General features: G+C 42.1%; 45 protein-coding genes and 1 riboswitch (1 of these 46 running past the window's edge). Of the genes, 37 read left to right on the top strand and 8 right to left on the bottom strand.

The window, feature by feature from the left end:
* On the top strand, nucleotides 1-297 hold the final stretch of the coding sequence (locus tag ABDV70_RS08910; RefSeq protein ID WP_343597148.1) for an efflux RND transporter periplasmic adaptor subunit. Its footprint begins 789 nt before the window's first position; the window shows 297 of its 1,086 coding nt (coding positions 790-1,086); the start codon falls outside the window, past its left edge; it ends in the stop codon at nucleotides 295-297.
* The gene (locus tag ABDV70_RS08905) at nucleotides 294-3,446 is read left to right on the top strand and encodes an efflux RND transporter permease subunit (RefSeq protein WP_343597146.1); all 3,153 of its coding nucleotides are present in this window, start codon (nucleotides 294-296) and stop codon (nucleotides 3,444-3,446) included. Before ABDV70_RS08910 ends, ABDV70_RS08905 begins: the two co-directional genes overlap by 4 nt.
* A gap of 234 nt (nucleotides 3,447-3,680) precedes the next feature.
* Here the strand turns inward: ABDV70_RS08905 and ABDV70_RS08900 are convergent, their stop codons facing one another.
* Nucleotides 3,681-3,899, bottom strand: coding sequence for a DUF1737 domain-containing protein (locus ABDV70_RS08900; protein ID WP_343597144.1), 219 nt, complete (start codon nucleotides 3,897-3,899; stop codon nucleotides 3,681-3,683).
* A 171-nt stretch (nucleotides 3,900-4,070) separates the two neighbouring features.
* Here ABDV70_RS08900 and ABDV70_RS08895 point away from each other — a divergent pair, with 171 nt between their 5' ends.
* The gene (locus tag ABDV70_RS08895; RefSeq protein WP_343597142.1) at nucleotides 4,071-4,886 is read left to right on the top strand and encodes a shikimate 5-dehydrogenase; all 816 of its coding nucleotides are present in this window, start codon (nucleotides 4,071-4,073) and stop codon (nucleotides 4,884-4,886) included.
* On the opposite strand, the gene ABDV70_RS08890 is transcribed toward ABDV70_RS08895, so the two are convergent.
* On the bottom strand, nucleotides 4,887-5,105 hold the full coding sequence (locus ABDV70_RS08890) for a DUF3565 domain-containing protein (RefSeq protein ID WP_343597140.1): 219 nt from the start codon (nucleotides 5,103-5,105) through the stop codon (nucleotides 4,887-4,889). It abuts the gene before it with no gap.
* Between the two features lie 117 nt (nucleotides 5,106-5,222).
* On the opposite strand from ABDV70_RS08890, the gene gshB reads away from it, so the two are divergent.
* The 9 genes from gshB to lpxC all read left to right on the top strand — a co-directional run bounded on the left by gshB (nucleotide 5,223) and on the right by lpxC (nucleotide 15,583).
* Nucleotides 5,223-6,167, top strand: coding sequence for a glutathione synthase (gene gshB, locus ABDV70_RS08885; RefSeq protein ID WP_343597139.1), 945 nt, complete (start codon nucleotides 5,223-5,225; stop codon nucleotides 6,165-6,167).
* A 13-nt stretch (nucleotides 6,168-6,180) separates the two neighbouring features.
* Nucleotides 6,181-7,302 carry a phytanoyl-CoA dioxygenase family protein gene (locus ABDV70_RS08880; RefSeq protein ID WP_343597138.1) on the top strand — a complete coding sequence of 374 codons (1,122 nt, stop codon included), beginning with the start codon at nucleotides 6,181-6,183 and terminating at the stop codon, nucleotides 7,300-7,302.
* 167 nt (nucleotides 7,303-7,469) lie between these two features.
* Nucleotides 7,470-8,567, top strand: a complete 1,098-nt coding sequence (murG, locus tag ABDV70_RS08875; protein ID WP_343597136.1) for an undecaprenyldiphospho-muramoylpentapeptide beta-N-acetylglucosaminyltransferase — start codon at nucleotides 7,470-7,472, stop codon at nucleotides 8,565-8,567.
* 13 nt (nucleotides 8,568-8,580) lie between these two features.
* Nucleotides 8,581-10,029, top strand: coding sequence for a UDP-N-acetylmuramate--L-alanine ligase (murC, locus tag ABDV70_RS08870; RefSeq protein ID WP_343597134.1), 1,449 nt, complete (start codon nucleotides 8,581-8,583; stop codon nucleotides 10,027-10,029).
* A 54-nt stretch (nucleotides 10,030-10,083) separates the two neighbouring features.
* Entirely contained in the window at nucleotides 10,084-11,013 is a 930-nt protein-coding gene (locus tag ABDV70_RS08865; RefSeq protein ID WP_343597132.1) for a D-alanine--D-alanine ligase, read from the top strand.
* 3 nt (nucleotides 11,014-11,016) lie between these two features.
* Entirely contained in the window at nucleotides 11,017-11,865 is an 849-nt protein-coding gene (locus ABDV70_RS08860; protein WP_343597130.1) for a cell division protein FtsQ/DivIB, read from the top strand.
* A gap of 64 nt (nucleotides 11,866-11,929) precedes the next feature.
* On the top strand, nucleotides 11,930-13,192 hold the full coding sequence (gene ftsA, locus ABDV70_RS08855) for a cell division protein FtsA (protein ID WP_343597128.1): 1,263 nt from the start codon (nucleotides 11,930-11,932) through the stop codon (nucleotides 13,190-13,192).
* A 168-nt stretch (nucleotides 13,193-13,360) separates the two neighbouring features.
* Nucleotides 13,361-14,557, top strand: coding sequence for a cell division protein FtsZ (ftsZ, locus tag ABDV70_RS08850; protein WP_343597126.1), 1,197 nt, complete (start codon nucleotides 13,361-13,363; stop codon nucleotides 14,555-14,557).
* Between the two features lie 123 nt (nucleotides 14,558-14,680).
* Nucleotides 14,681-15,583 (top strand): UDP-3-O-acyl-N-acetylglucosamine deacetylase, encoded by a 903-nt coding sequence (gene lpxC, locus ABDV70_RS08845; RefSeq protein WP_343597125.1) that lies wholly within the window; start codon nucleotides 14,681-14,683, stop codon nucleotides 15,581-15,583.
* A gap of 98 nt (nucleotides 15,584-15,681) precedes the next feature.
* Here lpxC and ABDV70_RS08840 read toward each other — a convergent pair whose 3' ends face one another.
* Nucleotides 15,682-16,119, bottom strand: a complete 438-nt coding sequence (locus ABDV70_RS08840) for a DUF721 domain-containing protein (RefSeq protein ID WP_343597123.1) — start codon at nucleotides 16,117-16,119, stop codon at nucleotides 15,682-15,684.
* Nucleotides 16,120-16,220: 101 nt separating this feature from the next.
* Here ABDV70_RS08840 and ABDV70_RS08835 point away from each other — a divergent pair, with 101 nt between their 5' ends.
* The 9 genes from ABDV70_RS08835 to recJ all read left to right on the top strand — a co-directional run bounded on the left by ABDV70_RS08835 (nucleotide 16,221) and on the right by recJ (nucleotide 29,148).
* Nucleotides 16,221-16,904 carry a M23 family metallopeptidase gene (locus ABDV70_RS08835; protein WP_343597121.1) on the top strand — a complete coding sequence of 228 codons (684 nt, stop codon included), beginning with the start codon at nucleotides 16,221-16,223 and terminating at the stop codon, nucleotides 16,902-16,904.
* A 224-nt stretch (nucleotides 16,905-17,128) separates the two neighbouring features.
* Nucleotides 17,129-19,846, top strand: a complete 2,718-nt coding sequence (gene aceE / locus ABDV70_RS08830; protein WP_343597118.1) for a pyruvate dehydrogenase (acetyl-transferring), homodimeric type — start codon at nucleotides 17,129-17,131, stop codon at nucleotides 19,844-19,846.
* Between the two features lie 2 nt (nucleotides 19,847-19,848).
* Nucleotides 19,849-21,813: a 2-oxo acid dehydrogenase subunit E2 gene (locus ABDV70_RS08825; protein ID WP_343597117.1), complete on the top strand. Its 1,965-nt coding sequence runs from the start codon at nucleotides 19,849-19,851 to the stop codon at nucleotides 21,811-21,813.
* Nucleotides 21,814-21,908: 95 nt separating this feature from the next.
* Nucleotides 21,909-22,050, top strand: a riboswitch (yybP-ykoY riboswitch).
* A 72-nt stretch (nucleotides 22,051-22,122) separates the two neighbouring features.
* On the top strand, nucleotides 22,123-22,695 hold the full coding sequence (locus ABDV70_RS08820) for a TMEM165/GDT1 family protein (protein ID WP_343597115.1): 573 nt from the start codon (nucleotides 22,123-22,125) through the stop codon (nucleotides 22,693-22,695).
* A 212-nt stretch (nucleotides 22,696-22,907) separates the two neighbouring features.
* Nucleotides 22,908-23,702 carry an MBL fold metallo-hydrolase gene (locus ABDV70_RS08815; protein ID WP_343597113.1) on the top strand — a complete coding sequence of 265 codons (795 nt, stop codon included), beginning with the start codon at nucleotides 22,908-22,910 and terminating at the stop codon, nucleotides 23,700-23,702.
* A 140-nt stretch (nucleotides 23,703-23,842) separates the two neighbouring features.
* Entirely contained in the window at nucleotides 23,843-25,309 is a 1,467-nt protein-coding gene (gene guaB, locus ABDV70_RS08810; protein ID WP_343597111.1) for an IMP dehydrogenase, read from the top strand.
* Between the two features lie 136 nt (nucleotides 25,310-25,445).
* Nucleotides 25,446-26,774 (top strand): phosphoglucosamine mutase, encoded by a 1,329-nt coding sequence (glmM, locus tag ABDV70_RS08805; RefSeq protein WP_343597109.1) that lies wholly within the window; start codon nucleotides 25,446-25,448, stop codon nucleotides 26,772-26,774.
* A gap of 11 nt (nucleotides 26,775-26,785) precedes the next feature.
* Complete coding sequence (pdxH, locus tag ABDV70_RS08800) at nucleotides 26,786-27,442, top strand: pyridoxamine 5'-phosphate oxidase (RefSeq protein WP_343597107.1); 657 nt, start codon at nucleotides 26,786-26,788, stop codon at nucleotides 27,440-27,442.
* Nucleotides 27,443-27,444: 2 nt separating this feature from the next.
* Nucleotides 27,445-29,148: a single-stranded-DNA-specific exonuclease RecJ gene (gene recJ / locus ABDV70_RS08795; RefSeq protein ID WP_343597105.1), complete on the top strand. Its 1,704-nt coding sequence runs from the start codon at nucleotides 27,445-27,447 to the stop codon at nucleotides 29,146-29,148.
* A 40-nt stretch (nucleotides 29,149-29,188) separates the two neighbouring features.
* Here the strand turns inward: recJ and ABDV70_RS08790 are convergent, their stop codons facing one another.
* Entirely contained in the window at nucleotides 29,189-29,959 is a 771-nt protein-coding gene (locus tag ABDV70_RS08790) for a putative porin (RefSeq protein WP_343597104.1), read from the bottom strand.
* A 419-nt stretch (nucleotides 29,960-30,378) separates the two neighbouring features.
* Here ABDV70_RS08790 and prfB point away from each other — a divergent pair.
* The 5 genes from prfB to ABDV70_RS08765 all read left to right on the top strand — a co-directional run bounded on the left by prfB (nucleotide 30,379) and on the right by ABDV70_RS08765 (nucleotide 35,329).
* Nucleotides 30,379-31,474 (top strand): peptide chain release factor 2 gene (gene prfB, locus ABDV70_RS08785; protein WP_343597102.1). Its coding sequence is split into 2 segments (ribosomal slippage): nucleotides 30,379-30,450 and nucleotides 30,452-31,474, totalling 1,095 coding nucleotides; the frame shifts between segments, so codons are not numbered across the junction.
* A 164-nt stretch (nucleotides 31,475-31,638) separates the two neighbouring features.
* Nucleotides 31,639-31,941, top strand: a complete 303-nt coding sequence (locus ABDV70_RS08780) for a helix-turn-helix transcriptional regulator (RefSeq protein ID WP_343597264.1) — start codon at nucleotides 31,639-31,641, stop codon at nucleotides 31,939-31,941.
* 29 nt (nucleotides 31,942-31,970) lie between these two features.
* A complete protein-coding gene (locus ABDV70_RS08775; protein ID WP_343597100.1) occupies nucleotides 31,971-33,020 on the top strand; it encodes an alkene reductase in 1,050 nt (349 codons plus the stop codon).
* A gap of 312 nt (nucleotides 33,021-33,332) precedes the next feature.
* Nucleotides 33,333-34,625 carry a 3-deoxy-D-manno-octulosonic acid transferase gene (locus tag ABDV70_RS08770; RefSeq protein WP_343597099.1) on the top strand — a complete coding sequence of 431 codons (1,293 nt, stop codon included), beginning with the start codon at nucleotides 33,333-33,335 and terminating at the stop codon, nucleotides 34,623-34,625.
* Nucleotides 34,622-35,329 carry a 16S rRNA (uracil(1498)-N(3))-methyltransferase gene (locus tag ABDV70_RS08765; RefSeq protein WP_343597097.1) on the top strand — a complete coding sequence of 236 codons (708 nt, stop codon included), beginning with the start codon at nucleotides 34,622-34,624 and terminating at the stop codon, nucleotides 35,327-35,329. Before ABDV70_RS08770 ends, ABDV70_RS08765 begins: the two co-directional genes overlap by 4 nt.
* Here ABDV70_RS08765 and ABDV70_RS08760 read toward each other — a convergent pair.
* Together ABDV70_RS08760 and ABDV70_RS08755 are read right to left on the bottom strand one after the other, a co-directional pair.
* Nucleotides 35,326-36,300: a mechanosensitive ion channel family protein gene (locus tag ABDV70_RS08760; RefSeq protein WP_343597095.1), complete on the bottom strand. Its 975-nt coding sequence runs from the start codon at nucleotides 36,298-36,300 to the stop codon at nucleotides 35,326-35,328. The two genes, ABDV70_RS08765 and ABDV70_RS08760, sit on opposite strands and share 4 nt — an antisense overlap.
* 72 nt (nucleotides 36,301-36,372) lie before the next feature.
* Nucleotides 36,373-36,960, bottom strand: coding sequence for a DUF805 domain-containing protein (locus ABDV70_RS08755; protein ID WP_343597093.1), 588 nt, complete (start codon nucleotides 36,958-36,960; stop codon nucleotides 36,373-36,375).
* A 223-nt stretch (nucleotides 36,961-37,183) separates the two neighbouring features.
* On the opposite strand from ABDV70_RS08755, the gene acs reads away from it, so the two are divergent.
* Both acs and ABDV70_RS08745 read left to right on the top strand, forming a co-directional pair.
* On the top strand, nucleotides 37,184-39,130 hold the full coding sequence (gene acs, locus ABDV70_RS08750; RefSeq protein WP_343597263.1) for an acetate--CoA ligase: 1,947 nt from the start codon (nucleotides 37,184-37,186) through the stop codon (nucleotides 39,128-39,130).
* Between the two features lie 273 nt (nucleotides 39,131-39,403).
* A complete protein-coding gene (locus ABDV70_RS08745; RefSeq protein ID WP_343597091.1) occupies nucleotides 39,404-40,054 on the top strand; it encodes a response regulator transcription factor in 651 nt (216 codons plus the stop codon).
* Nucleotides 40,055-40,310: 256 nt separating this feature from the next.
* Here the strand turns inward: ABDV70_RS08745 and ABDV70_RS08740 are convergent, their stop codons facing one another.
* Nucleotides 40,311-43,793, bottom strand: a complete 3,483-nt coding sequence (locus tag ABDV70_RS08740) for a PAS domain-containing hybrid sensor histidine kinase/response regulator (RefSeq protein WP_343597262.1) — start codon at nucleotides 43,791-43,793, stop codon at nucleotides 40,311-40,313.
* A gap of 187 nt (nucleotides 43,794-43,980) precedes the next feature.
* On the opposite strand from ABDV70_RS08740, the gene ABDV70_RS08735 reads away from it, so the two are divergent.
* The 3 genes from ABDV70_RS08735 (at nucleotide 43,981) to guaA (ending at nucleotide 47,786) form a co-directional block, all read left to right on the top strand.
* Nucleotides 43,981-44,349, top strand: a complete 369-nt coding sequence (locus ABDV70_RS08735) for a DUF485 domain-containing protein (RefSeq protein ID WP_343597089.1) — start codon at nucleotides 43,981-43,983, stop codon at nucleotides 44,347-44,349.
* Entirely contained in the window at nucleotides 44,349-46,061 is a 1,713-nt protein-coding gene (locus ABDV70_RS08730; protein ID WP_343597260.1) for a cation acetate symporter, read from the top strand. The genes ABDV70_RS08735 and ABDV70_RS08730 overlap by 1 nt, the downstream gene beginning before the upstream one ends.
* A 156-nt stretch (nucleotides 46,062-46,217) precedes the next feature.
* Nucleotides 46,218-47,786 carry a glutamine-hydrolyzing GMP synthase gene (guaA, locus tag ABDV70_RS08725; RefSeq protein WP_343597087.1) on the top strand — a complete coding sequence of 523 codons (1,569 nt, stop codon included), beginning with the start codon at nucleotides 46,218-46,220 and terminating at the stop codon, nucleotides 47,784-47,786.
* Nucleotides 47,787-48,017: 231 nt separating this feature from the next.
* Here guaA and ABDV70_RS08720 read toward each other — a convergent pair whose 3' ends face one another.
* Nucleotides 48,018-48,638 carry a TIGR00730 family Rossman fold protein gene (locus ABDV70_RS08720; protein WP_343597086.1) on the bottom strand — a complete coding sequence of 207 codons (621 nt, stop codon included), beginning with the start codon at nucleotides 48,636-48,638 and terminating at the stop codon, nucleotides 48,018-48,020.
* Between the two features lie 390 nt (nucleotides 48,639-49,028).
* Between ABDV70_RS08720 and ABDV70_RS08715 the strand changes: the two genes are divergently transcribed.
* The 6 genes from ABDV70_RS08715 (at nucleotide 49,029) to ABDV70_RS08690 (ending at nucleotide 57,513) form a co-directional block, all read left to right on the top strand.
* Nucleotides 49,029-50,624, top strand: a complete 1,596-nt coding sequence (locus tag ABDV70_RS08715; RefSeq protein WP_343597259.1) for a TerC family protein — start codon at nucleotides 49,029-49,031, stop codon at nucleotides 50,622-50,624.
* Nucleotides 50,625-50,679: 55 nt separating this feature from the next.
* On the top strand, nucleotides 50,680-51,150 hold the full coding sequence (locus ABDV70_RS08710; RefSeq protein WP_343597084.1) for a YchJ family protein: 471 nt from the start codon (nucleotides 50,680-50,682) through the stop codon (nucleotides 51,148-51,150).
* Between the two features lie 43 nt (nucleotides 51,151-51,193).
* Entirely contained in the window at nucleotides 51,194-51,835 is a 642-nt protein-coding gene (locus ABDV70_RS08705) for a trimeric intracellular cation channel family protein (RefSeq protein WP_343597082.1), read from the top strand.
* A 134-nt stretch (nucleotides 51,836-51,969) separates the two neighbouring features.
* Nucleotides 51,970-53,289 (top strand): MFS transporter, encoded by a 1,320-nt coding sequence (locus ABDV70_RS08700; RefSeq protein WP_343597257.1) that lies wholly within the window; start codon nucleotides 51,970-51,972, stop codon nucleotides 53,287-53,289.
* 220 nt (nucleotides 53,290-53,509) lie between these two features.
* A complete protein-coding gene (gene parC / locus ABDV70_RS08695; RefSeq protein WP_343597080.1) occupies nucleotides 53,510-55,729 on the top strand; it encodes a DNA topoisomerase IV subunit A in 2,220 nt (739 codons plus the stop codon).
* A gap of 104 nt (nucleotides 55,730-55,833) precedes the next feature.
* Entirely contained in the window at nucleotides 55,834-57,513 is a 1,680-nt protein-coding gene (locus tag ABDV70_RS08690) for an AMP-binding protein (RefSeq protein ID WP_343597079.1), read from the top strand.
* Nucleotides 57,514-57,671 lie beyond the last annotated feature (158 nt).

The following is a 57,671-nucleotide window of genomic DNA, read 5'->3' as shown; positions in this document are numbered from 1 at the left end:
TTATCGGGGCGCTGGCATATTGGTGTTCCAGTTAAAGCCATATTGCAATTAAACAGCTTGCAACAAAAGAATCAGAATGGTTGGGTTGTACCTCGCAATACAGTATTGCAGGATCAACATGGACATTATATTTATCAAGTTAAAAACAATCGTGCGGTGCGTGTACCTGTGCAATTAGGCGTACAAACCAACAAAGAAAGCATGATCTATGGGCGAGTGGACCCGAACATTAAAATTGTGACTCTAGGTAACTATACCTTACAGAATGGCATGCGTGTACGGGAGCAAACCCGATGACTGAACTGCAAACACCAAATGATCAGGATAAGAAAGGTCGTGGCCTCATGCAGTGGATGCAACGGCATTACCGTTCGTTATTGTTTTTAGTCATCATCCTTGGGCTATCGGGGATTGTGGCCGCAATTAAGTTACCTGTTGCGTTATTTCCACATGTAGACTTTCCTCGGGTTGTGGTGTCTCTTGATGCAGGTGATCGTCCTGTTGAAACGATGACGCAAAATATTACCATTCCTGCTGAAAATGCCATTCGACAAGTACCCAATATCAGTAATATTCGCTCGGTGACCACTCGTGGTTCGGCTGAAATTTCTGTCAATTTTGACTGGAATGTTGATATGTTGATGGCAACTTCACAAGTCAATCAGGCGATTGGTCAACTGCTGCCTAATTTACCAGCAGGCGTACAAGTCAATGTACGTCGTATGGATCCAACCGTTTTCCCGATTCTAGCTTATAGCCTGCGTTCCGATACTATGTCGCAATCTCAGTTGCGGGTGCTTGCCTATAAACAATTGCGTCCAATACTAACGACAGTTTCTGGGGTATCGCATGTTGAAGTTGAGGGCGGTACACAAGACGAATATCAGGTGATGGTTGATCCAGCTATTCTGCAAACGATGAATTTGAGCATTGCTGATGTATCTAATGCCTTGGCTGCTGCTAATGTCGTGACGGCTGATGGGCGATTAGAGGATCAGTACAAACTCTTTTTGGTGATTACGAATACACCGCTTAAAAATGAAGATGATATTGGCAATGTCGTGGTGAAATCTGGCCCTGATGGTGTGGTATTACTCAAAGATATTGCCACGATTGCGAAGCATCCCGCACAACAAGTCACACGAGTGAATGCCGATGGTCATGATGCTGTTTTATTGAATATCTATCAGCAACCTACAGGTAATAGCATTCAAATTGTCAAAGATGTGGCAGCGAAATTGGCATCAGCACAATTACCTGCTGGGGTACATTTAACCAGTTGGTATGATCAAAGCCAGTTAGTATCAGCCTCTGCACGTAGTGTATTAGATGCTATTTTGATTGGTATGGCATTGGCGGGTATTGTACTGCTGATTTTTTTACGTAACTTCAAAATTACTTTGATTGCTGTCGTGATGGTGCCATTAACATTGGCGTTGACGACTATTTTGCTCATGTGTCTAAACATGAGTTTTAATATCATGACCTTGGGGGGGATGGCTGCTGCGGTCGGGTTGATTATCGATGATGCTATTGTGATGGTAGAACATTTAGTACGTCGCCTACATGAGCGCGCCATAGTGTTGGGAGATGATCAGCAACCGGATCGAGCACAGGTTCGTCAGGGCATCATGTCTTCAGCACAGGAGTTCTTACATCCATTGGCTGGTTCATCAGCCTCTACCATTGTTATTTTTATTCCATTGGCTTTTTTGACAGGAATTACTGGGGCATTTTTTAAAGCTTTATCTTTGACTATGGCTTCAGGCTTGGTGATTTCCTTTTTGCTGACTTGGTTTGTTGTGCCGATGTTGGCAGATATTTTTCTTAAAGAGAAAGATATTCGTCCACATCAACCAAGTCGTTTTGCCGAGAAAATCATAAGCCGTTACCAGCGATTACTACAGGCATTGATTCGTCGGCCACTGTTAGTACTATTGCTGGTTTTACCTTTATTGGCACTAGGTGGTTTTGCGTTTACCAAAGTTGGTTCGGGCTTTATGCCTGCCATGGACGAGGGTGGTTTTATTTTAGATTACCGCACACCTGCGGGAACATCGCTTACAGAAACAGATCGCTTATTGCATCAGGTTGAACAAATTATTCAGAAGAACCCCAATGTGTTGACCTATTCACGCCGAACTGGCAGTGGCTTGGGTGGTGGTCTGGGTGAGCCAAATAAAGGAGACTTTTTTGTTCGTTTGAAACCGCAACCGCGCGAGCCGATTGATACGGTGATGGAAAATGTCCGTAGTGAGATTGAACAACAAGTACCAGGTGTTGATGTTGAATTGGCTCAATTGATGGAAGATGTAATTGGCGATTTAACAGCCGTACCACAACCGATTGAAGTTAAGCTATTTTCAGATGATGCTGAGCTACTTCAAAAGGTTGCGACTAAAACAGCTACAGCGATTTCTAAAGTAAATGGTGTAGTAGATATCAATCCCGGCATTGTTCCAGCGGGTGATGCTATTGAGATTCATGTCAATGCACCGGCTGCTGCGTTGGCTGGGTTGACTGCAGATATGATTAATCAAGCCGTGCAAGATGCAATGTCAGGTCGGATCGCTACACAAATTGCACAATCTACCAACAGTGTTGGTGAAACCCCGGTCCGTGTCTGGATCCCCGAAGAACAAAGACAGACTTTGTTAGATCTACAAAATCTTACGTTACATTCACCGAATGGTCCAACAGTCCGATTACAGGATGTCGCAACGCTTGAGCATGTTACAGGACAGTCCGAAGTTACGCGTGAGCAAATGCAACGTATGGTTGCGGTAACAGCGCGTATCAGTGGGCGAGATTTAGGGTCGGTTGTTGCAGATGTTGAAAAAGTTGTTAATGCGAAAGGTTTTTTACCTACTCATGTTCGAGTTGAAATGGGGGGGCTATATGCTGAACAGCAAAAGGCATTTAAAGGGTTAATGGTGGTATTTGCTGCCGCTGTTTCTTTAGTTTTCTTACTGTTGCTATTTTTATATGAAAGCTTTCGTGTCGCTTTCTCGATATTACTTATTCCACTGTGCGCTGTATCGAGTGTGTTTATCGGTTTATGGCTAACTGGCATTGAGCTGAATATTTCAGCCATGATGGGTATGACCATGATTCTAGGAATTGTGACAGAAGTGGCTATTTTCTTCTTTTCAGAATATCAACATTTACGTTCTCGGTCTGAACGTAGTGAAGATGAACAACCACAAACTCATTCAGCGCAAATGTTTACCCTGATTGAAGCTGGGAAAAATCGAATGCGTCCTATCGCAATGACGACATTGGCAGCTATTTTAACTTTGCTTCCCTTAGCATTTGCTTTGGGGGAAGGCTCTGCCATGCAACAACCTTTAGCAATTGCTATTATTTCTGGACTGATCGTGCAGTTCCCACTGGTATTGATTGTGATGCCTGTGATTTTTAGTGTGTTATCTAAGCATCAGAAATAAGGTCAAAAGAAAAAGCACATATTCTGTTGATAAGAATATGTGCTTATACCTCAGCTAAGTTAGCTTCATTAAACTGTTTGTAAATCCACGTATTTTGGTAAAACCCCATGGGTAACTTACAAAAGAAGCTTTGGCGAACATGCAAGCGTATCGTGAAAAATACGAATTTAAGTGAAATGGGAGTGGTTGATCTGCTCCCATTTTTTAGATCGCTTTTTAGCGTTCAAGCCGCTTTTAAGTATTGGCAGCTTTTTTAAGTACAGCCGAAATATCAGTATCTTCCTGATAATCTTCATCGACCTCTTTACAAATCACCTGCCCGACAATCACACGCTCACCGTTAAAAGTCATGGTCGGAGAACCATAAAGTTCCCATCCTAAGTTTAGGGCTTTAGTGACTCTAGCGCAAAATTCCGAATCATCAGGTCCAGTGAGATAGCGATAAAGTTTCATGGTATATTTCGCAATAAATAATTTAAGTATAAACACAAATTTCTTTTGATTTTTAAACCTCATCACAAGATTGCGACATTTTTAGGCCACCACCTCAATAAATACTCGTATAATTTTGACATTAACGAAAACATAAAATGGACGGAACAAACGTCCAAATGAGGAAAGGAAATGCGCCTAAATAAAGATACGGTATTGTGTATGTCACTTGCAGCCAAACCCAGCAACTTTGGCACACGATTTCATAACTATCTTTATGAAGCATTGGGTTTAAATTATCTTTATAAAGCGTTTGCACCCACAGATTTGACCCAAGCGATTGCGGGAGTTCGAGGTTTACCTGTGCGCGGCTGTGCGATTTCGATGCCGTACAAAGAACAAGTGATTGCATTGGTCGATGAGCTAGATGCATCTGCACAGGCGATTCAGTCGGTGAATACTATTGTAAATAGCGACGGTGTATTAAAAGCTTATAATACGGATTATATTGCAATCGCTAAACTTATTGAAAAATATAAAATTTCTTCAAATACAAAATTTATTTTAAAAGGCAGTGGCGGGATGGCAAAAGCAGTGGCTTTTGCACTGAAAAATGCAGGCTTTAAAAATGGAACAGTCTGGGCAAAAAACCAGACCGCAGGGCAGGCATTGGCTCAGTCTTGTTGTTTTGCATGGACAGCCGATGCACCTCATAGTGATGCTGAATTGTTGATTAATGCCACACCTGTTGGTATGCAAGGCACAGCATTTTCCAATGATTTAGCCTTTTCAGAACAGATGATTCAATCGGCAAGCATCATTTTTGATGTGGTGGCCTTACCTGCCGATACCCCAATGATTCTCAAAGCAAAATCTTTACAAAAGCAGGTCATTCAAGGCTCGGAAGTATTTGCATTGCAAGCCTTGGAACAATTTTATCTATATACGGGTGTGTATCCATCGCAAGAGGTATTTCAGGCTGCTGCAACATTCTCTAGAGCAGGATAATTATTCCGTTTCATCGACCTTTTGAGTTTGAATGAGCTGATCACATTCTCGGCACTCTAGCAACATCCCTAACTTTTCATTTCGCCCTTGCATGGTTGTCACCCAAGGGCGATTTTGCCAAGGGGGCGTGTGACGGACATGCTGCGTGTGTCCACAGGCCAATTCTGCGACCCAATGTTGTTCTTCATCTTGATGAAACCCAATGATGGCTTGCTGCATAGTGTTCTCTTTTATTCTATTGAAAATAATCCAATCGTCTTTACTGAAATTCCGAAGAAGACAAATGTAATCTTCGTTATACTTTTGAACATCAGAAAAAAGCTAGAGCAAAATATTATGCGCGTACTTGTGGTGATGGATCCAATTGAAAAGGTCAATTTGAAAAAAGACTCGACCATGGCAATGTTGTGGGCAGCAAGTCGCCGTGGACATGAATTAGGCTATGCATTACAGCAAGATTTATATATTGATCAAGGCAAAGCTTACGGTCTGATTTCTCCTTTAAACGTCTTTGAAGATTACAACCATTATTACGAGTTAGGCGAAAAGAAAAAAGAATCTCTTGCGGCTTATGACGTTGTTTTAATGCGTAAAGATCCGCCATTTGACATGAACTTTGTCTACACCACTTATGTGCTAGAACAAGCAGAAAAAGAAGGTGCATGGATTATTAACAAGCCGCAATCCTTACGTGACTGTAATGAAAAGCTATTTGCGACACAGTTCCCACAGCTTCAGGTTCCAACATTGGTGACATCACAGCAAAGTCTGATTCGTGAATTTATCAAAGAATATGGCGATGTGATTGTCAAACCGCTAGATGGTATGGGCGGCATGGGCATTTTCCGTTTATATCAAGATGGTGTGAATATTGGTTCAACCTTGGAAATGCTGACCGAGTTAGGCACGCGTCCAATCATGGCACAGCGTTATATTCCAGAAATTGTCGACGGCGATAAACGGATTTTGATGATTAATGGTGAGCCTGTACCGTACTGTTTGGCACGTATTCCACAAAATGGCGAAGTACGTGGTAACTTGGCTGCGGGTGGTTTAGGCGAGGCACGTCCACTGACTGAAAATGATTTACGCATTGCCAAAGAAATTGGGCCATTTTTACGTGAAAAAGGTCTGGTGTTTGTTGGCTTAGATGTGATTGGTCATTATGTGACTGAAATCAATGTCACGAGCCCGACTTGTATTCGTGAAATTGATACACAATATGGCACATCTATTGCCGATACCTTATTCGATGTGCTAGAACAGGGTAAAGCGAACTGAGCAGATGACTCTCATGCAGTGGAATATTGCTAAAATTAAAAAAGTAATTCAGGACGAGCGCACACAACAAGCGCTCGCTGAATTAAAACGAATGGCTCAACAGCAACCCAAACAGTTGTTGCGTGATAGCCTGACGCTGTTTAGTGAAGCCAAGTGTTTTGATCGTCATAGTTTAATTGGCAACCCTGTATTAAACACATTGGGATTGCATCAGTTTCGTGTTAGAAAAGCGGCAGAACTGGCACAAAAACGCCGTGCAAAATTAGCATCATGTTTAACTGCTGAAGATGTCGCACAATTTCAAAAAAATGGATTCATTTTAAAAGAAAATTATTTACCGACAGATGAATTTGAACAACTCAAACAAGAGTTACTGACTACCGCACTGGAAACTCGGGAAACCTTGCAGGGCGATACCGTGACACGTCGTATGGCACTTGATGAACAGGTGCTTGCTCAGCTGCCTGTTACACGCAAACTATTGCATGGTGCAGCATGGCAATCCTTGTTGAATTATGTGGGAAGTTATAAAGCGCAGCCCATGTACTATGTTCAGGTTATTTTTTCACATGTGTGCAAGGCAAACCCCGATCCGCAGACCAATTTGCATAGCGATACTTTTCACCCTAGTGCCAAAGCATGGTTGTTTTTAACTGATGTAGCCGAAGAGGATGGGCCATTTGTTTATGCGCCCGGGTCACATGTGGTCAATGAAAAACGCCTTGCATGGGAACATGAAAAAGCATTGTCAATGAAGAATGAGAGCGATGTACTTACCCGTCGGGGATCTTTTCGGATTCAGGAAAATGAATTTGATGCTTTAGGATATGAAAAGCCCAAGGCGTTTGCGGTTAAAGCAAATACGTTGGTGGTTGCCGATACTTATGGGTTTCATGCGCGGGGGCAAAGTTCACACCCTTCAACACGTATCGAACTTTGGGCATACGCACGTCGTAATCCATTTTTTCCGTGGACAGGATTAGACGCCTTGAGTCTGCCGTGGGTGAAGTATCGTCTGGTTCCGTTGTATTGGAAAGGGCTCGATTTTTTAGAACAAAAGTATCAGCGTTCGAACCCTTGGAGATCAGTTGGTAAAAAATACGCGACAGATCCTGCGGTAATTCAGACAAAATAATGGTGTAAAAAGCATTGAACAGGTAGATTTTTCAAGGAATTGTGCTCGAAATCATTTTCTTGAATCAATATTTGTTTAAATGACGTGAAAACCATTCACGTGAATGTGACTTTATGATTAAAATAACCCTTGAAATGAAAATAGCGTAGCGCATTGAAGTATAGACAGTGACTCATTCTCAATCTCAGAAAACTAAACATATTTTATTGATGGCAGCAGGTACAGGCGGGCATGTTTTTCCTGCATTGGCTGTTGCGAAACTATTGCAGCAACAAGGGCATCGTGTGTCTTGGCTCGCAACGCCAAATGGCATGGAAAACCGTTTATTACAAAACCAAAATATTCCAATTTATCAAATTGACATTCAGGGTGTGCGAGGCAATGGAGTTGTTCGTAAACTTGTCGCACCATTCAAAATTTTAAAAGCCACTTTAAGTGCGATTCAGTATATGAAACAACAACAGGTTGATGTTGTTGCTGGCTTTGGTGGCTATGTTGCAGGCCCAGGTGGTTTGGCTGCACGCGCGCTGGGTATTCCGATTCTTATTCATGAACAAAATGCAGTAGCAGGATTTACCAATTTACAATTGGCTCGAATTGCCCAAAAAATTTGTCAGGCATTTCCCAATACGTTTCCTGCAAGCGATAAAGTCGTCACAACAGGTAACCCTGTACGCAGGGAAATTAGCGAAATTCTAAGCCCTGCATGGCGTTATCAACAACGCCAACAAGCCAATGCACCCTTGCAAGTCCTGATTGTTGGTGGTTCTTTGGGGGCGAAAGCACTCAATGAACATTTACCTGCGGCATTAAAAGCGCTCAATACGCCACTGAATATTGTGCATCAATGCGGTCAGCAACAACTGGCTGAAACACAGGCACGTTATGTTGGTGCACCAGAAACATTACAGGCGCAGGTTGTGCCTTTTATTGAAGATATGGCACAGGCCTATAGTAATGCTGATTTAATTATTTGCCGTGCGGGTGCACTGACGGTTACAGAAGTCGCAACCGCAGGCGTCGCTGCTGTTTTTATTCCGCTTCCTTCGGCAGTGGATGATCATCAAACAGCAAATGCACGTTTTTTAGAAAATGTGGGCGCTGCCAAAATTTGCCAGCAGTCAACGATTACCCCAGAGTCTTTGCATACGTTATTAACGCCACTCATGAATCGTCAATTGCTTTCAGAAATGGCCGTTAAAGCACGTCAGCATGCCCAAACAGAAGCCACTCAACATGTGGTTAATTTAATTCAAGCATTATAAGTTAGAGTATTGTATGTCACCGACAACCCCTGCCGACCAAGCCAAAAAACTGATTAAAATCCCTGAAATGCGCCGTATTAAACATATTCACTTTGTGGGAATTGGTGGCGCAGGGATGTGTGGCATTGCAGAAGTGTTAAAGAATCAGGGTTATAAAGTTTCTGGTTCAGATATTAAAGCCTCTAAAACCACAGTACATTTAGAAGAAAAAGGCATTAAAGTCTATATCGGGCATAGCGAAGCCAATATTGAAGGGGCAAATGTTATTGTGGTTTCGACTGCAATTGACCATGCAAACCCCGAAGTAAAAGCGGCTTTGGAAAAACGTATTCCTGTTGTTCGTCGTGCAGAAATGTTAGGTGAATTAATGCGTTACCGCCACGGGATTGCGGTTGCAGGCACACATGGTAAAACGACGACGACAAGCTTACTGACCACTATGTTGGCAGAGGAAAACCTTGATCCAACTTATGTGATTGGTGGGTTACTGAACCGTACAGGGGTAAATGCGGCATTAGGTGCGAGTCGTTATATCATTGCTGAAGCCGATGAATCAGATGCGTCATTCTTATTTTTACAACCGATGGCAGCGATTATTACCAATGTCGATGCTGACCATATGGACACCTATGAAGGTAGTTTTGATAAATTAAAAGACACCTTTATTGAGTTTATTCATAATTTGCCTTTCTATGGTTTAGCGGTTGTGTGTGGTGACGATGCCAATATTCGTGAAATCATGCCACGTTTTGGTCGTCCAACTTTGACGTATGGTTTTCAGGAAGATAACGACATTCGTGCGGTAGATGTAGAACAAGATGGTATGCGTTCACATTTCACTGTGCTTCGTAAAGGACGTGAACCATTACGCTTAACCATCAACCAACCAGGGTTACACAATGTGCTTAACGCGTTGGCAGCCATCGGTATTGCAACTGATGAAGGTGTATCGGATGATGCAATTAGCCGAGCACTAGAAGGCTTTAGCGGTGTAGGTCGTCGTTTCCAAGTGCAAGGTGAATTTCCACTTGAAGATGGCAATGTCAAACTGGTCGATGACTACGGGCATCATCCAAAAGAAGTCGAAGCAACGATTAAAGCCGCACGTCAAAGCCATCCAGACCGCCGTTTGGTCATGATGTTCCAGCCACACCGTTTTACACGAACCCGTGACTGTTTCGATGACTTCATTGAAGTACTTTCTCAAGTCGATCAACTTCTGTTACTCGAAGTTTATCCAGCAGGCGAAAAACCAATTGTAGGGGCTGATAGTCGTTCACTGGCACGTAGTATTCGTTTGCGTGGCGCTGTTGATCCTATTCTAATTGACCCTGTAGAAGGGAATTTGGAAAACGTGATTCGACAAGTATTACAACCGAATGACTTGTTATTAACACAAGGTGCAGGTAACGTTGGTGCAATTTCAGTCGAATTGGCTCAAAAACAATTATTTTTAAAATAATTGTTTAAAATGTCATGGTTCAAAAGTAATTAGATCAATTCAAGGATAAAAAACGTGTCAGAAGCGTCAAAATTCGGCAAGGTAGCAGTGTTGTTCGGTGGCCGTTCAGCAGAGCGTGAAGTTTCTCTAGATAGTGGTCATGCAGTCCTTGACGCATTATTGCGTTCAGGGGTAAATGCTGAAGGCTTTGATCCACAAACGCGTAGCGTGACAGAGTTAGTAGGCTTTGATCGCGCCTTTATTGTGCTTCATGGACGTGGTGGTGAAGATGGGCAAATTCAGGGTGTGCTAGAGTGGTTGAATATCCCCTATACAGGTACGGGTGTTCAAGGCTCTGCGATTGGTATGGATAAAGTCAAAACCAAGCAAATTTGGCAAGGCAGTGACTTACCAACAGCGCCATATCGAATTTTGAACAAAGACACCAATCTGGATGAAGTAATTGATCAGCTTGGATTACCTGTGATTATCAAGCCAGTCCACGAAGGCTCAAGTATTGGCATGAGCAAAGTTGAGCATAAAGAAGACTTTGCCGCAGCGATTGCCAAAGCAACGCAGCATGATGCTGTGGTGATGGCAGAAAAATGGATTACAGGTCGTGAATTTACCATTGTGGTCTTAAATGGTCAGGCACTTCCAGTGATTCGTCTTGCGCCTCCTAAAGACGTTGCGTTTTATGACTATGAAGCAAAATATCAACGTAATGATGTCGAATACGGTATTCCTTGTGGTTTAACTGAAGAAGAAGAGAAACAGTTACAACAACTGACGCTACGTGCATTTCAGGCTGTTGGTGCAAAAGGCTGGGGACGTATTGATGCCATGCAGGATGAACAAGGCAACTTCTGGTTACTTGAAGTCAATACTGTACCAGGTATGACGAGTCATTCTCTGGTACCGAAAGCAGCCCAAGCAATAGGTTATGATTTTGACGCGCTCTGTGTCGCTATTCTTGAACAAACATTAACGGAAACGGCTCGCTAATTTATGGCGCAACTACCTGCTTCAATGCGTCGCAAACGTGCGGCTGTCACTTCGATTCATGAAAAACCTCCTACACGTTCAGAAAAAGTGCTGAATGTGGGAGGCTGGTTATTGTTAATAATTGCAACAATTGTATTCATTGCCGGTATTTATGGGTTATATAAAGTCATCACGGATGCACGTGTAGCAGACCTTGAGGTGGTTGGAACAGATACACCTGTTGAAACACAGCAAGTTATGGCTGAGGTGAAACCTGTTATTCAAAGTAATTATTTTACTTCTGATTTAGAGCAAATCCGAGATCAGGCTTTGAAGGTTTCATGGGTAGAGCGTGTGGTTGTTTCACGGGCATGGCCAAATGCAATACGGGTACGTGTTATTCCTCGTCATGCCATTGCACGTTGGGGAACAGGGCGTTTACTGAGTGATAATGGTGAAGTATTTAGTGAAGCAGTTATGCAATCACATACTGATTTGCCACTATTGCACGGACCGATTAGTCAGGCACAACTGATGATGCGCCGATATAACGAAATTAATCAGTTATTTCAGCCATTTAATCTGCATTTAAAAGAATTGTATCTGACAGAACGCATGACATGGTTTATGCAGTTCGACGCAGGGTTGCGTGTGATTGTTGATCAGGATCAAACCATGAGTAAGCTTCAGCACTTAAGTAGCTTGGCTGCTCGTGATTTACAACCTGTTTGGTCACAAATCGTGACCATTGATCTACGTTACCGTAATGGGTTGGCAATTCAGTGGAAAGGTGCTGCGCCTGTATCACATGGTCAATTTGTTGTAACTAATAATGAGCCAAGCATTGCAGGGAAAGCCCCGAAAACGCCATAATATATGGCTTTATGAAAACAGGCGTTAAGCCATAATTAAATTAGATGATGAATGGTAATTGATAATGAGTGAAGCTGTTCCCTCAGTTGTAGCAATAGACATCGGGACACATAAAGTTTCAGTCTTGATTGGTAAAGTGCATGCTCCTGATAATATTCAGGTTGTTGGTATGGCGACCGCCCGAAATCGGGGGATGAACAAAGGAAAAATTGTTAATCTGGATAAAGTCATTTCAGCCATTAAAAATGCCGTTTCAGAAGCAGAAAATATGGCGGAATGTCGTGTTCATTCGGCATGGGTGTCTATTCCAAGTACAGATTTAAAAAGTTTCTATGCTGCCGGAAGAACACCGATTGCAAATACTGAGCAGATGATTACGACCAATGAGGTTGTGCGCGCATTAGAACTTGCAAAAGCGAGTCATATCACGCCAGATCATTATCTGATTAGTGCTGTCCCACTCGGATTTGAACTGGACAATACTCAGCAATGGGTAACAAATCCGATCAATATGGCTGCACATAGCATGACAGGGCATTATCAATTGATGATGTTACCGATCAGCACCATGCAAAATCTGGATCGTGCCATGAAAGGCGCCAATATTGGCGTTGAACGGATGGTGGTTTCATGTCTGGCAACCGCAGAAGCAAGCCTGTTGCAGGACGAAAAAGATTATGGTGTGTGCTTGGTTGATATCGGTGCGGGAACAACCAATGTTGCGGTCTATTTAGATGGTCGTCTGGCACTGTCTAAAACCTATACGGTTGGTGGTGAGCATGTAACGCGAGATATTGCGGCAGTCTTGCAAACCACAACCGATGAAGCGGAACGTATTAAAATTTTACATGGTTGTGTCGACTTACATGTGGTTAAACCAGATCACATGATTAATGTACAAGGTATTGAAGGCCCACAAACCATTAGTCGAATTGAACTCAGTGAAATTATTATTGCGCGTTATGAAGAAATTTTCAGAACGATTCTGCATGATTTAGAGCAAACAGGCGCAATTCATGGCTTATATCACGGTGTGGTTTTAACGGGTGATGTTTGTCAAATTGAAGGAATGGTCAGTTTCGTCCGTCGTATACTGGGCGTTTCGGCACATCTTGGAAATCCTCCTTTACAAGTGACAGCAGATGATGCACATTTAGCAGCATTAAGACGTTCACAATATGCAACAGCAGCAGGTTTGTTGATGTATAGTCAGGGAGAGACACCAGATGCAATTGAAGTTGCAGAGGTGCATCGAGACAGAAATGTAATGTCACGATTGAAAAACGGTTGGAATTCCTTGAACAATAAACTGAAATCAATTTTCTAGGTTTGTTTAAGTTATGAATATTGTTGGGATGTTGTAAGCAGAAAGCTCTATACTTGACAAAGATAGCTGATGCACAGCATCCTAAAAATTGTACTTTTTTTATATTGGCGTTGTAGGCAGTATACGGGCTCAAGTGACTGCCAATAAGCATTAGGAACACTAAAGGTCATGGCCTCATTTGAATTTTTAGACGAAGAACAAACCGATGGTAACGGCCAAGCCCGTTTCACTGTATTTGGTGTGGGTGGTGGTGGCGGTAATGCCGTACAGCACATGGTTCAATCAGACATTAAAGGTGTAAAATTTGTTTGTGCAAACACAGACAAACAAGCACTTGATCGCATGAATGCGCCTTTTAAAATTCAGCTTGGCGAACAAAGCACACGTGGTTTGGGTGCTGGTGCGAATCCTGAAGTGGGACAAATTGCGGCAGAAGAAAGCCGTGAGCAAATCCGTCAGCACCTAGAAGGTGCAGATATGGTGTTTGTAACAGCTGGTATGGGCGGTGGTACAGGAACTGGTGCAGCACCAGTTGTTGCAGAAGTTGCCAAAGAAATGGGGTTATTAACCGTTGGGGTTGTAACGACACCATTTAACTTTGAAGGCCGTCGCCGTCAAAAATCTGCTGAAAAAGGCATTGAAGCATTAGAACAATTTGTTGATTCATTGATCATCATTCCAAATGAGCGCTTGCTCAATGTGTATGGTGATATCTCTATGCAAGATGCTTACCGTAAAGCAGATGATGTTCTATTAAATGCGGTACGTAGTATTTTTGATTTGGTTGTACGTCCAGGGCACATTAACCTTGACTTTGCCGATTTGAAAACTGCAATGAGTACACGTGGCTATGCCATGATGGGTGAGGGTAAAAGCTCTGGCCCAGAACGTGCAGAAGAAGCAGCACGTTTAGCGATTCGTAGTCCATTGCTTGATAATGTAAATATCATGAATGCCAAAGGGGTATTGATTAATATCACTGGTGGTAATGATGTGACATTACGTGAAACACAAATTATTACTGATGTTGTTAATCAGATTGTCGATCTGGATGAAGGTGAAGTCTTCTTTGGTACGGTATTTGACCCAGACGCACGTGATGAAATTCGAGTCACTGTAATAGCGACTGGTCTAACACGTAACTCAAATAATCATGATGCGCGTCGAAAAGCTGCTGCGGTACAAGCGACAATCGCTGCCTCTCAAGGCGCTCAGGTCAGTGCCGAGGATGATGATGTTCCTGCGATTCAGCGTCAAAATCAACCAGAAGCGATGGCTGTGCCGAATGCTTCAACGACCACAAGTTCAGGTCGTCCAAGTCCAATGAGTATTCAAGATTATCTGAAAAAACAACAAAGTAAGTAAATATTGAAAAAACCAATGGGCATTATTGGAAAAGGCAGGGGGAATTAACCTGCCTTTTTTGTTTTTTATCAATGATTAAATGTGCTAATCTTTAGCGGTTTGAAAAGGTAGAAGACAGTCCAGATGTTGAAGCAACGTACTCTAAAGCGTGTTGTTAAAGCCAGCGGTATTGGCTTGCACAGCGGGCAAAAAGTCATGATTAACTTTGTGCCCCATACGGTTGATTCAGGGATTGTTTTCCGTCGTATTGATTTAAATCCGCCTGTAGATTTGCCAGCGGATGCAATGTTGATTCAAGAAGCATTCATGTGTTCAAATTTAGTACAAAAAGATGTAAAAGTCGGTACAATTGAACACGTGATGAGTGCAATTGCGGCATTGGGAATTGATAACCTGATTGTTGAAGTATCGGCATCGGAAGTCCCGATTATGGACGGTAGTGCGGGGCCATTTATTTATTTATTGATGCAGGGCGGTTTGGTTGAACAAGACGCACCTAAAAAATTTATTAAAATTCTAAAACCAGTAGAAGCTCAAATTGCCGATAAACGCGCGGCTTTTTCACCACATAATGGTTTCCAGTTAAACTTTACTATCGACTTTGATCATCCTGCTTTTGCCAAAGAATATCAGTCAGCAACCATCGATTTTTCTACAGAAATTTTTGTATATGAAGTCAGTGACGCGCGTACTTTTGGTTTTATGAAAGACCTCGATTATTTAAAGGCTAATAATCTGGCTTTGGGTGCGAGTCTTGAAAATGCCATCGGTGTGGATGACACGGGTGTGGTCAATGAAGAAGGGCTGCGCTATGACGATGAATTTGTACGTCATAAAATTTTAGATGCAGTTGGGGATTTGTATTTATTGGGGCATCAGGTGATTGCCAAGTTTGATGCATATAAATCTGGACATGCGCTAAATAATCAATTGCTTCATCAAGTTAAGGATGACCCAAGTAGTTATGAAATTGTAACATTTGATGACATCACTCAATGTCCAATTCCGTACGTTAGTGTTCGCTAATGCCTTTAAATTTAAGATAACTTTTAAAATTGCTCTAGGTAATATGTGACTGATATCACGTTGTTATGCTATAACATATGAGATTAAAAATAGTACTGTTACTTTATAACGCTTGCCAAACGGAGCATAGCTTGGCTAAGCTTAGGGTCGTTTATAAACTCAGCTGCATTTTGTAACATTTGTTGCGTTTCAACAGGTAATGTTGGGGATTCTTGAACAATTGCAACGGGACGTTTTTCGACACGAAGACGTACCTGAATCTTTTGTAGATCCTTAAACTCTGGAAGTAACATGAGCTGAGCAACATAGTGTTGTTGTAAATAACCGAGCTGACTAATCATGGCCTGATTTTCGCCCGTTACAATAAGAACACCATGTTGATAACAAGCCACCTGCCAGTTTTCTGGTTGCGGTAAAACAGGCTGTACTCTTTGGGTTAATTTTTGCCAATAGGCAACTTGTTGCACAAGCTGATTTAAATGCCCTGTTTTAACGTGCTTTTGTTTAGATTGAAAAATGTTGGTTGGCTGAAACATAACTTATTCCTATCTTGCTTATTTTATCTTAGGGATGAAATTTCATTGATACAAGAGTAAAGATCGGTTTAAATTTTTAGATGCATTTTTAGAGGTTTTTCATGCGACGTATTTTATTGGCGTTATCGATGTTGGTTGCCACGCCCGTGGTTTTTGCGGATTTAATTGATACAACACCTTCTAGTTCTACAGACCAACTTGAAAAGTTGACCCGTACAATTTCTCAAGGGTCGTATAATAATGAAACAGTAGAAGAAAACGATGTTCCTACCACTCAAATGAGCGTTAAATTACGTCAAAAAACATCTAAATCAGCTGAATTTAATAATTCCTCCATTAGAAAGTATGCCGCCTCAAACTTTTCTTCATCTGTTGGCGGTGGCGTTATGTCATGGATGAAAGCTAATCCATTGCCAGATGTGGTTCGTGTGAGCTCTCAATATGGAACTCGTGTATTTGGCGGAAAATCAGAATATCATCCTGGTGTAGATCTGGCAGCGCCAAATGGTACGCCAATTTATGCAGCAGGATCAGGTGTGGTGACACGTTCAGGCTGGGTGAATGGCTATGGACAAATGATCGAAGTTAACCACGGTAATGGTTATATCACGCGCTATGCACATGCCTCTCGTCTGTTGGTAAATGTAGGGGATCGTGTAACGCCGGGTGAAGAAATTGCAAAAGTGGGATGTACAGGTCGTTGTACTGGTGCACATTTGCATTTTGAAGTTGTGCAAGATGGTCAGCGTAAGAATCCAAGCACATATCTTGCAATGTTGCCATAATCTAAAAGTGAAACAGATATTTAGTTAAAAAACCTCTTCAAATTAAATATCTTTATAAAAATCGCCTTATATGGCGATTTTTTTATTTTATGCGTATAAAAAGTAAGCATTATTTCCTGTGGAAATGTAGATATGTAGTTATATTTAAAAGTAGCCATAACTTCTTACCCCTAAAACATGGTAAAAATAGCAGGTTGTTTATAAAGATTAAGGAAAGGTGGAACATGGCGTATTATGGTGATTCTGACGCACAAGAAACCCTAGAATGGGAAGATGCTTTTGATTCAGTTCTACAACATATGGGAACAGAACGTGCGGCATTTTTATTAGAAAAACTTTATCAACGCGCCATTGCAAAACATGTGCCTATTCAGCGTCTAAATACGCCATATCTCAACACCATCTCTGTACAAGAAGAGCCAGCGATGCCTGGTGATCAAGATATGGAACGACGTATTCGTGCGCTCATTCGCTGGAATGCTTTGGCGATGGTATTACGTGCGAATAAAACAGGTGATGACTTAGGTGGTCACTTGGCAAGTTTTGCATCAAGTGCAACATTGTATGATGTCGGCTTTAACCATTTCTTCCGTGGCGCAAATGATCACTTCGGTGGTGATATGCTGTATATCCAAGGGCATTGTGCACCGGGTATTTATGCACGTTCATTTTTAGAAGGCCGTTTAACTGAAGATCAGTTAAGTAATTTCCGTAGAGAAGTGGGCGGAAATGGTTTACCAAGTTATCCGCATCCATATTTGATGCCTGATTATTGGCAGTTCCCAACAGTTTCAATGGGACTTGGGCCAATCATGTCGATTTATCAAGCGCACATTCAAAAATATTTAATGAATCGTGGTTTGATTAAAGAAGAAGACCGTAAAGTCTGGGCATTCCTTGGCGATGGTGAGATGGATGAGCCAGAAAGCTTAGGGGCAATTTCACTTGCGGGTCGTGAAAAACTCGACAACCTTGTTTGGGTGGTGAACTGTAACTTACAACGTCTAGATGGTCCTGTACGTGGTAACGGTAAAATTATTCAAGAATTAGAATCAATTTTCCGTGGTGCAGGCTGGCGTGTTATTAAAGTGGTATGGGGTCGTCATTGGGATCCACTACTTGCAAAAGACACATCAGGCGCATTAAAAGCACGTATGGAAGAAGCGGTTGATGGTGATTACCAACGCTATCAAGTAAAAGGTGGTGGTTATACCCGTGAGCATTTCTTTGGTCAATATCCTGAATCTGAAGAATTGGTTAAAGGTTTGAGCGATGAAGATATTGAAGCGCTGAACCGTGGTGGTCATGACCCGTACAAAGTTTATGCAGCGTATGCAGCCGCAACACAAAGCAATGGTCAACCAACCGTAATCTTGGCGAAAACAGTTAAAGGTTATGGCTTATCTGATGAAATTGAAGCGGTCAACAAAACGCATCAAATCAAAAAGATGCACGTTGAATCGTTAAAATATTTCCGTAACCGTTTCAACTTGCCATTTACTGATGAGCAGCTTGAAGAATTACCACTCTATCGTCCAAGCGAAAACTCTCCAGAAATGAAATACTTGAAGGGTCGTCGTGAGTCTTTAGGTGGTTATTTACCTGCACGTCGTAAAGACAGTGTGGCATTGGAAATTCCAGACCTTTCGGTATTTGATGGCGTATTAAAAGGCAGTGGCGGTAAAGAACAGTCAACCACAATGGTGTCTGTACGCTTGATCTCTGCACTTTTAAAAGAAAAAGCAATCAAAGACCGTGTTGTACCAATCGTGCCAGATGAAGCACGTACATTTGGTTTAGAAGGGATGTTCCGTCAGTTGGGGATCTATGCTGCGCATGGTCAAAAATATACCCCAGAAGACCAAGAACAGCTGATGAACTATCGTGAAGCTAAAGATGGTCACATGTTACAAGAAGGGATCAACGAAGCAGGTGCGATGAGTGCATGGGCTGCGTTGGCAACCAGTTATTCAACCAATAACTTGCCAATGATTCCAATGTACATGTACTACTCAATGTTTGGTTTCCAACGTATTGGTGATATTGCTTGGGCAGCAGGTGACTCACAAGCACAAGGTTTCTTGTTCGGTGCAACAGCAGGTCGTACAACCTTAAATGGTGAAGGTCTGCAGCATCAGGATGGTCACTCACATATCTTGGCAGGCACAATTCCGAACTGTGTGTCGTATGACCCATGTTTCGGCTATGAATTGGCTGTGATCATGCATGACGGTTTACAACGTATGTATGTTAACCAAGAGCGTGTGTTCTATTACTTAACCGTAATGAATGAAAACTATGAACAACCTGCAATGCCACAAGGTGTTGAAGAAGGCATTAAACGCGGTATGTATCTTCTAGATGAAGATGAAAAAGCTACTGTTCAGTTGTTGGGTTCAGGTGTGATTCTGCGTGAAGTGATCAAAGCGGCAAAAATCTTGCGTGATGAATACCAAATTCATTCAAATGTTTGGTCTGTCACCAGCTTCAACGAGCTTGCTCGTGATGGTATGGCATGTGAAGAATATAACCGCTTACATCCATTGGCTGAACAAACCAAAGAAGCGTGGGTATCTCAACAGCTTCGCGGTACAGACGGTATCGTGGTTTCTGCAACAGATCATATGCGTGCGTATAGCGAACAGATTCGTGGTTACTTACCTGACAACCGTCCGTTTGTTGCATTAGGTACAGATGGTTTTGGTCGTTCAGATACACGTGCAAACTTACGTAGCTACTTCGGTGTAGACGCAGCGCATATTGTTGTGGCAACGCTTAAAAAGCTTGCTGATGAAGGCGAAGTGGATGCACGTTTGGTGAAAGATGCAATTTCAACATTTGAAATTGATACTGACCGCCCTGTTGCATGGGCACCACAAGCGCATTCTGAAGTTCATGCTGTTGCAGCCTACCAAGAAACTGACTCAGGTGAGGAGAAGTAATCATGCAAATCAAAACACCTGATATTGGCGTTGATAAAGCAACTGTAGCCGAAATTTTGGTGAAAGTTGGCGATAGCATTGCTGAGAACGACAGTCTTGTTTTACTTGAGTCAGACAAAGCCTCTGTAGAAGTGCCAAGCACTTCAGCAGGTGTGGTTAAAAGTATTTTGGTAAAAGAAGGCGATAGCGTTGCTGAAGGTACAGTATTGATTGAACTTGAAGCTCAAGGCGCTGTAGCACCAGTAGAAACGGTTGCACAAGCTCCTGTTGCTGCTCAAGAAGCTCCTGCTGAAAAAGCAGAAGTGGCTGCACCTGTTGCTCAAGCTGCTGCACCTGCAACGGTTCAAGTAGTTGAAGTAAAAGTACCAGACATTGGCGTAGAAAAAGCACTCGTGGCTGAAATTTTGGTAAAAGTAGGCGATAGGATTGCTGAAAATGACAGTCTTGTGTTACTTGAGTCTGACAAAGCTTCTGTAGAAGTGCCAAGCACAGTGACGGGAACCGTTGAAAGCCTTGCAGTAAAAGAAGGCGATAGTGTCAAAGAAGGCGTTGTTTTAATTACTGTGAAAACAGCAGGCTCTTCTGCACCTGTAGCGGCAGCGCAAACAGTCGCTACAACTGCTCAACCTCAAAGCCCAGCACCAGTTGCAGCGCCAGCGGTACAGCCTGCGGGTGATGTTGAAATCACAATTCCTGATTTGGGGGTAGATAAAGCCCTTGTTTCAGAAATTTTGGTGAAAGTTGGTGACAAGGTTGATGTTGATCAAAGCCTCGTTGTTGTTGAATCAGACAAAGCCACTGTAGAAGTCCCAAGTACAGTTACAGGTGTGGTTAAAGCCATTCATTTACAAGCAGGTCAGCAAGTTTCACAAGGCGTTGCATTGGCAACTATTGCTGCGGAAGGGCAAGCTGCTCCTGCTGTCGCACAAGTTGCAACAACTGCACCAGCAGCAAAAGCAGAACCTGCAAAAGCTGTTGCGTCTGTTGAGGCAGCACCAGCACCTGTTGCAGATGTTCAAGGTGCAGATAAACTCACCAAAGAACAGCAAGCAGCAAATGCCAAAGTTTATGCAGGCCCAGCCGTGCGTAAATTGGCACGTGAGCTTGGTGTGATGTTGGCACAAGTGAATACCTCTGGTGAGCATGGACGTGTGATGAAAGAAGACGTCTACGCTTATGTGAAACAACGTCTCACAACACCTGTAGAAGCACCAAAAGCTGTTGCTGCACCAGTTGCATCGGGCTTACCGCCATTGCCTGATTTTAGTGCATTTGGTGGTGTGGAAACCAAGACATTGACTCGCTTGCAGCAAGTGTCTATTCCACAGTTGTCATTGAATAATTTTATTCCACAAGTGACCCAGTTTGACCTTGCAGATATTACTGAACTTGAAGCATGGCGTAATGATCTTAAAGGCAACTTTAAGAAAGAAGGCGTGAGCTTGACCATTATGGCATTCATCATTAAAGCAGTTGCGCACTTACTAAAAGAAGAGCGCGAATTTGCAGGACATTTGTCTGATGATGGTAAAACAGTCTTGTTGCGTAACGAAATCCATATGGGGATTGCAGTTGCAACACCAGATGGTTTAACTGTTCCAGTACTACGTAACCCAGATCAAAAAACCATTAAGCAAATTGCGGTTGAGTTGGGTGTCTTGGGTCAAAAAGCACGTGACAAGAAACTTTCTCCAAAAGACTTGCAAGGTGCAAACTTCACCATTTCAAGTCTTGGTGCAATCGGTGGTACAGCATTCACGCCATTGGTGAATTGGCCACAAGTTGCGATTTTGGGTATTTCACCTGCAACAATGCAACCTGTATGGAACGGTAAAGACTTCGATCCACGCTTAATGTTGCCATTGTCTTTATCTTATGATCATCGTGTGATTAATGGTGCAGATGCAGCGCGCTTTACCAATAAGTTGACTAAACTGTTAAAAGATATTCGTAGCTTGTTATTGTAATTTTTACATTTCAAACGCTTGAAAACCTCGCTACGGCGGGGTTTTTTAATGCAAAAAATAAATTTGAAAAATCAAAATAGATTTGTATAATTGTTGAACACTTCATTGGGGAGTAGCCGCTATTTACGCAAGTAAATAGATGATGGTCAACATACTTGTTCACCCGAACATGGCCTTCATAGCAAAGAACTAAATGAGCTTTTCAAAAAGCTTTCTTTTGTTGGCAAGACCTTTGATTTATCACTCCGTAGATTTTGGCTAGCAGGAGAGATGAGTCATTGGTAAATATGCTAGCCAGAGAAAACCCACATGATCGCCTTCTTTTTCTCCCTCGCTGCTGTTTTCGTCTCAGAAATTGGCGACAAAACACAGTTACTCGCACTCCTTCTTGCTGCACGATTTCGTAAACCAATTCCAATTTTAATTGCAATTTTGGCTGCAACAACACTCAACCACGGTTTATCGGCTGTGCTTGGACAATGGCTTACAACAGTTTTAAACCCTGATGTCATGATCTGGATTTTAGCAATTGGCTTTATTGGCATGGCAATTTGGATGCTTATTCCAGATTCGATTGATGAAGAAGAAGACAGTATTGCAAAATGGCAGCGTTTTGGCGTATTTGGTGCAACGTTTATCCTATTCTTCTTGGCGGAAATTGGCGACAAAACTCAAATTGCGACAGTAGCACTTGCCGCACGTTTTGATAATGTTTTGTTGGTGATGTTGGGTACAACAGTGGGAATGATGCTGGCAGATGGACCTGCCGTGTTTATTGGTAATAAATTGGCGGATAAACTTCCGATTTCCCTCATTCATAAAATTGGTGCCTTTATCTTCCTTGCTGTTGGTGTTGCAACATTGGCGCAGCATTATTGGTAAGGTTTCCTTGGGTTATCTAAAATAATTGTACTGGGCTGCTAACAATGGGGTGAATTGATTGTTCCGCAACATTTTGAGCAGCCCTTTAACTTATATTCTTAAATATTTGATCATTAAAAGAGAAAAAATAGAATTTGTGGATTGTATCTTTACTGAAATCCCTATAATTTATAAGAGATAATAATTTATTCAATTTTTTGGGGTTGGGGAAGATGTTTGAACGTACAACATCGCAGGTTCTTTATGACGATGGTTCGCATAAATGTATTCGATTTACGAGTCTAGTAAAGGGAGAAGGAGTTCAGGCCAATCAGTTTTTGATTATTGATCATGAGCGCGCAGCAGTATTAGATCCGGGTGGGGATTTGACCTATGTTCCACTCACTATGGAATTAAATAAATATACAAAACTGAAAAATTTAGACTTTGTCATGGCATCCCATCAAGATCCTGACATTATTACATCCATGCCACGTTGGTTGGTTTATACCGATGCCAAAATTGTTGCATCAAAACTATGGGCACGTTTCCTACCACATTTGAGTTCATCATTTATGAGTGACCGAATGAAGGGGAACTGGGAAGATCGTTTGATTGAGCTCCCAGATCAGGGACAACGCCTACGTGTAGGTTTAAATGATTTACTGGCAATTCCTGCGCACTTTTTGCATTCTGTGGGGAATTTTCAGTTTTATGATCCAATCGCAAAAATTTTATTTTCAGGCGATATGGGCGCATCGATGGTTGATGATGCAGATTTACCTATTACAGACTTCAATGACCATATTCCAAAAATGAAAGGCTTCCACCAGCGTTACATGGGAAGTAATAAAGTGATTCGTTTATGGGTCAATATGGTGCGTGAGTTAGACATCGACATGATTGTTCCGCAACATGGTACTGCTTTTATTGGTAAGACACAGGTCAATCAGTTCCTTGAGTGGGTAGAGCAGTTACAATGCGGTATTGACTTGATGAATGAGCGAATTTTTAGCGTTCCTGTTTAACTGATCCATTATTGTTAAATTCTTTTAAATCTGCAAAAACGAATTTTATTTGCTTTTTTGCAGATTTTCATTTCGATGAACATGCAATTTTATAAAAAATTTGTTTATAATAGCCCACGGAATTTACCAGCGAGATTGTTATGTTGACCATCGTTCAAGAAGCGTTAACCTTCGATGATGTCTTATTAGTCCCTGCCTATTCTACTGTTCTCCCTAAAGATGTTTCACTTAAGTCACGTTTGACACGTGGCATTCAGTTAAATATTCCTCTAGTTTCTGCTGCCATGGATACGGTCACAGAGTCTCGTATGGCAATCGCCATGGCTCAAAACGGTGGTATTGGCATTCTTCATAAAAACATGGACATTGCTGCACAAGCTGCAGAAGTTCGCCGTGTGAAAAAATTTGAAGCAGGTATGGTGAAAGATCCAATTACGGTGACACCAAATACAACTGTACGTGAACTGCTTGCAATTACACAAGCAAACAACATCAGCGGTGTGCCTGTAGTTCTGGATGGGAAAGTAGTGGGTATTGTCACAGGTCGTGACACTCGTTTTGAAACCAATCTTGAACAGCCTGTAAGCAATATCATGACGCCTCAAGAGCGTTTGGTTACAGTAAAAGAAGGCGAGTCTAAAGAAAATATTCAGGCTTTACTTCAAAAACATCGCATTGAAAAAGTGCTTGTAGTCGATGATTACAACGTGCTCAAAGGTTTAATTACGGTAACTGATTTCCGTAAAGCTGAATCTTTCCCAAATAGCTGTAAAGATGACTTAGGTCGTTTACGCGTTGGTGCGGCAGTTGGAACTGGCGCTGAAACACCTGCACGTGTAGAAGCACTTGTTGAAGCTGGCGCAGACGTTATCGTTGTTGATACTGCACATGGTCACTCTGCTGGTGTGATTGAACGTGTACGTTGGGTAAAACAAAACTTCCCTCAAGTACAAGTGATCGGTGGAAACATTGCAACGGGTGATGCAGCATTGGCATTGCTTGATGCAGGTGCTGACGCAGTGAAAGTCGGAATTGGCCCTGGTTCAATTTGTACAACTCGTATTGTTGCAGGGATTGGTGTTCCACAAATTTCTGCAATTGATAACGTTGCAGCTGCATTGAAAGAACAGATTCCATTGATTGCAGATGGCGGTATCCGTTTCTCTGGCGATATGGCGAAAGCGATTGCTGCGGGTGCAAGCACGATCATGGTTGGTTCTTTGATGGCGGGTACAGAAGAAGCACCAGGTGAAGTTGAATTCTTCCAAGGTCGTTACTACAAGTCTTACCGTGGTATGGGATCATTGGGTGCGATGGCTGGTTCTTCAGGTTCTGCTGACCGTTATTTCCAAGATGCTAAAGCAGGTGCAGAGAAACTTGTACCAGAAGGGATTGAAGGTCGTGTACCTTACAAAGGCCCAATGAGTGCAATTGTTCACCAAATGATGGGTGGTTTACGTTCATCAATGGGTTATACAGGTTCTGCAACGGTTGAAGATCTTCGTCAAAATGCCAAATTTGTGAAAATTACTTCAGCAGGTATGAAAGAGTCTCACGTTCATGATGTCACAATTACCAAAGAAGCGCCTAACTATCGCGTTGGTTAATTGCATCATTTCGTAAAATCATGCGTAAAAAAGCCGTCAATTCATGACGGCTTTTTTGTTTTGGTGTAAAGTATTTCAAATTGTGAATAATATATGGTTTGAGCAATAACAAACCTTTAAGGCCAGTGAGAGAAGCATGAGTTATTTTGGCACAGATGGTATTCGTGGAAAATTTGGACAACTTCCAATTACGCCAGAATTTGCATTAAAGCTGGGGTTTGCGGCAGGAAAAGTACTTAAAAAACAAAATCCTGAACATAAACCTGTCGTTGTACTTGGTAAAGATACCCGATTGTCAGGGTATATCTTGGAAGCAGCTTTGCAGTCAGGTTTAAATGCAGCAGGTGTTTATGTTCATTTGCTTGGTCCTTTACCAACACCTGCAATTGCACATTTAACTCGTGCGTTACATGCAGATGCGGGAATTGTGATTTCGGCTTCGCATAATCCATTTTTTGATAACGGGATTAAATTTTTCTCTGATGAAGGGAAAAAGCTACCGAATGAGTTGCAAGAAGCGATTAATCAGGAACTTGAAAAAGATATTCTGATTGATAACCCAGCTCAGCTTGGAAAAAGCGTACGGGTGAAAGATGCCAATGGCCGTTACATTGAGTTCTGTAAATCAACTTTCCCATACCATTGTAGTTTACGTCATTTAAGAATTGTGGTGGACTGTGCTAATGGTGCGGCTTATAACGTTGGGCCTGCGGTGTTCCGTGAATTGGGCGCACGTGTCACAGCGATTTACAATGAACCGAATGGTTTGAATATCAATGAAAACTGTGGATCGACTCATCCTGAAAATCTACAAAAAGCGGTTATTGAACATAATGCCGATGTCGGGATTGCGTTCGATGGCGATGCTGACCGTGTGATGATGGTGGATCGCTATGGTAATTTGATTGATGGCGATTATATTTTATATATTTTGGCGACACAGGCAAAACAAAAACCGACAGGTATTGTGGGTACGGTCATGAGCAACATGGCGCTTGAATTGGCTTTAGAAAAAGCGAATATACCTTTTGTTCGTGCCAATGTTGGTGACCGCTATGTTTTACAAGCATTAGAAGATAATAATTGGGTCGTTGGTGGTGAACCTTCGGGACACATCTTAACCCTCGATAAGAGTACAACAGGTGATGCAATTATTTCTGCATTGCAAGTTTTAAGTGTAATGGTAGAACAAAATAAAGCCTTACACGAGTTGGTTGAAGGGTTCCATTTGTTCCCTCAGGTTTTGGTCAATGTTCGCCTAGAACAAATGATTGACCCGTTTGCAGTACCTGCATTGGTGCAATTGTTTGAACAAGCCGAGCAGCAACTTAAAGGAAGAGGTCGTCTATTAATTCGTAAATCGGGTACAGAACCGATGATTCGCGTGATGGTAGAGGGTGATCAACAGCAAGAGGTAACGGAGTTAGCAAACCGTTTGGCTGACGCAATTCGTCAACATGCTTAGGGGATACCCTGATGAAAGATGTGATTAAAGATTTAAGTGAACTGCGCATGAGTTATGAGCAGGGGGAATTACTTGAGTCTCAGGTAAAACAAAATCCGCATGAACAGTTTCTGGACTGGTTCAACTTTTCATTGGCTGCCAATTTACATGAGCCGTATGCCATGTCAGTTGCGACGGCTGATGTACAGGGGCGACCACATGTCCGAACACTATTGTTGCGTGGTGCAACAGAACAAGGTTATGATTTTTATACTAATTATGATAGCCAAAAAGGTTTGGATCTGGCGGAAAACCCTTATGCCGAACTGCTGTTCTATTGGCCAAGTTTAGAGCGTCAAGTGCGGATTCATGGACATGTCATCAAGATTTCACAAGATGAATCGACAAGTTATTATCATAAACGTCCACGTGATAGCCAAATTGCAGCACATATTAGTACACCACAAAGTGGTGTGATTGCCAGCCGAGAAGAATTGCAGCAGCGTTTCGCTCAGTTACAGGATCGGGTTCAAGCGCAAGCAGAGCTAGAAAAACCAGAGTTCTGGGGAGGTTATCGCTTGCAACCGACTGCCTATGAGTTCTGGCAAGGTCGTCCAAACCGTTTACATGACCGTCTGCACTATGAGAAGCAAGACGGGCAGTGGATTTTGCAGCGTTTAATGCCGTAAAAATGAAAAATATTCAAATTCAACAACGACCTTTTTTAACACGCCCTGAAAATTTTCAGGGCATGTTGCCTTTTATGGCAAATATCTTCGCACGTCGTGGCATTGCTTCTGAGCAAGATTTGCAGCTTAAACTACAGCATCTATTACCACCACATTTGAAAGGATTGGATCAGGCGGTTGAACTCATCAATCAGGCCATTGATCAGCAACAAAAAATTGTGATTGTGGGGGATTATGATGCCGATGGTGCAACCAGTACCGCACTCATGATTTTGGCTTTGCGGGACATGGGGGCAGATGTCGATTATTTGGTTCCTGACCGTTTTAAATATGGTTATGGACTAACGCCTCCAATTGCTGACCTTGTGCAAGAACGGTTTCAGCCAGCATTACTGATTACTGTTGATAATGGTATTTCGAGCCATGCGGGCGTTGCACAGGCACAGCAATATGGTATGAAAGTCATTGTGACCGATCATCACCTGACCACCAAAGATGCACCAGATGCCGACGCGATTGTGAACCCGAACCAACTGGGGTGTGATTTTCCCAGTAAAGCCTTGGCGGGTGTGGGCGTTGCTTTTTATGTGTTGGCACGTTTGTCATCGTTACGTCGTGGTGAAGGCAAGGCGAGTAGTCATTTGCCACAATATTTAGACCTTGTTGCTTTAGGCACTTATGCCGATGTTGCTGCATTAGATTATAACAACCGTATTTTAATTGATGCGGGGGTTAAGCGGATTCAACAGCAGCAAGCACGTAAAGGCATTTTGGCATTACTTGAGGTTTCAGGGCGAGAGGTGGCTGAGTTTAAGGCGCAGGATTTTGGTTTTGTTTTAGGCCCGCGCTTAAATGCGGCAGGTCGTATGGAAACCATGGAAATCGGAATTGAATGCTTACTTGCAGAAGATTACGCTACCGCCCATGCCATCGCACAACAATTACAGCAGCTTAATTTAGAGCGTCGACAGGTTGAGGCTGAAATTAAGCAAGATGCATTGCAAACCTTAGAGCAAATTCAGCTTGATGAAAATGAACTACCTGCTGCATTGGTTTTGCATGAACCACATTGGCATCAGGGGGTGATAGGTATTGTTGCAGGTCGTTTAAAAGAGCAATTTCATCGCCCAAGTATTGTTTTTGCAGCCGATGAAGATGGAATTCATTTAAAAGGTTCGGCACGTTCCATAGATGGCATTCATATTCGAGATGCAATTGAACATGTGGCACAGCAACATCCACATCTTGTTCGTTACTTTGGCGGACATGCAGCCGCGGCTGGTTTAACCATTGAGAAGCAACACTTTTCTGAATTTAAACACTGTCTTACTCAATATATTCAACATATGGATGCTGAGTTATTCCAAATGACGCTTTGGACAGATGGCGAATTACCTGTAGAGGCTTTTCAACTGACCACAGTAGATTTAATTGAGCAACATGGCCCGTGGGGACAAAAATTTCCAGCACCTGTGTTTGAAGGGTGGTTTACCGTTGGGGATTATCGTTGGCTCAAAGAAAAACATTTGAAACTCAACTTGTTGCTTGAAAATGGTCAAAGTGTTGATGCTATCGCCTTTAATGCAGCAGATCAGTTTGATTTTAATTCGATGATCGACAAAGTACATTTGGTGTATGAGTTAGACCGTAATATCTTTAATGGCACAACCCGTTTACAACTGCGTGTTGTACATTTAAAGCAATAAAAAACACTCTCGAAGGAGTGTTTTTTATATGAGCTGAGGTTTAGAAACGGTAAGCCGCACCCACAGTATAGGTATTGTAATCATCACCGAAACCAATACGACCATTTACACTGACGTTGTTGGTAAAGTATTTGTCGGCACGAATACCCCATTGATCCTGATTAATCGATTTATCTTTGGTGTAGTCTGCACCAAAACTTAATGTTTTATCGATGAAGTAGTCACCACCGACATAGTACTGTTTATTTTCTTTATCGCCAAACACGCCACGCGCTTCTAAGTTAACATCATGTTGACCGACTTGAGTGACATATTTTGCACGTAAGGTTGGATCTACACCGTTACTACCATGTTCTGTGTCATAACCCTGAGCACCGACAGCAACCAATAAACCTGGCGCAGGAAGATAACCGACTTCGGCACTATAAAGTGTGGTTTTTACTTTTGGATTATGGTCGTATCGAAATTCATTACGACCAACATCGGCGCCAATATAAAAATCAGAGTTTGGAATATAATAGCCTACACCACCACTATATTGAGTGTTTGTTGTGCCATCGTTGTCGCCATAATTGACATTGGCATGGACATTACTCGCACGGTCTAGAAATGCAGCTTCTTTTAGTGGCGCATTACGTGTCTGAACGGGATTAAAATAATAAGTACCATTTAGACCAAATTGACTGACACCATTCCCATGATCAGGGTCTAGATAGTTATAAGAACCACCAACTTCAGCTTGATATGCGTTTGCGACGCCTGTAAGGCTTAAACCTGTGAAAAGCACAGTTGCAAGAAGTGTTTTTTTCATAGAACCTTCCCTCCAAAAGTTATTCATTTTTTGTTACAAGTTTTAAGTCTAGAGAAAAAATTAAAAGGGTCAACGCTTGCTAAGTAACAGCTTTGTAATAATGTAAAATTGTGTAACATTTAAAATATAAGATGATGATTTATAATAGAAAGTTTAAATGTTTAGTTTTATTAAGTATGTAAATGGATTGTGAAAAATATTGAATTTTGTTTATTTTTTGAGTTGTTACAAAACATGTTTATGGGTTGCAATGCGATATTATTTGTATTAAGCGTGATTATTAAATAGTCATCATTCAGATTATTCGTATCTGTTGATGTTGTTTCATAGGTGATAAAGACCCGAATCAAGGCATATATATCCCCATTTCACTCTATGATAAAATAGCGAAGATTTTATTTTGCAAAGAGAACATTCACGTGGAAATTAATCCGTATCTAAACCAATTAAAAGACTTAACTGATCGTAGCCAAACACTACGGGGGTATCTTTGACTACGATCTGAAAAAAGAGCGTTTAGAAGAAGTTTTACGTGAATTAGAAGATCCTGCAATCTGGAATGACCAAAGTCGTGCACAGACGATGGCAAAAGAAAAAGGCGAGTTAGAAAATACGATTGGGGTATTGGATAGTCTTGCTGAACAGCTTGAAGATGCCAGAGCGATGTTGGATTTGGCTGTAGAAGCAGATGATGAAAGCCTATTAGATGATGTACAAGCCGAATTAACCACGGCTGAAGAAGCATTGGCAAAACTAGAATTCCGCCGTATGTTCAGTAACCCGATGGACCCGAACCCTTGCTATGTGGAAATTCAAGCAGGTTCAGGTGGTACAGAAGCACAGGATTGGGCATCGATGCTACTTCGAATGTACCTGCGCTGGATTGAACGCCATGGTTTTAAATTTGAACTAATGGAAGTTTCTGACGGTGATGTTGCAGGGATTAAATCTGCAACCATTCGTGTTGAAGGTGAATATGCTTATGGTTGGTTGCGTACCGAATCTGGTGTACACCGTTTAGTGCGTAAATCACCATTTGACAGTGGTAACCGTCGCCATACGTCATTCTCTGCGGTGTTTATTTCACCTGAAGTTGATGACAACATTGAAATTGATATTAACCCGTCGGATGTCCGTACAGATACCTATCGTGCATCAGGTGCAGGTGGTCAGCACATTAACAAAACCGACTCTGCGGTACGTTTAACGCATATTCCAACAGGAATTGTGGTGGCATGTCAGAACCAACGTTCACAACATGCCAACCGTGACCATGCGTGGAAACAATTACGTGCCAAACTTTATGAGTTGGAAATGAGCAAACGTAATGAAGCGGCTCAAGCACTTGAAGACTCGAAGTCTGATATTGGTTGGGGTAGTCAGATTCGTTCTTATGTTTTAGATGACTCACGCATTAAAGACTTACGTACCGGTGTTGAGAATTCGAACACAGGTGCAGTTTTAGATGGCGATTTAGACAAGTTTATTGAAGCGAGTTTAAAGAAAGGACTCTAACTTTCTAAATCATTGAAACAACAAAGCATTTCAGTTCTGGTTTGTATATTGTAAATTTGCGATACAAATATCGAAAAAAATAGATATTAAAATCGTAAAAATACGATATGATAATTCTAAATGCTGAACAATGCTTTGTCCGTTTAAAAGAAGATGTGTTGTCTATGGATATTGATGCAATTAGCAAAGCCTTGGCAAACCCTCTACGTCGGCAAATTTTGCAATGGTTAAAAGAGCCAATGCACTATTTGCCTGTTGAAGAATGTGGGGGAAATTTTGAACGGGGCGTCTGTGCAGGACAAATCGAACGCTTGGGCAAGGTTGCACAATCGACCATGTCCAATCATTTATCTGTGTTGCAACAGGCAGGTCTTATTCAGGTGGAAAAATATGGGCAATGGTCATATTTCTCACGTAATGAAGCTTTGATTCAGCAGTATATTGAACATTTAAAACAAACACTTTAAACCGATAAAGTGTAAGTCGAGGCAATACAATGGCTGAGCTTAATTCTTCTCTCAAAGTTGGTGATTTTGAAATTAAAAATCGTTTGGTGATGGCACCATTAACGCGTGCGCGTAGTGGTGAAAGCCGTGTACCGAATGACTTGATGGTTGAGTATTATCAGCAGCGTGCCAATGCAGGTTTAATTCTGACGGAAGCAACCGTAATTGGTGCTAAGGCCGTTGGTTATGCAGATACACCGGGGCTTTGGTCTGAAGAACAAGCACAAGGTTGGAACAAAATTGTTGAAGCCGTGCATGCACAAGGTTCAAAAATTGTGGTTCAGCTTTGGCATGTAGGACGTATTTCTGACCCGGAGCTTTTGGGTGGCGATATTCCTGTTGCACCAAGTGCTTTACAGCCAGCCGGTGAAGTAAGCTTGCTTCGACCAAAACGTCCGTATGTGACTCCGCGAGCATTGTCTGTTGAAGAAATTCAGGAAATTGTGGCGCAGTACAAACACTCAGCAGAACTGGCTAAAGCAGCAGGTTTTGATGGGGTAGAGTTACATGCAGCCAATGGTTATTTAATTGATCAGTTCTTGCAAAGTAACACCAACCAACGTGATGACGAATATGGCGGTCCAGTTGAAAACCGTGCACGTTTGTTGTTAGAAGTGGTCGATGCTTTTATTGAGGTTTGGGGTGCAGGCCGTGTCGGTGTTCACATTGCACCGCGTGCTGATTCACACGATATGGGCGATGAAAACCCATTGGCAATCTTTGGTTATGTGGTTGAACAACTCAGCCAGCGTAACGTTGCATTTATTTTCTCGCGGGAATATGAAGCAGCCGATAGCATTGGCCCTAAACTTCGCCAAAAATTTAGTGGTGTATGGATTGCCAATGAAAACCTGACACCCGAGTCAGCAAAACGTATTTTGGCGGAAGGTACAGCCGATGCAGTATCTTTTGGTAAGGCTTATATTGCCAATCCAGACTTGTTTACTCGCTTAGAGAAAAACTTGCCATTGAATGAACTTCAATTTGCCACTTTATATGCTAAAGATGGTGAAGGTTATACGGATTATCCGACTGCCTAATTAATGCTCAGTTTTCGATTTGTTTTTGTGTCGGAGCTCTACTTGCTTGAAATGCGATTTCAGCCTTTGGCTCGACCTACTTTTCTTTCGGGAAAAGTAGGCAAAACCATTAGTCATTCGCTGAACTCGTCAGTTACCAATCAAGTGATTGATTAATCGCAGAAACATTAAATTTTTAATGTAGTCCTGCCTCAAACAGCAGCGAATGACGTTTCCGTGTATCCCATATTGTTTATACATTCAATTCTGCCATTTTTTTATCTATGCTATATTTCCCTCAATTTGAAAATTTGATTGTTTGAGGCACCCCGTTTGGCGACCCCATTTTGGTATAACACCGCACTTTCATTCCTAAAACCACTTTATCGTTGGCGCATTAAAAAACGTGCGGAAAATTTGCAACAATACCATCAAGAATGTCTGGAACGGTTTGGTCCATTTCAATCTCCAAAAAATAAACATGCCATTTGGTTTCATGCCGTTTCTGTGGGGGAAACCAACGCTGCACAGCCTTTAATTGAACATTATTTAAAACAGGGGCATCCTGTCTTGGTGACCAATACCACCAAAACGGGTCAGGCGAGGGTGAAATCATTATTTTTGAAAGCTCCCTATCTAGACCTGTTTCAAGCAGTTTATCTGCCAGTCGATCAAAAGTATTTGCTTAAACAGTTTTTCGAGATGTACCAACCACGGTTGCTGGCATTGGTTGAAACCGAACTCTGGCCCAACCTGATTGATCAAGCACATCAGCAACAGATTCCATGTGTGTTGTTAAATGCCCGACTTTCGGACAAATCAGCCAAGGGTTATGGCAAAGTTCTCGCCCTGACTAAACCGATGCTACAGAAGTTAAACTGGATGCTGGCTCAGGATATTGCAACACAGCAGCGTTATCAGACTTTGGGGATGGCTATAGATAAAAGTCAGGTGGTGGGTAATATTAAATTTGATATCCATGCACCAGATCATTTTGTTGAACAAGCCTTGCAACTCAAACAGCAATGGCAGTTACAGCAACGAAAAGTGATCACCATTGCTAGTACCCATGCCCCTGAAGAGCAGCAATTATTACAACAATTACAAGTAAAATTAGCAGCAGATCCAACACTGGTTTGCATTGTTGTTCCACGTCATCCCGAACGATTTGAAGAGGTTTTTCAATTGAGTCAACGGTTGGGGCTGATGACACATCGTCGTAGTTTACAACAGCACATTACACCTGAAACACAGGTGTATTTGGCAGATAGTATGGGGGAACTTTGGTTATGGTATGCCCTGAGTCAGGTTTGTTTTGTCGGAGGTTCACTCAATGAACCAGGCGGTGGACATAATATATTAGAACCCTTGACCTTGGATATTCCTACGGTTATTGGCCCTCGTTATTTTAATTTTCAAAGCATGGTGGATGAATTTGTTTCAGCACAAGGTCTATTGGTTGGAGAGAATGCCCAAGCAGTTGTGGAACGATTAGAGCAGTGCCTAAATGACAAAGCCTTTGCACAGCAGTTGACGGCACATGCACAGCAAGTTGTACTTAAAAATAAAGGTTCATTACAACAACATATTGCATTAATTGATCGTTTCTTAAAAACAGCACCATGAATATTGTACTTTTAGAACAAGAGCAGACACAGTCTGGCGAATGGGCGATTGAATCACCACGCCAATTACAGCATTTACAACAACATTTACAGGTGCAGGCGGGAGACCAACTAAAAATAGGGGCACGTGATGGTTTGCGCTATTTAACCGAGGTAACTTCGGTTGAAGAACATCGGGTTTGTGTACGCCCAATTCAACAAGAATCAATTCCAGATAAGTTGTCTGTACGTTTGGTTGTGGCCTTACCTAGACCTAAAGTGTTACGCCGTCTTGTGATGGATAGCGTGACCTTGGGCGTCAGTCATCTGCATCTTATTCACAGTTATCGGGTGGATAAAAGCTATTGGCAGACGCCTTTTTTACGGCAGTTACAGGATTATGTCACCTTAGGGCTAGAACAGGCAGGCGATACGATTGCCCCTGAGGTTACGTTACATCAACGCTTTAAACCTTTTGTTGAAGATGTTTTGCCACAATGGATTAGCCCAACGCAACCTGCATTTGTTGCTCATCCATATGCAGAGCAGACCATGCCACAGGGTATTGATACGCCATGTACCTTGATTATTGGGCCAGAAGGGGGATTTATTCCCTATGAAGTGGATTTAATGCAAAAAAATGGTTGCCAAGCTATGCACATTGGCAACCGAATCTTACGAACTGAAACCGCAATTTCTTATATTTTGGGTCGGCTTGGCAATTAAGTAGGTTGCTGAACCTTAATTTCTTGCACAGGGTATGGAATGGTGATTTTGTGACTGTCGAAAGAGTGAATCACATGTTCCTGAAGTTCACTCACTGAAGCGGCAATATTGGTTTCAGTGGTATCAATCCACCAACGGACGCGTAAATTGACAGATGAATCGGCAAGCGCATCAACATTGACAGAATAAGACGGCTGGCTTAATACATTACGATTCTGATCCAACAGATTCAAAATAATTTCTTTGGCTTTTTGCACATCGTCATCGTAGCCAATACCAACAATAAACTCGCAACGACGACGTTGGTATGCCGTGTTGACTGTAATGGCACTGGTATAAACAGTTGCATTAGGAATTACAATGCGACGACCATCATACGAACGTAAAAATGTTGCACGAATCTGAATATCTTCAACAGTACCTTCCATCCCATTACAGATAATATCATCGCCAATACGGAAAGGTTCGCTGAGTAAAATCAGGATTCCAGAAAGCAGGTTTTGGAAAATATCTTTAAATGCAAAACCAATGGCAACGGAACCGATACCCAGGGCACTCATGAGCTGACCTGGGGTAAACCCGGGAATTGAGATGACCAGTGCAATCAGAAACCCAAAGAATAAAATAGCAGATGTACCAACACGGTTGAGCACCAACACCAAGTTTTGTCGGGTATAAGAACGATTTTCCAGTGTTTTACGGACAAAAAACTTAAATATTTTGGTAAGTAACCAGAAAATCACGAATACCACAATGGCAATACAGATATAAGGAACACGTTCCCAAAAACTGTCCATGATCTTATCAATGGTGGTGTAGGCATCATGATATTTTTCAGTATGTGCTAATACTGACTCAGTGGTTTTTTTACCTGCTTCTTGAATTAGATGCGAGGTATCCTGTGCAACATTTTGTATTGTTGAGGATGAGTTTTCTGCCACAATAAATTGTCCCAAAATAAAAAACGCCATATTTTGCCCGAAACCCAATAGGAATTTAATGGGCAAACCAGTTTAATTACGTTAAAAGATCCAGTAATTTCGTTAAAAGTAAGCGGTTCCTCTTTGAATGAGTTGCTGCGGTGCTTCAATTTCGCCTGTACCCATCAAATAAGAAACGGTACTGCTGATTGAAATCAAACTGAATAGACTTAAGACAATCATAAACCAAGCGAGCATCTTTTCCCATGCAGCAGTTGGTCTAGGTGCGCCATATTGGTTAAACCGTTCTGAGCCACGGGCAACCAGCAAATAAAAAGCAAAGAAGATATTTAGCAACGGAATGAAATAGAGTAAACATAACCAGCCGCTTTGGTTGAGGTCATGTAGCCTACGAATGGTAAACACCCAGTTCAGATAAGCGAAAAACAGCAGAATGAAGGCCATACTGAAACCAAAAACAAAACTCTGATGTCGGAGGGTGTGCTCATCGATATTGAATGTATTGAGATTCAGTATTCCCATAAAAAAAGAAACACCGAACAAGGCAAGAACCAGTAAAATTTGTCCAAAACCAAGCCATGCCATATAGCTCAGCCGATTAAAGCGACCACGAGAAGAAAAAGGATGATCTTTAGTATTATTTTGGGTTGTTTTATGAAAAAAAGAAGAAGGTCGTTGTTGTGTGGTCATGGATGTAATCCATTGCAATAAAAAGAGAGTTTATGGTCTAAAAATAGCACCGATTGCTGAATTTGGTGAGAAAAACATCCATTGTATTGTATAATAAATATACGACCAAAGCAGCATTGCTGTATGTGGTACGCAACTTTCATACTGATGAAAATACACAATAACAAACAAAAAGTAGGCTTCAAGAAGAAGCTTTCTTAAAATAAATCAAGGAAGTATTATGATGAAAGACATTTATCCAGTTCCTGATGATTTTAAAAAAACAGCACGAACTTTAGAGTCAGAATATTTTGAGCGTTATCAACAGTCGATCACCGAGCCTGACCAGTTTTGGGCAGAGCAAGCACGGGCAATTGACTGGATTAAACCATTTACACAGGTCAAAAATACCAGTTTCAAACTTGATGATTTTAAAATTGAGTGGTTTGCAGATGGTGTTCTGAATGTCTGTGCCAATTGTTTAGACCGTCATTTAAAAGTTCATCCCCATAAACCTGCAATGATTTGGGAAGGCGACCATCCCTCCCGTCATAAAATTATTTCGTTTAAAGAACTGCATGATGAGGTCTGCCGTTTTGCCAATGTCCTGAAAAAATATGGCATTATCAAAGGAGATCGAGTGGTGCTGTATATGCCAATGGTCAGTGAGACCACCATTGCCATGTTGGCCTGTGCACGGATTGGTGCTGTGCATTGTGTGGTCTTTGGTGGGTTTTCACCTGACGCTTTGGCTAGTCGGATTGATGACAGTCAGGCGAAACTGATTATTACTGCCGATGCAGGAATGCGTGGCGGCAAGTTATTGCCTTTAAAGGAAAATGTCGATTTGGCTTTGGCTCATACCGAAACCGCCAGTGTTGAACATGTGATAGTGGTACACCGCACAGGCAACCCGATTCATTTTGAAGAAGGTCGGGATATTTGGTACCACATGGCGATGATGGAGGTGAATGAAATTTGTCCACCTGAACCCATGAATGCGGAAGATCCACTCTTTATTTTGTATACATCTGGTTCAACAGGAAAGCCCAAAGGTGTTTTGCATACTACAGGCGGATATCTGGTTTATGCGGTCACAACATTTAGAGAAGTTTTTGATTTAAAACAGGATGATGTGTACTGGTGTACCGCAGATATTGGCTGGATTACAGGACATAGTTATGCCGTATATGCGCCCCTTGCCACAGGCACGACAACTTTAATGTTTGAAGGGATTCCCCAATATCCGACATGGGCGAGGGTTGGAAACATCATTGATAAACATAAAGTCACCATTTTGTATACTGCTCCGACTGCCATTCGCGCCATGATGCGAGAAGGCGATGCTTATGTCAAAGAGAGCAATCGCAGCACTTTGCGGTTATTGGGTACGGCAGGTGAACCGATTAATCCTGAAGCGTGGAACTGGTTTTATAACGTGGTTGGTGAAGCACGTTGCCCGATTATGGATACATGGTGGCAAACAGAAACAGGTGGCATGATGATTGCGCCATTGCCGGGAGCAACAGCATTGAAACCTGGGTCTGCAACCCGTCCATTTTATGGTGTTCAACCCGCAGTGGTTGATGCAGATGGACATGAAATCGTCGGGGTGGGGGAAGGTAACTTGGTCATTAAGGACTCTTGGCCGGGACAAATGCGAAATATTTGGGGAGATCATCAGCGCTTTTTGGAAACTTATTTTTCAACCTATCCACCGTATTATTTTACTGGAGATGGTGTGCGCCGTGATGATGACGGTTATTACTGGATTACTGGGCGTGTCGATGATGTTTTAAATGTATCGGGGCATCGTTTAGGAACCGCAGAAATAGAAAGTGCATTGGTCGCACACGAAGCCGTGGCGGAAGCAGCCGTTGTGGGGATGCCACATGATATTAAGGGACAGGGCATTTGTAGCTTTGTAACTTTACAGGCGGGTTTTGATGGCTCAGAACAGTTACGTGAGGAACTGGTGTTATGGGTGCGTAAAGTGCTCGGGCCTGTTGCAACCCCAGATGCGATTTATTGGGCGAATGCTTTACCTAAAACCCGTTCGGGGAAAATTATGCGCCGTATTTTAAGAAAAATTGTGACGCATGAGCTTGAAACATTAGGTGATACGTCAACCTTGGCCGAGCCTCAAGTCGTTGAGCATTTGATTGCTGTTGTGCATTCAAAGTCAGGATGATTGCGGTTCTTTTTAGTGGATAAATTCGGTCAATTTAGGCTTATTTAAGCAAATTTTTAAATATTCATAAAAATAAAGCTTTTATCTTGTGATAAAAGCTTGCAAACTATTCACATGGATCAATACGTTATTTGCGATGATGATCCAAGGGAAACGTGTGCAAGCAGTGTAGTGCTTACCTTAAAGGTAGGTATTGTTAAGGTTGCATACTCATAAATAAATGTCGTAGCGTAGAGGAAAGTAACTCGACTGCGCCAAATATAGCTATTGCTTATGAATATATTAATCGTTGATGACCATCCACTGTTTCGTCATGCCTTGATTCAGGCTGTCCGCTATAGTTTGCCTCAGGCACAAATTCATGAAACCGCAGCGGTCAATGAATTTTATGAACGTCTGGAAACTGGAACTGAACCAGATTTGGTTTTATTGGATTTAAATTTACCCGGTGCTTCAGGTTTCTCTGCCTTAGTACATGTGCGCGCGCAATATCCATCAATTCCAATTATTGTTGTTTCAGCACACGAGGAAGTTAGCATTATTCAACGTGCAATTGCACATGGAGCAATGGGATATATTCCAAAATCAGCTCATCCAAGCCATATTGGTGAAGCCATTCGTCAGGTGTTAGAAGGTGATATTTGGTTACCACCAAACTTGCCTACTAATATTAGTTTTGATCCACGTGCAGCAGATGAAACAGCGTTGGCTGAACGTATTCAGTCATTAACGCCACAACAATTCCGTGTGTTAATGATGGTGGCAGAAGGCTTGTTGAATAAACAGATTGCTTATGAACTGGATGTTTCTGAAGCGACCATTAAAGCCCATGTTACAGCCATTTTTAGGAAGTTAGGGGTACAAAACCGAACTCAGGCTGTTTTGGCAATTAGTGCTTTAAATATTGATGAAAAGAAAATTTAAACTCGATTGAAGATAAAACTTTGATCAAGTTGCTTAGATAATCAAAAAGGTCGTTCCACAGTGAACGACCTTTTTTCTGATAACAGATATATCGATATTATTCTTTCTCTAACAAAAAGCAGAAAGAACGATGCGAGATGGATGGAATGTAAATACAGGGTGATTCAACATATAAAAAGAAAACCCTGATTAAACCGAAGATTAATCAGGGGAACATGAAGGGCGAAAGGATTTCAAGCGAAATCCTGTTGAGGGGCTAAATTTTAAGTCCAGACAGCCATGCCCGCATGGATGCTGGTTTAAGCGGTTTGCGTAACAGCATGATATTTAAATCTTTTAACTGCTGTGGTAAGTCTGGGTCAGAGTCAGCAGTAATCAATGCGACGGGGGTGTTTTCAGGACGATATTGCTTGATAAAGTCTAAACCACGTTGATCATGGTTTAAGTGTTGATCAATCATCCAGACCTGAATATTTTCTTTTTCCAAAATTGCCTGTGCGTCTTCTGGTTCCCGTGCTTTATAGATTTGATGTCCCCATTTTTTCAGTAAAGTTTCCATTCCTTCTAAAATGGTTTCATCGTTGTCCAGACACAAAATCTTATACGCATTATGCTGTAATGGTTGTATTGGTACAGGTGTTGCCGATACTTTTGGTGCATCCACGACAGGAACTTCAATCATAAAGCATGAGCCGTGCATAAGTTCAGAGTACACATGAACAGGGTAGTTGAGTAGGCTGGTCATGCGCTGAACAATAGCAAGTCCAAGTCCTAAACCTTGCTCACCCCAAGGTGATGTGTGACCACAGCGTTCAAATTCCTGAAACAGTTTGATGCGTTGTTCTTCGGCAATACCCGGCCCAGTGTCCCACACCCCAATACGGATATGTTGTGGCTGTGAGGCACTGCGTAAGACTCCCACTACAATTCGTCCTTTTGCTGTGTAGCGTAGCGCATTACTGACAAAGTTTTGAATGATGCGTCGAATCCATTGTGGGTCGGTATCAATCCAGAACTTGGCATCATGTACATGAAGTTGAATATTGCGCTGTGCAGCGATGGATTTAAATTGAAGTTCGAGGTCGCTAAGCAGGTCATGTAACGGGTAGGCCTGACGTTTTGGCTGAATAGTGCCGCCTTCTAAACGCGCGATATCAAGCAAAGCAGATAGCATACTTTCCGCACCATGTAAGGCTCGGTCAAGTTGTTGTAAGGTTTGTCGGTCTTCATCACACTGAATGCTTTGTTCCAAAGCTGTACTAAACAGACGTGCTGCGTGCATGGGCTGTAGCAGGTCGTGGCTTGCCGCAGCAATAAAACGGCTTTTTGACATATTGGCGGTGTCAGCCTGTTCACGGGCAAGACGTTGTTCAGTCAGCGCATTGGCAAGTTGTTGTGTCCGATCTTGTACACGACCTTCCAAAATCGCTTCATTTTCACGGAACGCAGTAATGTCGGCAAAGGTGGTCACAAAGCCACCGCCTTCGATGGGATTACCGCGCATTTGAATCACTCGACCATCTTTACGGATTCGTTCAAATTCATGGGCACTGCCGACTTTCATCCAGTGAAGTCGCTTACGGACATGCTCTTCAATTGAACCCGGGCCACATTCACCACGTTCTGCATTGTAGCGGATCAAATCTGAAATTGGACAACCGACGTATACCAAATCTTTTGGATAATCAAAGAGTTTTAGGTATTGGTTATTCCATGCAACCAGACACATATTGGCATCGACCACACTCACCCCTTGGGTCATGTGGTCAATCATGGTCATCAGTAAGTTTTGGTTAAAACGCTGCCATTGCGATGCTTGGTCTAGAATGTTGGCAACTTGGGCAACCCCTAAACCATTATTGGCGAGTGCAGTTGTGAGCAATGTTCGTGCCGATGCTGCGCCAATTGTGCTGGCTAAATATTGTTCGGTGAAACGCCACCACATGCCATTGGCAACGCTGTTGGTATTTAAAATTAAATGATTTTGTTCACAAAATTGATGAAAGGCATGAACCGTTGGAGTTTCACCTGTAATTCGTTTTGCCAATGCCATTAAATCGCCCACTTTTAAACGTGCACTGTCGGGATGGAGATAACCCAGTTCATGATTTGAATTTTGTGAAGGCAAGGGTTTTGTTTCGTAATAGAAAAAGCTTTCGGCCTGAATTTGTTCGGCAACGCTTGGACGATAAATTTTAGATACCCAGATATACAAAATAATGTTGAGCCCCAAAGACCACATCACCCCATGCGAAAGTGGCGCAAGCGATTCAAACCCAAAAAGTGCTTCGGGGCGTAGCATGTAAATTCCGAATAAACCATCCTGCAAAATATGTTGTCTGAGTGTTGCATATTCGATAGGCAAACTACGTAACAGGGTTGGAAATAGTAAGGTGTATGCCCACATGAAAAAGCCGACCACTAAGCCTGCATATACCCCTTGCTGGCTGCCACCACGCCAATATAAACCACCAATTAATGCAGGTGCGAATTGGGCAACGGCACTAAATGCTAATAGGCCAAAAACGGACAATTGATTGATATCATTAAAATAATGGAAAAATAAAAATCCCATAATCATAACCGCCAAAATGCTGATGCGGCGGGTGAGTTTTAGCAAGGAAGGAAGGCGCTGATCATGCCGTGAGATCAGATTAAACCGCCAAATCGCAGGCATAATCAGGTCATTGCTAAGCATGATGGATAAGGCAACTGAGGAGACCAAGAGCATCCCTGTTGATGCGGAAAATCCGCCAAGAAAGGCTAAAATCGTCAGCCAATCATGACCATAGCTCATAGGAAGACTTAGCACCGCAACATCTGGAATGGTGAGTAAGTCTGGACTGGCATGTAAAGCCCAACTGGCGATAGGGAAAATCGTGATTGTGGTTAAAACCAAATAAATCGAAAACCAGCGTCTTGCCCCACGAATATGCTTTTCTTCACGCAGTTCAACGACTGCCACGTGAAACTGACGAGGTAGGCAAATAATGGCCAGAGCAGCCAATAGTGTTTGTACCCAAAAGGTTTCAGGAACACCCGACTGCTGTACGGTATGAAACTGCTGCTGAATATCGTAACTAATTTGATGTAAGTTTTGTGGATGGTCGGTGATAAAGAAAATGGCGACAGACAATAAGGCAAATAGCTTAACAAAGGACTCAATCGCAACGGCAAGCATCAAACCGCCATGTTGTTCGGTATTTGCCATTTGCCGTGTGCCAAAAACCATAGATAGCATGGCTAAAATGCCAGTTAATACCAAAACTGTATTGGTGGTTAAATGCAGGGTACTGTTTTGCGGCATGACCACTGAAGTACTCAGTGCAACGGCACGAAGCTGTAAAGCCAAATAAGGAATAATGGCGATGACGGCAAGCACAGTGACCAATGATGCCAGCGTGCCACTTTTACCATAACGGGCCGCAATAAAGTCAGCGATAGACGAAATAGAATGATGCTGGCGGATACGACCAATCCGTCGCCAGATATCATACCCTAACCAGATAAATAGCAATGGGCCAAGATAGATGGGTAAAAAGATAATTCCCTGACGAACGGCAGCACCAGTTGCACCATAAAATGTCCATGACGAACAATAAACGCCTAAAGTTAGACTAAAGAGAAGCATTCGTCCGCGAGTGCCAAGTCGGCTGGCATATTTTTCGCCAAAAAATGCACAGCCAAATAAAGTTACAATATAGAGCGTTAAAACCCCAATAATTAGCCAGTTATTCATAGTCACCGTGCCATAATTTTCCATGATTATCATACCCTATGCACGTACATTCCGAGAACCATTCAAAATTGTAGCGACCAAAGTCTAACTGACGGAATTGATCAAATATTGCTAACTTTAAGACGTAAAAAAAATAAATCAAAAAATGTGTGACCATGGTTGGTCATCGTCTACGGAGTAAAGAATTATGGATGACGTACAAGTAGATCGAATTCTACAAAATCCAAAATTTAAATTAATGGTAAGCAAGCAACGTACACTTAGCTGGACGCTCACAATTATTATGTTGGTTGTGTACGTGGGTTTTATGTTGTTGGTTGGTTATAACAAAGCATTTCTCATGAGTTCGTTTAGTGGCGGTGTAACGACATGGGGAATTCCACTAGGGTTGGGTATTATTGTCCTGTCATTTGTATTGTGTGGAATTTACTCTTACATTGCGAACAACTCCTTTGATCAACTCAGTCGAGAAGCATTGAAAGAAGTCGAAACGATTACACGTGAGAGCCAAACATCGGATGGTACTCATTCAGCTCAGGAAGGAGCACGTTCATGATGAAAAAATGGACTTCAAAAGCAGCATTGGCAGGTCTTTTCCTTTATTCTGGGGTCGCAATGGCGGCAGGGGCTGACCTTGGACAAGCAGAGCAACAGGCAACCAACTGGCATGCCATTATCATGTTTGTTATTTTTGTCGGTTTCACTTTGTTTATTACCAAATGGGCGGCAAAACAAACACAAAGTACCAAGGATTTCTATACCGCAGGCGGTGGGATTAGTGGTTTCCAAAATGGTTTAGCCATTGCTGGGGACTACATGTCAGCGGCTTCTTTCCTTGGTATTTCCGCAATGGTGTTTAGCTCAGGCTTTGACGGTTTGCTTTACTCATTAGGCTTTATGGTGGGTTGGCCAATTGTTTTATTCTTGGTTGCAGAACGTCTGCGTAACTTGGGTAAATATAACCTTTCTGACGTGGTTTCATTCCGTTTAGAAGAAAAACCAGTACGTACTTTGGCTGCATTTAGTTCGCTTGTTGTGGTTGCGTTCTATTTGATTGCACAAATGGTTGGTGCAGGTCAGTTGATTAAACTTTTATTTGGTTTGAACTATAACATTGCGGTGGTGATTGTCGGTTTACTGATGATGGCATACGTGATCTTTGGTGGTATGTTGGCAACAACATGGGTACAAATCATTAAAGCGGTGATGTTACTGAGTGGTGCGACTTTCATGGCATTTATGGTGATGAAAGCAGTCGGCTTTAGCTTCAGCAACATGTTCACGCAATCTATCGAAGTATTCAGTAAAGTTCATGCAGTGAGCCTTGTTGATGCAGGAAAAATTATGGGGCCTGGGAAACTGGCTGCAAACCCAATTGATGCATTGTCTTTAGGTCTAGCATTGATGTTTGGTACAGCAGGTTTACCTCATATCTTGATGCGTTTCTTCACTGTAAAAGATGCAAAAGAAGCACGTAAATCTGTTGTTGTTGCAACTGGATTTATTGGTTATTTCTATTTATTAACTTTCATTATTGGTTTCGGTGCAATCTTATTTGTATCAAACAACCCACAATTCCTTGACGCTGCAAAAATGGCAGTAACAGGTAAACTCGAGTTGATGGGCGGAAATAACATGGCGGCGGTGCATTTAAGTGATGCAATGGGCGGCGACATGTTTATGGGCTTCATCTCTGCGGTTGCTTTTGCCACCATCTTAGCTGTGGTTGCGGGTCTTACACTGTCAGGCGCTTCTGCAATCTCTCATGACTTATATGCTAACGTATTCAAAAAAGGTCAAACAACACCTGAATCTGAATTACGTATGTCAAAAATCGCAACACTTGGCTTAGCAATTTTTGCAATGATTCTGGGTATCTTGTTTGAAAAACAAAACGTAGCATTCATGGTGGGCTTGGCATTCTCGGTTGCAAGCTGTGCGAACTTCCCAGTTCTTGTACTTTCAATGTTCTGGAAAGGTTTAACCACTCGCGGTGCGGTGATTGGCGGTGTTGTTGGTCTTGCAACTGCTGTGGCCTTGATTGTGTTATCAAAAGCGGTTTGGGTGGATACACTTAAAATTTCAGATACACCAATTAACCCATTGAATGGTCCAGCAATTATTGCAATGCCATTGTCATTTATCTGCTGCTGGTTCTTCTCGGTAACAGATAAGTCAGCACGTGCAGAACGTGAACGTAAAGCATTCGATGCACAGTTCGTTCGCTCTGTAACAGGGATTGGGGCATCAGGCGCTTCAGATCACTAATTCTCAGATTTATCTAAAAAGCTCCGTTAGGGGCTTTTTTTAATGCTAAATATGCAGAAAAATCAGTCTAAAGAATAAACGGATTAGACAATATGATTCATTCAGAAAAAATGATAAAATAACGCGCCTATCTTCTTTAGCTTTTAGTTGCTTCTCATGACTACCAATACTCAAATTACTGAAGACCGTATTCTGATTCTGGATTTCGGTTCGCAATATAGCCAACTCATTGCACGTCGTGTACGTGAAGCAGGCGTATATTCTGAAATGTATGCGTTTGATATGTCTGCTGAGGACATTCGTGCATTTAAACCAAACGGCATTATCTTATCTGGTGGCCCTGAAAGCGTACACGAAGAAGGTAGCCCACGCGCACCACAAGTGGTATTCGAACTGGGCGTTCCTGTATTGGGTATTTGCTATGGTTTCCAAACCATGTCTGAACAGCTTGGTGGTAAGGTTGAACCAGGTACTGTACACGAGTTCGGTTATGCCGAAGTTGACATTCAAGTACGTGATCAACTGATTGGAAACTTACAAGACCAAGAAAACCAGCTTCATGTCTGGATGAGCCATGGCGATAAAGTGAGCCGCTTACCAGAAGGCTTTGCAACAACAGCAAGCACACCAAGCTGCCCATTTGCTGCGGCATCTGACGAAGCACGTCGTTTCTATGGCGTACAGTTCCATCCTGAAGTAACACATACTGCAAAAGGTGCGGAGTTACTGTCTAACTTTGTTCATAAAATTTGTGGATGTGGTGGTCTTTGGACACCTGAACACATCATCGACTTACGTGTAGAACAACTTCGCCAACAAATTGGTAATGAAAAAGTTCTTTTAGGTTTATCTGGCGGTGTCGATTCATCTGTGGTTGCAGCATTGCTTCATAAAGCGATTGGTGACCAGTTGACATGTGTATTTGTAGACAACGGCTTACTTCGTTTAAACGAAGGTGAGCAAGTGATGCAAATGTTTGCAGACAACATGGGAATCCGTGTGATCCGTGCTGATGCAGAAGAACGTTTCTTGACTGCTTTGGCGGGTGAAGTTGACCCTGAGAAAAAACGTAAAATCATCGGTCGTGAATTTATTGAAGTTTTTGCAGAAGAAGCACGTAAACTTGATGGCGTGAAATTCTTGGCACAAGGTACGATCTATCCTGACGTGATTGAATCGGCTGCAAGCAAACAAGGTAAAGCACACGTTATTAAATCACACCATAACGTGGGTGGTTTGCCTGAAGATTTAGCCTTTGACTTGGTTGAACCTTTACGTGACTTGTTTAAAGATGAAGTACGTAAATTGGGTACGACACTTGGCTTACCACACAGCATGATTTACCGTCATCCATTCCCAGGCCCAGGTTTAGGCGTGCGTATTTTGGGTGAAGTGAAAAAAGAATATGCAGACATTTTACGTCTTGCTGATGACATCTTTATGCAAGAACTGCGTGACAGCGGTTGGTATGACAAAACAGCTCAAGCTTTTGCAGTGTTCCAACCTGTAAAATCTGTTGGTGTTGTTGGTGATGGTCGCCGTTATGCATGGGTGATTGCACTTCGTGCTGTTGAAACAGTTGACTTCATGACAGCGCGTTTTGCACATTTACCATACGAATTGGTGGATAAAATCTCAACTCGTATTATGAATGAAATTAAAGATGTATCACGTGTTGTTTATGACGTGTCATCTAAACCACCTGCAACAATTGAATGGGAGTAATTCAGGGATTTCAAGAAGCAACGCTTCTTGCCTGAATTACGCCAAGAGCTATGCTCGCGGCAGTAGGGATTTCAAGAATGAGCGAATTTAAAGCAACGCTTTAGACCAAGCGAAACTTCTTGCCTGAATGACACTATGAACGAACTTAAAGTCTTGTTTTGAGAATAAGATAAAGTCGTTCAAAAAAGAAGGTGCTGATATCAGCACCTTCTTTTTTTTGTCTAAACGAATTTAAACCACAACCGCTTCAGGTTGGTTTAAACTTTGAATTGCAGTATAAATTTCGCCAATTGAATGACATACAATTAACTTGGCACGGTGCTGTGGCGGAAGGAAACCTTCTGCAACAGCATGATCAAGCTGGGCAATCAGCGCATCATAAAAACCATTGACGTTATATAGCATCATTGGTTTATGGTGCTGTTCTAACTGCCCCCAAGTTGCAATTTCCAAAATTTCTTCAAATGTTCCCAAACCACCAGGAAGTGCAACAAAAGCACTGGCACGTTCAGCCATCATCGCTTTACGCTCATGCATACTGGCTACGATATGCAGTTCAGTCAATCGCTCATTGGCAACCTCATAACCCAACATAAACTCTGGGATCACACCGACAACTTCACCGCCATTGTCCAAAACAGCATCCGCAACTTGTCCCATTAAACCAATACTTGCACCACCATAGACAATCCCAAAACCATGTAATGCCAGCCCTTGCGCCAGTTCAACAGCACTTTCTAGGTAAATGGCTTTATTGCCAACACGAGAACCACAATACAAAGCAATTAAAGGTTGGGTTGTTTTTTCAGGCATTGTTTTCACACTTTTTTTCATATAAATCACACGATTCATTGTTTATTTTCACCTTATCACGATTTCTGCAATAACATTAAGCAGCAAATATGACAATTTTATGGGGGAACCAGACTGCATTGACTGGTATTTATGAATCTTTTTGTAGAAAAAATAAAACAGTAGATTTTATTTTTGGGTTGAATCTGGGCGTTAAAAAGCGAATTTGTCTAGAAAAATGCAAATAAAGTGGATAAAAATTGATGAATTTCTAAAAAATCTTCCCTATACTGAAAATTCGATTCACAACGTTTAGATCAACATGAGTAGTGGTTGTAGTCACTCGCGATATTCTTTTTCGACAATAAAAAATTTGATCCGATTTTCGGCATATTTTCAATCCTTTACGCATCTCGCTTATTTTGCCAGTCCCTTAAAGGAGGGTGATCACTGATGTTTGAATGGATGTCTGACCCTTCAGCATGGGTAGGTCTTGCCACATTGGTGGTGCTTGAAATTGTTTTAGGAATTGACAACCTTGTTTTTATTGCAATTCTGGCAGAAAAATTACCGCAAGAAAAACGTAATCGTGCACGGATTGTGGGGCTACTCCTCGCATTGTGTATGCGGATGGTGTTGCTCGCATCTATTGCGTGGATTGTTACACTAGATAAACCGCTATTTTCTATTTTTGATCATCCATTTTCTGGGCATAACCTGATTTTACTGTTCGGTGGCGCGTTTCTATTATTTAAAGGGACGATGGAACTACACGAACGTCTTGAAGGTCGGATTCATCTTAAAGAAGAGAATCCAGTTCATGCCACGTTCTGGATGGTCATTGTACAAATTGTTGTATTGGATGCCGTTTTCTCACTCGACAGCGTGATTACTGCCGTCGGGATGGTGAAGCATTTGCCTGTCATGATGATTGCAGTGGTTATTGCCGTGGGCATTATGATGTGGGCATCTAAGCCGTTGATGGAGTTTGTAAACCGCCATCCAACAGTGGTCATGCTGTGTCTTGGCTTCTTAATGATGATTGGTTTTTCATTGCTTGTCGAAGGTTTTGGTTACCACATTCCAAAAGGCTATTTATATGCAGCGATTGGCTTCTCGGTACTCATTGAGGCGCTCAATCAAACCACACGACGCAATCAGGAAAAACTCGTGACCACAACCGATTTGCGCTATAAAACTGCCTCGGCAGTCATGCGGATGTTGGGTGGAGGAAGCAGTAGTTCGAGTAATGAAGCGTCTATTCATGATACGGATGTGTTAGCGACTCAGGCTTTAGCCGATGAATTGTTTGATGGTGAAAACAGTGCTTATCACAGCGTGATGGTGCAAGGCGTTCTTGGCTTATCGGAACGTCCTGTGAAGTCGGTGATGACGCCACGTCCTGATTTAGAATGGATTGACCTAGACGAGCCACAAAAAATCGTGAAAGAACAACTGATGCAAATGACCCATTCACGTTTGGTCTTTGCACATGGCGAACTCGATAATCTGGCGGGGATTGCCTTAACGCATAAAATTCTCAATGAATATATTGAAACAGGACACTTAAACTTTGAAAGCCATTTACGTGAACCCGTGATTGTGCATGAAAATGCCAATGTGTTGATGGTGATGGAACAATTGCGTAAAGCACCTTTGCAAATGGCCATTGTGCTGAATGAATATGGTTCGATTGAAGGTGTAGTGACTCCAATTGATATTCTAGAAGCGATTGCAGGTGAATTCCCTGATGAAGATGAACTTGAAGCGGCGGCAGAAAGCCTTGAAGATGGTTCGTTGATGTTGGATGGTTCAACTGATATTCGTCATGTATCGTTATTGCTTGGACGTGATTTGGTCGATGAAAGTGAAGAATATTCGACATTATCAGGGTATTTGTTGTTACATCTGGGGCGCTTACCAGAAAATGGTGATGTAGTGACAGTAGATGGTTACCTGTTTGAGATTGTCACGATGGACGGTCATAAAATTGAGAAAGTCCATATCGCACCCCAACAGCCTGCATCTGAACAAGAGAAATCTTAAGTTTGCAAAGTCTGTCATGCACTTTAAAATAGCCCCCTAAAAAGGGCTATTTTTTATGAGCAATACCAATTGTCCATGTGGGCAGGGCGACTACGCCACGTGCTGTGAACCATTGCATCTTGGGAAAACACAGGCACAAAGCGCCGAGCAGTTAATGCGTTCTCGTTATAGTGCATTTGTGAAGCATTGCATTGATTATATTGTGAAAACGACAGCAGTAGGGCAACAATCCCAACTAGATCAGGCTGCACTCGCACAGTGGAGTACGAGCAATCAGTGGGAAAAACTTGAAATCATCAGTGGCAATCCACGCATCGATGCAACGCATGCTATGGTTGAATTTAAAGCCTATTATTTCGATGGAAATGCGAAACAGATACATCATGAAGTGTCATATTTTGTGAAGCATCAGACTGCTTGGTATTTTATAGATCCGACAGTTGAAGCTTTCCCGACGATGAAACAACCGTGCTTATGTGGATCAGAAAAAAAATTTAAGCATTGCTGTGCTGCTTTTATCCTGTAATCTCGTAAAATAGCGCAAAATTTTCGTCCAAGGATTCTAGCTGATGTTATTAACTGTCATTTATATCATCGCGATTACGGCTGAGGCAATGACAGGCGCGCTTTCAGCGGGTCGTCGTAGCATGGACTGGTTTGGTGTAGTGTTAATTGCATGCGTAACGGCATTGGGCGGTGGTTCTGTCCGAGATGTCCTGCTTGGACATTATCCGTTAGGATGGGTGAAACACCCTGAGTATCTGGTACTGACTTGCTGCGCAGCATTATTGACAATCATGATTGCCAAATGGATGAAGCATTTACATTCGATTTTCTTATTACTCGATGCGCTCGGTTTAATTGGTTTCACCATTATTGGTTGTCAAATTGCATTGCAAATGGGACATGGCTTTGTGGTGGCATCGGTTGCAGGAGTATTAACTGGTGTTTCAGGCGGGATTTTAAGGGATATTTTGTGTAATGATATTCCACTGGTTTTCCGTCGAGAGCTTTATGCCAGCATTTCGTTTGTTGCAGTAATTTGTTACTGGATTTGTATTAAAGTCGGGTTGGCACTAGAGGCGACAATCATCACCACATTGGTATTTGGTTTTAGTCTACGAGTGATTGCTATTTATTTTGGTTTGGAAATGCCAAAATTTATTTATCAGGATGATGATCATCAGTCTGCATCCTCGAAAGATGAGTAGTCATCTGGATGTTAAAGGTCAGGGTTAAAACATCCTCAGATTTCGTTTAAACCCATGTTTGAGTTTAAGTCGGTTGAGCCAATCATGCAGTTTAGATCATAGCTCAATCATGCCAAAGCAGAGAAAAAACAATGATGGATCTGGTTTCACGTGTACAGCGCTTACCGATTGGCAAGTTTCATTATCGCTTGCTTTGGGTGGTCGGTTTAGGCTGGATGTTTGATGCAATGGATACGGGCATTATTGCTTTTATCATGGCAAAACTGGTGAAAGACTGGAGTCTAACCCCAGTTGAAAGTGGTTGGATTGTCAGTATCGGTTTTATTGGCATGGCCATTGGTGCGGTTTTTTCGGGTGGCCTGGCAGATCGTTTTGGACGAAAAACGGTATTTGCCAGTACCTTGTGCATTTATAGTCTGGCAACCGCAGCTTGTGCGTTTGCACCGAATTTGACGTGGTTACTGGTTTTTCGGTTGATTGTCGGGCTTGGGCTTGGTGGTCAGTTACCTGTTGCTGTGACTTTGGTCAGTGAATATATTCCTGCTCAGGTGCGTGGACGTTTTATCGTTTTACTGGAAAGTTTTTGGGGATTAGGTTGGTTGGTTGCTGCCTGTATTTCTTATTTTGTCATTCCACAGTGGGGATGGCATATTGCCTTTTTGATTGGTGGGCTACCTGTTTTTTATATCCTGATTATTCTCAAAAATATTCCTGAATCTATTCCCTATTTGATTAACCGTGGGCGCATTGCCGAAGCGCATCAATTGGTACAGCAACTTGAACGTCAGTCAGGTGTAGCGGTGATTGAGCAAATTGAAGTTGCAGCTGTTGCACATCATAAAGAAGTGTCATTTCGTCAGTTGTGGCAAGCCCCATTTGTGAAACGTACTCTGATGTTGTGGTTGATCTGGTTTGGTATTGTGTTTTCTTACTACGGTATTTTTACATGGTTGCCAAGCCTGTTGGTCAAACAGGGCTATGACATTGTCAAATCATTCGAATATGTGCTGTTTATGATTTTGGCACAGCTTCCGGGATATTTGGTTGCATCATGGTTAGTGGAAAAACTGGGGCGTAAAGCAACGTTGGCAGGCTTCATTGGTTTATGTGCCTTGTGTGCTTACTTTTTTGGGCAATCGACCACGGATAACGCCATCATGCTATGGGGCTGTTTAATGTCGTTCTTTAACTTGGGTGCTTGGGGTGTTTTATATACTTACACGCCCGAGCAGTATCCAACCAATATTCGAGCATTTGGTTCGGGATGGGCATCGGCTATTGGGCGGATAGGCGGTATTGTCGCGCCTATGGTGGTCACTCATCTAATGATGGGCACACAAGCTTTTCAGCATGTTTTTATCATGTTTACAGCCGTGCTATTGGTCGTTGCTTTGGTGATAGTGATATTGGGTGAAGAAACCAAAGGGAAAACGCTAGAATCCCTTGGTTTATAAATTGAGCAAGAAGGTTAAAGTGAAGGAATTTTGCTTTAACCTATCATCCCACATCATAAAAAAATACAATAAAAAGATGGAAATATTTAAGAAGACACCTAAAAATTAGGCAAAGGGTACAAGATGTGAGTGTTTTAATTTACGTTTGTGCTTTGATCTTGTTAAATATCCACTTTAGCGAATGAAATTGGTCTAAGCATCCTCATAGGTTCTATTTTTTATGACAAGCCTTTCGCATCATGCGACAGAAAACCGTTCTATAGCCGAGTTTACCGAACAAGCATATTTAAACTATGCCATGTACGTGATCATGGATCGTGCATTGCCACATATCAGTGATGGTTTAAAGCCTGTACAGCGTCGTATTGTGTATGCGATGAGTGAACTGGGACTAAAATTTAGCAGCAAGCCGAAAAAGTCTGCACGTACGGTTGGGGATGTATTGGGTAAATATCACCCTCATGGTGACTCGGCCTGTTATGAAGCAATGGTACTGATGGCACAGCCCTTTAGTTACCGCTATCCTTTTGTAGAAGGTCAAGGCAACTGGGGTTCACCTGATGATCCAAAATCATTCGCAGCGATGCGTTATACCGAAGCCAAACTTTCGCAGTACAGTGAACTGTTACTTTCGGAATTAGGACAAGGCACGTGTGACTGGCAAGACAACTTTGATGGTTCACTCAAGGAACCTGTGCATTTGCCTGCTCGTGTACCTAATATTTTGCTCAATGGTACAACAGGAATTGCTGTGGGGATGGCAACGGACATTCCTCCGCACAATTTACGTGAAGTGATTAAAGGAACGATTGCTTTAGTACGTAACCCGAACCTGAGCGATCAGAAAGTAGCGGAATATATTCCTGGGCCAGATTTACCGACCAAAGCGGAAATTATCACCCCACAAGACGAATTACTCAAAATACAAATGACAGGGCGTGGTAGTTATCGCATGCGTGCGGTTTATCATGTCGAAAAAAATGAAATTGTCATTCATCACTTGCCGTATCAAGTGTCTGGCTCAAAAGTCATTACCCAGATTGCCGACCAAATGCAGGCGAAAAAGTTGCCATTGGTCAGTGATGTCCGTGATGAATCTGACCACCAAAACCCGACGCGCTTGGTTATTGTGTTGCGCTCAAACCGTGTTGATGCCGATCAGGTGATGAGCCATTTGTTTGCAACGACCGATTTGGAATCAAGCTATCGTGTCAATATGAACATGATTGGGGCAGATGGTCGTCCGCAGGTTAAATCCATCCGTCAGGTACTCTTAGAATGGATTGAAATTCGTAAGCAGACCATTACCCGCCGTTTGCAATACCATTTAAATAAAATTGAAAAACGCTTACATATCTTGGCAGGTTTGCTGATTGCATATTTGGATATCGACACGGTTATTCGAATTATTCGAGAAGAAGATCATCCAAAACCTGTGTTGATGCAGCATTTTAATATTGATGAAATTCAAGCCGAAGCCATTTTAGAGTTAAAATTACGTCATTTGGCGAAACTCGAAGAAATGGAAATTCGTCAGGAACAAGATGAATTAGCTGCAAAAGCCGCCATTATTCGTGAACAATTGGCAAATCCAGAATCATTAAAAACCTTGATGATTGATGAGCTTAAAGAAGACGCTAAAAAATTTGGAGATGATCGTCGTTCAACGATTGTCGAACGCCAAGAAGCAGTTCAAATTAAAGAACAGGATTTGTTGCCTGCTGAAACCGTAACGGTTGTCCTCTCTGAGGCGGGATGGATTCGTGCTGCCAAAGGGGCAGATGTGGATGCACCGAATTTGAACTACCGTGCAGGCGATCAATACTTAAGCCATGCGGTAGGAAAAACCAATCAGCGTGTTTATGTGATGGATAGCGCAGGGCGTAGTTATGCATTGCCAATCAATAGTTTGCCTTCGGCACGTGGATTGGGTGAGCCATTAAGCTCTAAACTTGCACCTGCAAACGGGGTGGTCTTTACCCAGATTTTGGTGGTGGATGAACAGCAAGAAGTCTTGGCAACAAGCGATGCTGGATATGGGTTTAAAGCACCGTCAACGGCACTCGATACCAATGCAAAAGCGGGCAAGGCATTTTTATCTTTACCTGATCAGGCACAGGTATTACCTCTAGCTGCAATTCAGGAACAAACGCATGTTGCATTACTCAGTTCAGCAGGTAAGTTATTGATTATTGAATTGTCAGATTTGCCCGTGCTCAATAAAGGCAAGGGGAATAAACTGATACAATTAGGGGAAGGTGAAACTGTCTTAACCTTACAATTATTAAATCTGAACGATAACTTACACGTTGTGGCGGGGCAGCAGCATTTGAACTTAAAAGCAGATGACATGCAAAAGTACATCGGTAAGCGCGCGACAAAAGGACAACTTTTACCACGCGGTTATCAAAAAGCCAATAAACTTATTGTTCAAAGATAAACCTAGCAAGGTCCTTCATAAATACGTTAAATATGGTATGGTGATGAATCACAGACCTTGCCAATAACATAACGAAAGCATGTAGGACGGAGATAACAGGCATTATGGAAAAAATTTGGTTTGATGAATATAAAAAAACAGGTATTCAAGATAAAATTACTTTGCCAGCTGAAAACACGTCTTTAGTTGATGTTTTTGAAAGTAATTTAAAAAAATACAGTGCCCGTGATGCGTTTGTCTTTATGGACAAAAAAATAACGTATGACGAACTTGAAGTCGCAAGCCGAAAATTTGCAGCTTATTTGCAAAGCCTAGGTTTATCGAAAGGGGCGCGTGTGGCGGTGATGATGCCGAACGTGTTGCAATATCCTGTGGCAAGTTTGGGGATTATCCGTGCAGGTTATGTGCTGGTCAATGTAAACCCACTTTATACTTCACGTGAATTAGAACATCAGTTGAATGATGCAGGCGTAGAAGTACTGATTATTATTGAAAACTTTGCAACAGTTTATCAAAAGATTTTAGGTGAAACGCCTGTTAAACATGTGATTGTCGCATCTGTTGGGGACATGCTTGGGTTTGTGAAAGGTAATATTGTGAACTTTGTTTTGCGTACTGTGCGTAAGCAAATTCCTGCTTGGAATATTCCAGGGCATATTACCTTTAACGATGCGTTAAAAAAAGTCAGCCCAAGCCACTATAAACGTCCGAATCTCACACTAAGTGACATTGCGGTATTGCAATATACAGGCGGAACAACAGGTGTTGCAAAAGGTGCCGAATTAACACATCGAAACCTGATTGCGAACATGTTGCAGATTCAAAATTTATTTGACAGCAAATTCCGTAAACTTGGAAACGCAGAGTTCCGCTTTATTTCAGCATTGCCGCTATACCATATTTTTGCTTTCACTGTTTGTGAACTCTATGGGCTTTGTCAGGGGGCAACCAACTTGCTTATTGCCAACCCGCGTGATTTACCTGCATTGATTAAAGAAATTGATAAATTTAAACCGACATTCTTCCCTGCGGTGAACACCCTGTTTAATGCGCTTGTGAATAATGAAAGTTTTAGACAGCTTGATCATAGCCAAATGCAAATTGCAGTAGGTGGTGGTATGGCGGTGTTGCCGTCGACAGCAGAGGCATGGAAAAAATACACAGGGATTATTATCCACGAAGGTTATGGTTTGTCTGAAACCTCACCTGCGGCAGTGTTTAATCCACCTGTTTCAGAAGAATTTTCTGGTACGATTGGTATCCCACTTCCATCGACAGATGTTGCTATTTTGGATGATGACGGTAAAGAAGTGCCTTTAGGTGAGCGAGGCGAAATTTCGATTCGCGGCCCTCAAGTTATGAAAGGCTACTGGAACCGCCCTGATGAAACTGAAAAAGTCATGACCAAAGATGGATATTTCCGCACAGGGGATATTGGGGTTATGGACTCACGTGGTTACATCAAAATTGTTGACCGTAAAAAAGACATGATTTTGGTATCGGGCTTTAATGTTTATCCAAATGAAATTGAAGAAGTCATTTCAAAACATCCAAAAGTTTTGGAAGTTGCCGCGATTGGTGTAACTGACGAAAAATCAGGTGAAGTGCCGAAACTATTTGTGGTGAAAAAAGATCCATCCTTAACCACAGAAGAATTATTGGCTTATGCCAAACAAAATCTGACAGGCTATAAACGTCCACGTTATGTCGAGTTTATGGATGAACTGCCAAAATCCAATGTGGGTAAAATTTTGCGTAAAGAGTTGCGAAATCAGACCAAATAATCGTTAAATTTAAAAAAGACCGAAATTTCGGTTTCAGATTATTGACAAACCCTGATTAAATTTGGATTTAGTCAGGGTTTTATTTTTTGACCTGACTTGGAATTGGGATTAAATCGGTTTGAAGTCGATTGATGGGCTAAATAATAGACAAATTAACA

The organism is Acinetobacter sp. (assembly GCF_039596015.1).
GTDB lineage: Bacteria > Pseudomonadota > Gammaproteobacteria > Pseudomonadales > Moraxellaceae > Acinetobacter.
The sequence above is the reverse complement of the archived record's forward strand: the minus strand, read 5'-3'. Positions and strand labels throughout refer to the sequence as shown.

Coding starts and splice junctions, on each gene's coding strand:
- ABDV70_RS08745 (WP_343597091.1), top strand. CDS start 39,404: ATGAATATATTAATCGTTGATGACCATCCACTGTTTCGTCATGCCTTG.
- ABDV70_RS08740 (WP_343597262.1), bottom strand. CDS start 43,793: ATGAATAACTGGCTAATTATTGGGGTTTTAACGCTCTATATTGTAACT.
- ABDV70_RS08820 (WP_343597115.1), top strand. CDS start 22,123: ATGATCGCCTTCTTTTTCTCCCTCGCTGCTGTTTTCGTCTCAGAAATT.
- murC (WP_343597134.1), top strand. CDS start 8,581: ATGTCACCGACAACCCCTGCCGACCAAGCCAAAAAACTGATTAAAATC.
- ABDV70_RS08780 (WP_343597264.1), top strand. CDS start 31,639: ATGGATATTGATGCAATTAGCAAAGCCTTGGCAAACCCTCTACGTCGG.
- ABDV70_RS08825 (WP_343597117.1), top strand. CDS start 19,849: ATGCAAATCAAAACACCTGATATTGGCGTTGATAAAGCAACTGTAGCC.
- ABDV70_RS08900 (WP_343597144.1), bottom strand. CDS start 3,899: ATGAAACTTTATCGCTATCTCACTGGACCTGATGATTCGGAATTTTGC.
- ABDV70_RS08710 (WP_343597084.1), top strand. CDS start 50,680: ATGAGCAATACCAATTGTCCATGTGGGCAGGGCGACTACGCCACGTGC.
- ABDV70_RS08720 (WP_343597086.1), bottom strand. CDS start 48,638: ATGAATCGTGTGATTTATATGAAAAAAAGTGTGAAAACAATGCCTGAA.
- ABDV70_RS08860 (WP_343597130.1), top strand. CDS start 11,017: ATGGCGCAACTACCTGCTTCAATGCGTCGCAAACGTGCGGCTGTCACT.
- guaA (WP_343597087.1), top strand. CDS start 46,218: ATGACTACCAATACTCAAATTACTGAAGACCGTATTCTGATTCTGGAT.
- parC (WP_343597080.1), top strand. CDS start 53,510: ATGACAAGCCTTTCGCATCATGCGACAGAAAACCGTTCTATAGCCGAG.
- ABDV70_RS08895 (WP_343597142.1), top strand. CDS start 4,071: ATGCGCCTAAATAAAGATACGGTATTGTGTATGTCACTTGCAGCCAAA.
- ABDV70_RS08705 (WP_343597082.1), top strand. CDS start 51,194: ATGTTATTAACTGTCATTTATATCATCGCGATTACGGCTGAGGCAATG.
- ftsA (WP_343597128.1), top strand. CDS start 11,930: ATGAGTGAAGCTGTTCCCTCAGTTGTAGCAATAGACATCGGGACACAT.
- ABDV70_RS08730 (WP_343597260.1), top strand. CDS start 44,349: ATGAAAAAATGGACTTCAAAAGCAGCATTGGCAGGTCTTTTCCTTTAT.
- aceE (WP_343597118.1), top strand. CDS start 17,129: ATGGCGTATTATGGTGATTCTGACGCACAAGAAACCCTAGAATGGGAA.
- ABDV70_RS08700 (WP_343597257.1), top strand. CDS start 51,970: ATGGATCTGGTTTCACGTGTACAGCGCTTACCGATTGGCAAGTTTCAT.
- guaB (WP_343597111.1), top strand. CDS start 23,843: ATGTTGACCATCGTTCAAGAAGCGTTAACCTTCGATGATGTCTTATTA.
- glmM (WP_343597109.1), top strand. CDS start 25,446: ATGAGTTATTTTGGCACAGATGGTATTCGTGGAAAATTTGGACAACTT.
- ABDV70_RS08775 (WP_343597100.1), top strand. CDS start 31,971: ATGGCTGAGCTTAATTCTTCTCTCAAAGTTGGTGATTTTGAAATTAAA.
- ABDV70_RS08755 (WP_343597093.1), bottom strand. CDS start 36,960: ATGACCACACAACAACGACCTTCTTCTTTTTTTCATAAAACAACCCAA.
- ABDV70_RS08765 (WP_343597097.1), top strand. CDS start 34,622: ATGAATATTGTACTTTTAGAACAAGAGCAGACACAGTCTGGCGAATGG.
- pdxH (WP_343597107.1), top strand. CDS start 26,786: ATGAAAGATGTGATTAAAGATTTAAGTGAACTGCGCATGAGTTATGAG.
- ABDV70_RS08890 (WP_343597140.1), bottom strand. CDS start 5,105: ATGCAGCAAGCCATCATTGGGTTTCATCAAGATGAAGAACAACATTGG.
- ABDV70_RS08790 (WP_343597104.1), bottom strand. CDS start 29,959: ATGAAAAAAACACTTCTTGCAACTGTGCTTTTCACAGGTTTAAGCCTT.
- ABDV70_RS08880 (WP_343597138.1), top strand. CDS start 6,181: ATGCAGTGGAATATTGCTAAAATTAAAAAAGTAATTCAGGACGAGCGC.
- ftsZ (WP_343597126.1), top strand. CDS start 13,361: ATGGCCTCATTTGAATTTTTAGACGAAGAACAAACCGATGGTAACGGC.
- ABDV70_RS08690 (WP_343597079.1), top strand. CDS start 55,834: ATGGAAAAAATTTGGTTTGATGAATATAAAAAAACAGGTATTCAAGAT.
- ABDV70_RS08905 (WP_343597146.1), top strand. CDS start 294: ATGACTGAACTGCAAACACCAAATGATCAGGATAAGAAAGGTCGTGGC.
- ABDV70_RS08815 (WP_343597113.1), top strand. CDS start 22,908: ATGTTTGAACGTACAACATCGCAGGTTCTTTATGACGATGGTTCGCAT.
- acs (WP_343597263.1), top strand. CDS start 37,184: ATGAAAGACATTTATCCAGTTCCTGATGATTTTAAAAAAACAGCACGA.
- lpxC (WP_343597125.1), top strand. CDS start 14,681: ATGTTGAAGCAACGTACTCTAAAGCGTGTTGTTAAAGCCAGCGGTATT.
- recJ (WP_343597105.1), top strand. CDS start 27,445: ATGAAAAATATTCAAATTCAACAACGACCTTTTTTAACACGCCCTGAA.
- ABDV70_RS08835 (WP_343597121.1), top strand. CDS start 16,221: ATGCGACGTATTTTATTGGCGTTATCGATGTTGGTTGCCACGCCCGTG.
- ABDV70_RS08760 (WP_343597095.1), bottom strand. CDS start 36,300: ATGGCGTTTTTTATTTTGGGACAATTTATTGTGGCAGAAAACTCATCC.
- ABDV70_RS08840 (WP_343597123.1), bottom strand. CDS start 16,119: ATGTTTCAGCCAACCAACATTTTTCAATCTAAACAAAAGCACGTTAAA.
- gshB (WP_343597139.1), top strand. CDS start 5,223: ATGCGCGTACTTGTGGTGATGGATCCAATTGAAAAGGTCAATTTGAAA.
- ABDV70_RS08735 (WP_343597089.1), top strand. CDS start 43,981: ATGGATGACGTACAAGTAGATCGAATTCTACAAAATCCAAAATTTAAA.